At 69.5% G+C, this 53,760-nt stretch carries 60 protein-coding genes, 1 tRNA gene and 1 riboswitch (2 of these 62 only partly in view); of the genes, 15 read left to right on the top strand and 46 right to left on the bottom strand.

Annotated elements, in window-relative coordinates:
* Together ABD648_RS20180 and ABD648_RS20175 are read right to left on the bottom strand one after the other, a co-directional pair.
* Positions 1 to 393, bottom strand: partial view of a hypothetical protein gene (locus ABD648_RS20180; protein ID WP_282216705.1) — the start only. The gene continues 417 nt to the left of window position 1, outside the view; 393 of the gene's 810 nt are visible here — the first part of the coding sequence; its start codon is at positions 391 to 393; its stop codon lies beyond the left edge, outside the window.
* Positions 390 to 1,034 (bottom strand): SatD family protein, encoded by a 645-nt coding sequence (locus tag ABD648_RS20175; RefSeq protein ID WP_282216704.1) that lies wholly within the window; start codon positions 1,032 to 1,034, stop codon positions 390 to 392. Before ABD648_RS20175 ends, ABD648_RS20180 begins: the two co-directional genes overlap by 4 nt.
* Positions 1,035 to 1,093: 59 nt before the next feature.
* Between ABD648_RS20175 and ABD648_RS20170 the strand changes: the two genes are divergently transcribed.
* A complete protein-coding gene (locus ABD648_RS20170; protein WP_282216703.1) occupies positions 1,094 to 1,678 on the top strand; it encodes a DUF1349 domain-containing protein in 585 nt (194 codons plus the stop codon).
* 26 nt (positions 1,679 to 1,704) lie between these two features.
* On the opposite strand, the gene argH is transcribed toward ABD648_RS20170, so the two are convergent.
* From argH to ABD648_RS20065, 21 genes are all read right to left on the bottom strand, one after another.
* Complete coding sequence (gene argH, locus ABD648_RS20165; protein WP_282216702.1) at positions 1,705 to 3,135, bottom strand: argininosuccinate lyase; 1,431 nt, start codon at positions 3,133 to 3,135, stop codon at positions 1,705 to 1,707.
* A complete protein-coding gene (gene argF, locus ABD648_RS20160; protein ID WP_282216701.1) occupies positions 3,135 to 4,064 on the bottom strand; it encodes an ornithine carbamoyltransferase in 930 nt (309 codons plus the stop codon). The genes argH and argF overlap by 1 nt, the downstream gene beginning before the upstream one ends.
* Positions 4,061 to 5,266, bottom strand: coding sequence for an acetylornithine transaminase (locus ABD648_RS20155; protein WP_282216700.1), 1,206 nt, complete (start codon positions 5,264 to 5,266; stop codon positions 4,061 to 4,063). Before ABD648_RS20155 ends, argF begins: the two co-directional genes overlap by 4 nt.
* Positions 5,263 to 6,180 (bottom strand): acetylglutamate kinase, encoded by a 918-nt coding sequence (gene argB / locus ABD648_RS20150; RefSeq protein ID WP_282216699.1) that lies wholly within the window; start codon positions 6,178 to 6,180, stop codon positions 5,263 to 5,265. The genes ABD648_RS20155 and argB overlap by 4 nt, the downstream gene beginning before the upstream one ends.
* Complete coding sequence (gene argJ / locus ABD648_RS20145; protein WP_282216698.1) at positions 6,177 to 7,334, bottom strand: bifunctional glutamate N-acetyltransferase/amino-acid acetyltransferase ArgJ; 1,158 nt, start codon at positions 7,332 to 7,334, stop codon at positions 6,177 to 6,179. The genes argB and argJ overlap by 4 nt, the downstream gene beginning before the upstream one ends.
* Positions 7,331 to 8,398: an N-acetyl-gamma-glutamyl-phosphate reductase gene (argC, locus tag ABD648_RS20140; protein ID WP_282216697.1), complete on the bottom strand. Its 1,068-nt coding sequence runs from the start codon at positions 8,396 to 8,398 to the stop codon at positions 7,331 to 7,333. The genes argJ and argC overlap by 4 nt, the downstream gene beginning before the upstream one ends.
* Positions 8,399 to 8,638: 240 nt before the next feature.
* Positions 8,639 to 10,789, bottom strand: coding sequence for a bifunctional hydroxymethylpyrimidine kinase/phosphomethylpyrimidine kinase (locus ABD648_RS20135; protein ID WP_282216696.1), 2,151 nt, complete (start codon positions 10,787 to 10,789; stop codon positions 8,639 to 8,641).
* Positions 10,786 to 11,634 carry a hydroxyethylthiazole kinase gene (gene thiM, locus ABD648_RS20130; RefSeq protein WP_282216695.1) on the bottom strand — a complete coding sequence of 283 codons (849 nt, stop codon included), beginning with the start codon at positions 11,632 to 11,634 and terminating at the stop codon, positions 10,786 to 10,788. Before thiM ends, ABD648_RS20135 begins: the two co-directional genes overlap by 4 nt.
* Positions 11,626 to 11,719, bottom strand: a riboswitch (TPP riboswitch). Its footprint overlaps the gene before it by 9 nt.
* A 6-nt stretch (positions 11,720 to 11,725) precedes the next feature.
* Positions 11,726 to 12,694, bottom strand: a complete 969-nt coding sequence (locus tag ABD648_RS20125) for an NAD-dependent epimerase/dehydratase family protein (RefSeq protein ID WP_282216694.1) — start codon at positions 12,692 to 12,694, stop codon at positions 11,726 to 11,728.
* A gap of 60 nt (positions 12,695 to 12,754) precedes the next feature.
* Positions 12,755 to 13,477: a ribonuclease FAU-1 family protein gene (locus ABD648_RS20120; RefSeq protein ID WP_282216693.1), complete on the bottom strand. Its 723-nt coding sequence runs from the start codon at positions 13,475 to 13,477 to the stop codon at positions 12,755 to 12,757.
* Positions 13,478 to 13,523: 46 nt separating this feature from the next.
* Entirely contained in the window at positions 13,524 to 16,043 is a 2,520-nt protein-coding gene (gene pheT, locus ABD648_RS20115) for a phenylalanine--tRNA ligase subunit beta (RefSeq protein WP_282216692.1), read from the bottom strand.
* Positions 16,043 to 17,083: a phenylalanine--tRNA ligase subunit alpha gene (gene pheS, locus ABD648_RS20110; protein WP_282216691.1), complete on the bottom strand. Its 1,041-nt coding sequence runs from the start codon at positions 17,081 to 17,083 to the stop codon at positions 16,043 to 16,045. The genes pheT and pheS overlap by 1 nt, the downstream gene beginning before the upstream one ends.
* A 51-nt stretch (positions 17,084 to 17,134) precedes the next feature.
* Positions 17,135 to 17,770, bottom strand: coding sequence for a hypothetical protein (locus ABD648_RS20105; protein ID WP_282216690.1), 636 nt, complete (start codon positions 17,768 to 17,770; stop codon positions 17,135 to 17,137).
* Positions 17,771 to 17,811: 41 nt separating this feature from the next.
* Complete coding sequence (locus tag ABD648_RS20100; RefSeq protein ID WP_282216689.1) at positions 17,812 to 18,744, bottom strand: amino acid ABC transporter permease; 933 nt, start codon at positions 18,742 to 18,744, stop codon at positions 17,812 to 17,814.
* Complete coding sequence (locus tag ABD648_RS20095) at positions 18,741 to 19,388, bottom strand: amino acid ABC transporter permease (protein ID WP_282216688.1); 648 nt, start codon at positions 19,386 to 19,388, stop codon at positions 18,741 to 18,743. The genes ABD648_RS20100 and ABD648_RS20095 overlap by 4 nt, the downstream gene beginning before the upstream one ends.
* A gap of 59 nt (positions 19,389 to 19,447) precedes the next feature.
* A complete protein-coding gene (locus ABD648_RS20090) occupies positions 19,448 to 20,356 on the bottom strand; it encodes a glutamate ABC transporter substrate-binding protein (RefSeq protein ID WP_282216687.1) in 909 nt (302 codons plus the stop codon).
* Between the two features lie 41 nt (positions 20,357 to 20,397).
* Positions 20,398 to 21,147, bottom strand: a complete 750-nt coding sequence (locus ABD648_RS20085; protein WP_425561737.1) for an amino acid ABC transporter ATP-binding protein — start codon at positions 21,145 to 21,147, stop codon at positions 20,398 to 20,400.
* Between the two features lie 269 nt (positions 21,148 to 21,416).
* Positions 21,417 to 22,358 carry a TAXI family TRAP transporter solute-binding subunit gene (locus tag ABD648_RS20080; protein WP_282217462.1) on the bottom strand — a complete coding sequence of 314 codons (942 nt, stop codon included), beginning with the start codon at positions 22,356 to 22,358 and terminating at the stop codon, positions 21,417 to 21,419.
* A 28-nt stretch (positions 22,359 to 22,386) separates the two neighbouring features.
* Positions 22,387 to 23,763, bottom strand: coding sequence for a sensor histidine kinase (locus tag ABD648_RS20075; RefSeq protein WP_282216686.1), 1,377 nt, complete (start codon positions 23,761 to 23,763; stop codon positions 22,387 to 22,389).
* 3 nt (positions 23,764 to 23,766) lie between these two features.
* Entirely contained in the window at positions 23,767 to 24,438 is a 672-nt protein-coding gene (locus ABD648_RS20070) for a response regulator transcription factor (protein WP_282216685.1), read from the bottom strand.
* 38 nt (positions 24,439 to 24,476) lie between these two features.
* Entirely contained in the window at positions 24,477 to 25,289 is an 813-nt protein-coding gene (locus ABD648_RS20065; protein WP_282216684.1) for a TrmH family RNA methyltransferase, read from the bottom strand.
* 57 nt (positions 25,290 to 25,346) lie between these two features.
* On the opposite strand from ABD648_RS20065, the gene ABD648_RS20060 reads away from it, so the two are divergent.
* On the top strand, positions 25,347 to 25,799 hold the full coding sequence (locus tag ABD648_RS20060) for a ribosomal maturation YjgA family protein (RefSeq protein ID WP_282216683.1): 453 nt from the start codon (positions 25,347 to 25,349) through the stop codon (positions 25,797 to 25,799).
* Positions 25,800 to 25,807: 8 nt separating this feature from the next.
* Here the strand turns inward: ABD648_RS20060 and rplT are convergent, their stop codons facing one another.
* The 3 genes from rplT to infC form a co-directional block, all read right to left on the bottom strand.
* Entirely contained in the window at positions 25,808 to 26,194 is a 387-nt protein-coding gene (gene rplT / locus ABD648_RS20055) for a 50S ribosomal protein L20 (RefSeq protein ID WP_029262486.1), read from the bottom strand.
* A gap of 34 nt (positions 26,195 to 26,228) precedes the next feature.
* The gene (gene rpmI, locus ABD648_RS20050; RefSeq protein ID WP_017828564.1) at positions 26,229 to 26,423 is read right to left on the bottom strand and encodes a 50S ribosomal protein L35; all 195 of its coding nucleotides are present in this window, start codon (positions 26,421 to 26,423) and stop codon (positions 26,229 to 26,231) included.
* A 71-nt stretch (positions 26,424 to 26,494) separates the two neighbouring features.
* Complete coding sequence (gene infC, locus ABD648_RS20045) at positions 26,495 to 27,121, bottom strand: translation initiation factor IF-3 (RefSeq protein ID WP_282217461.1); 627 nt, start codon at positions 27,119 to 27,121, stop codon at positions 26,495 to 26,497.
* A gap of 257 nt (positions 27,122 to 27,378) precedes the next feature.
* Between infC and ABD648_RS20040 the strand changes: the two genes are divergently transcribed.
* Complete coding sequence (locus ABD648_RS20040) at positions 27,379 to 27,777, top strand: DUF1844 domain-containing protein (RefSeq protein ID WP_282216682.1); 399 nt, start codon at positions 27,379 to 27,381, stop codon at positions 27,775 to 27,777.
* A gap of 189 nt (positions 27,778 to 27,966) precedes the next feature.
* Here the strand turns inward: ABD648_RS20040 and ABD648_RS20035 are convergent, their stop codons facing one another.
* The 3 genes from ABD648_RS20035 to priA are packed head-to-tail and all read right to left on the bottom strand — an operon-like array spanning position 27,967 to position 29,931.
* Positions 27,967 to 28,359 (bottom strand): hypothetical protein, encoded by a 393-nt coding sequence (locus tag ABD648_RS20035; RefSeq protein ID WP_282216681.1) that lies wholly within the window; start codon positions 28,357 to 28,359, stop codon positions 27,967 to 27,969.
* A 23-nt stretch (positions 28,360 to 28,382) separates the two neighbouring features.
* On the bottom strand, positions 28,383 to 29,201 hold the full coding sequence (locus ABD648_RS20030; RefSeq protein WP_282216680.1) for an SseB family protein: 819 nt from the start codon (positions 29,199 to 29,201) through the stop codon (positions 28,383 to 28,385).
* Positions 29,185 to 29,931, bottom strand: a complete 747-nt coding sequence (gene priA / locus ABD648_RS20025; RefSeq protein WP_282216679.1) for a bifunctional 1-(5-phosphoribosyl)-5-((5-phosphoribosylamino)methylideneamino)imidazole-4-carboxamide isomerase/phosphoribosylanthranilate isomerase PriA — start codon at positions 29,929 to 29,931, stop codon at positions 29,185 to 29,187. Before priA ends, ABD648_RS20030 begins: the two co-directional genes overlap by 17 nt.
* A 139-nt stretch (positions 29,932 to 30,070) precedes the next feature.
* Here priA and ABD648_RS20020 point away from each other — a divergent pair, with 139 nt between their 5' ends.
* Positions 30,071 to 31,492, top strand: coding sequence for a MinD/ParA family ATP-binding protein (locus ABD648_RS20020; RefSeq protein WP_282216678.1), 1,422 nt, complete (start codon positions 30,071 to 30,073; stop codon positions 31,490 to 31,492).
* Between the two features lie 10 nt (positions 31,493 to 31,502).
* Here the strand turns inward: ABD648_RS20020 and hisH are convergent, their stop codons facing one another.
* Genes hisH through ABD648_RS20000 form a run of 4 tightly spaced genes read right to left on the bottom strand, consistent with a single transcriptional unit; the run spans position 31,503 to position 34,250 of the window.
* The gene (gene hisH / locus ABD648_RS20015; RefSeq protein ID WP_282216677.1) at positions 31,503 to 32,138 is read right to left on the bottom strand and encodes an imidazole glycerol phosphate synthase subunit HisH; all 636 of its coding nucleotides are present in this window, start codon (positions 32,136 to 32,138) and stop codon (positions 31,503 to 31,505) included.
* Entirely contained in the window at positions 32,135 to 32,752 is a 618-nt protein-coding gene (gene hisB, locus ABD648_RS20010) for an imidazoleglycerol-phosphate dehydratase HisB (RefSeq protein WP_116636477.1), read from the bottom strand. Before hisB ends, hisH begins: the two co-directional genes overlap by 4 nt.
* A complete protein-coding gene (locus tag ABD648_RS20005) occupies positions 32,749 to 33,834 on the bottom strand; it encodes a histidinol-phosphate transaminase (RefSeq protein ID WP_282216676.1) in 1,086 nt (361 codons plus the stop codon). Before ABD648_RS20005 ends, hisB begins: the two co-directional genes overlap by 4 nt.
* A 35-nt stretch (positions 33,835 to 33,869) precedes the next feature.
* Positions 33,870 to 34,250, bottom strand: a complete 381-nt coding sequence (locus tag ABD648_RS20000; protein ID WP_282216675.1) for a LysM peptidoglycan-binding domain-containing protein — start codon at positions 34,248 to 34,250, stop codon at positions 33,870 to 33,872.
* A gap of 288 nt (positions 34,251 to 34,538) precedes the next feature.
* On the opposite strand from ABD648_RS20000, the gene lexA reads away from it, so the two are divergent.
* Together lexA and ABD648_RS19990 are read left to right on the top strand one after the other, a co-directional pair.
* Positions 34,539 to 35,225, top strand: a complete 687-nt coding sequence (lexA, locus tag ABD648_RS19995) for a transcriptional repressor LexA (protein ID WP_282216674.1) — start codon at positions 34,539 to 34,541, stop codon at positions 35,223 to 35,225.
* A gap of 141 nt (positions 35,226 to 35,366) precedes the next feature.
* A complete protein-coding gene (locus tag ABD648_RS19990; protein ID WP_282216673.1) occupies positions 35,367 to 37,232 on the top strand; it encodes an alpha/beta hydrolase family protein in 1,866 nt (621 codons plus the stop codon).
* Positions 37,233 to 37,258: 26 nt separating this feature from the next.
* Here the strand turns inward: ABD648_RS19990 and smpB are convergent, their stop codons facing one another.
* Genes smpB through ftsE form a run of 3 tightly spaced genes read right to left on the bottom strand, consistent with a single transcriptional unit; the run spans position 37,259 to position 39,801 of the window.
* Complete coding sequence (smpB, locus tag ABD648_RS19985; protein ID WP_282216672.1) at positions 37,259 to 37,735, bottom strand: SsrA-binding protein SmpB; 477 nt, start codon at positions 37,733 to 37,735, stop codon at positions 37,259 to 37,261.
* A gap of 57 nt (positions 37,736 to 37,792) precedes the next feature.
* Positions 37,793 to 38,707: a permease-like cell division protein FtsX gene (ftsX, locus tag ABD648_RS19980; RefSeq protein ID WP_282216671.1), complete on the bottom strand. Its 915-nt coding sequence runs from the start codon at positions 38,705 to 38,707 to the stop codon at positions 37,793 to 37,795.
* On the bottom strand, positions 38,704 to 39,801 hold the full coding sequence (gene ftsE, locus ABD648_RS19975; RefSeq protein WP_282216670.1) for a cell division ATP-binding protein FtsE: 1,098 nt from the start codon (positions 39,799 to 39,801) through the stop codon (positions 38,704 to 38,706). The genes ftsX and ftsE overlap by 4 nt, the downstream gene beginning before the upstream one ends.
* Positions 39,802 to 39,977: 176 nt before the next feature.
* Between ftsE and ABD648_RS19970 the strand changes: the two genes are divergently transcribed.
* Positions 39,978 to 41,297: a DUF2510 domain-containing protein gene (locus tag ABD648_RS19970; RefSeq protein ID WP_282216669.1), complete on the top strand. Its 1,320-nt coding sequence runs from the start codon at positions 39,978 to 39,980 to the stop codon at positions 41,295 to 41,297.
* Between the two features lie 34 nt (positions 41,298 to 41,331).
* Positions 41,332 to 42,381 carry a DUF2510 domain-containing protein gene (locus tag ABD648_RS19965; RefSeq protein WP_282216668.1) on the top strand — a complete coding sequence of 350 codons (1,050 nt, stop codon included), beginning with the start codon at positions 41,332 to 41,334 and terminating at the stop codon, positions 42,379 to 42,381.
* Between the two features lie 57 nt (positions 42,382 to 42,438).
* Here ABD648_RS19965 and prfB read toward each other — a convergent pair whose 3' ends face one another.
* Positions 42,439 to 43,548, bottom strand: a complete 1,110-nt coding sequence (gene prfB / locus ABD648_RS19960; protein ID WP_282216667.1) for a peptide chain release factor 2 — start codon at positions 43,546 to 43,548, stop codon at positions 42,439 to 42,441.
* Between the two features lie 120 nt (positions 43,549 to 43,668).
* Between prfB and ABD648_RS19955 the strand changes: the two genes are divergently transcribed.
* Together ABD648_RS19955 and ABD648_RS19950 are read left to right on the top strand one after the other, a co-directional pair.
* Positions 43,669 to 44,898: an MFS transporter gene (locus tag ABD648_RS19955; protein ID WP_282217460.1), complete on the top strand. Its 1,230-nt coding sequence runs from the start codon at positions 43,669 to 43,671 to the stop codon at positions 44,896 to 44,898.
* Between the two features lie 5 nt (positions 44,899 to 44,903).
* Entirely contained in the window at positions 44,904 to 45,455 is a 552-nt protein-coding gene (locus tag ABD648_RS19950) for an NUDIX hydrolase (RefSeq protein WP_282216666.1), read from the top strand.
* Here ABD648_RS19950 and ABD648_RS19945 read toward each other — a convergent pair.
* Genes ABD648_RS19945 through ABD648_RS19910 form a run of 8 tightly spaced genes read right to left on the bottom strand, consistent with a single transcriptional unit; the run spans position 45,452 to position 50,382 of the window.
* Positions 45,452 to 45,862, bottom strand: coding sequence for a hypothetical protein (locus tag ABD648_RS19945; protein ID WP_282216665.1), 411 nt, complete (start codon positions 45,860 to 45,862; stop codon positions 45,452 to 45,454). The two genes, ABD648_RS19950 and ABD648_RS19945, sit on opposite strands and share 4 nt — an antisense overlap.
* Positions 45,863 to 45,899: 37 nt before the next feature.
* On the bottom strand, positions 45,900 to 46,325 hold the full coding sequence (locus tag ABD648_RS19940) for a pilus assembly protein TadG-related protein (protein WP_282216664.1): 426 nt from the start codon (positions 46,323 to 46,325) through the stop codon (positions 45,900 to 45,902).
* Positions 46,322 to 46,777: a TadE family protein gene (locus tag ABD648_RS19935; RefSeq protein WP_282216663.1), complete on the bottom strand. Its 456-nt coding sequence runs from the start codon at positions 46,775 to 46,777 to the stop codon at positions 46,322 to 46,324. The genes ABD648_RS19940 and ABD648_RS19935 overlap by 4 nt, the downstream gene beginning before the upstream one ends.
* Positions 46,746 to 47,147 (bottom strand): TadE/TadG family type IV pilus assembly protein, encoded by a 402-nt coding sequence (locus ABD648_RS19930; RefSeq protein ID WP_282216662.1) that lies wholly within the window; start codon positions 47,145 to 47,147, stop codon positions 46,746 to 46,748. Before ABD648_RS19930 ends, ABD648_RS19935 begins: the two co-directional genes overlap by 32 nt.
* Before the next feature lies 1 nt (position 47,148).
* The gene (locus ABD648_RS19925) at positions 47,149 to 47,376 is read right to left on the bottom strand and encodes a hypothetical protein (protein ID WP_282216661.1); all 228 of its coding nucleotides are present in this window, start codon (positions 47,374 to 47,376) and stop codon (positions 47,149 to 47,151) included.
* Positions 47,377 to 47,396: 20 nt separating this feature from the next.
* A complete protein-coding gene (locus ABD648_RS19920; protein WP_282216660.1) occupies positions 47,397 to 48,335 on the bottom strand; it encodes a type II secretion system F family protein in 939 nt (312 codons plus the stop codon).
* Entirely contained in the window at positions 48,332 to 49,189 is an 858-nt protein-coding gene (locus tag ABD648_RS19915) for a type II secretion system F family protein (RefSeq protein WP_282216659.1), read from the bottom strand. Before ABD648_RS19915 ends, ABD648_RS19920 begins: the two co-directional genes overlap by 4 nt.
* Positions 49,186 to 50,382, bottom strand: a complete 1,197-nt coding sequence (locus ABD648_RS19910; RefSeq protein ID WP_282216658.1) for a TadA family conjugal transfer-associated ATPase — start codon at positions 50,380 to 50,382, stop codon at positions 49,186 to 49,188. The genes ABD648_RS19915 and ABD648_RS19910 overlap by 4 nt, the downstream gene beginning before the upstream one ends.
* A gap of 160 nt (positions 50,383 to 50,542) precedes the next feature.
* On the opposite strand from ABD648_RS19910, the gene ABD648_RS19905 reads away from it, so the two are divergent.
* The 4 genes from ABD648_RS19905 to ABD648_RS19890 all read left to right on the top strand — a co-directional run bounded on the left by ABD648_RS19905 (position 50,543) and on the right by ABD648_RS19890 (position 52,338).
* On the top strand, positions 50,543 to 50,821 hold the full coding sequence (locus tag ABD648_RS19905) for a hypothetical protein (protein ID WP_282216657.1): 279 nt from the start codon (positions 50,543 to 50,545) through the stop codon (positions 50,819 to 50,821).
* 64 nt (positions 50,822 to 50,885) lie between these two features.
* Positions 50,886 to 51,356, top strand: a complete 471-nt coding sequence (locus ABD648_RS19900) for a DUF6578 domain-containing protein (protein WP_282216656.1) — start codon at positions 50,886 to 50,888, stop codon at positions 51,354 to 51,356.
* Positions 51,357 to 51,401: 45 nt separating this feature from the next.
* Positions 51,402 to 51,483 (top strand) — tRNA-Leu (locus ABD648_RS19895).
* Positions 51,484 to 51,558: 75 nt separating this feature from the next.
* Entirely contained in the window at positions 51,559 to 52,338 is a 780-nt protein-coding gene (locus ABD648_RS19890; RefSeq protein WP_282216655.1) for a DedA family protein, read from the top strand.
* Positions 52,339 to 52,353: 15 nt separating this feature from the next.
* Here the strand turns inward: ABD648_RS19890 and ku are convergent, their stop codons facing one another.
* Positions 52,354 to 53,196 (bottom strand): non-homologous end joining protein Ku, encoded by an 843-nt coding sequence (ku, locus tag ABD648_RS19885; protein WP_282216654.1) that lies wholly within the window; start codon positions 53,194 to 53,196, stop codon positions 52,354 to 52,356.
* A 70-nt stretch (positions 53,197 to 53,266) separates the two neighbouring features.
* Here ku and ligD point away from each other — a divergent pair, with 70 nt between their 5' ends.
* Positions 53,267 to 53,760: the start of a non-homologous end-joining DNA ligase gene (gene ligD, locus ABD648_RS19880; protein ID WP_282216653.1), read on the top strand. Its footprint extends 1,480 nt past the window's final position; only the first 494 of its 1,974 coding nucleotides appear in the window; its start codon is at positions 53,267 to 53,269; the stop codon falls past the right edge of the window.

The raw sequence follows: 53,760 nt of genomic DNA, 5'->3' as shown, positions 1-53,760 counted from the left end.
GTTGGAGGACTCCAAGAGGAAGACGCCCGCGCCGAGGACGAGCATCGCGAGATCGAACGAGACGTCGCCGAAAGGCGATCGCAGGCTCCAGACGTCGCCGATGAGCCCGGCATCCGCCCGCGCGCCGAGCGACACGACCGCGCCGACGCTCAGCACACCGAGAAGGACCGCCGGCCAGAAGCCCAGCGGAGCCCTCCGCTCGTCGGGCATCGACCAGACCCAGAGCGCACCGACCACGAGCGCGGCGATCATCGGCAGCAGCGCGTCGCTGACGCTGCCCAGGAGCAGCAGCAGCACGGCCACGGTCAGGTACCCGATCCAACGACGGGGCGCGAACTGGCGGACGAGGTCGACGGCGCCGACGGCGAGGAGCACGAATCCGGCGATGATCATGCGGATCCTCCTCGCAGGACGGCTACTCCTTCGAGGACCGCCGCGGCCCCTGCGCTGCGCAGCGACTTCGAGACGCTCGGCTGGGAGATGCCCTCCTCGTCGGCGAGCTCGTGCTGCGACCGCCCGATCAGGCGGCCGTAGGTCAGACGGCGCTCGCGCTCGCTCATCGCGCCGACCAGCTCGTCACGCACGAGGAGGTAGGCGTTCGACGCCGCGATCGTGCTGTCCATGACCTCATCCTGCCCCGGGGCTCCGACAATCCAGGTACGCGCTCGCGGTATGGCGCGCCCTTCGCGGGCGTGCACGATGTCGATCGCCGCCCGCGCCGCGTACCACCCCGGGCCGTCGGCGAGTTCGCCGTGCACGGATTCGACCGCGGATACCTCCCCCACGCCGACGCCGAACCGGAAGCCGATCCCGTCGGGCAGCCGCAGCTGGATCATGAGGAGGGAGACCAGAGCGTCGCCGAGGTCTCGATAGACGCCCTGCTGCTCATCCCCCACCGTAGGCGTGAGCGACTGAGCGGCCAGCGGGAGGTCAGCTTCGACCTGCGCGATGGTCTCGTCCAGCACCTGTTGCGCGGCGGTGCGATCGTCGAGCTTACGAGAGCCCACGATGTCGGCGAGTACGGCGATGACCATGGCATAACCATAACACGCATAACCTCACTTTATGCCTTGAATGGCTATATGTTGGGAACATGCCTGAATCGCACATCATCGCCTGGGATGCCGGGACCTGGACCAACGACCCGCAGACCGTGACCGAGACCGACGCGCTCGAGGTCACCGCCATCGAGGGCAGCGATGCCTGGCGACACACCGCCTACGGCTTCGTCCACGACACCGAGCACGCCCTCCTCGCCCCCTTGGCCGTCGGGGAGGCGATGGAGGTCTCCTTCCGCGCACCATGGGACGGGCAGTTCGATCAAGCCGGCGTCTTCGTACGGATCGACGCCGAGCACTGGATGAAAGCCGGCGTCGAGTACGCCGACGACCACCTGGGACTCGGTGCCGTCGTCACCGCCGGCGGCTCGGACTGGTCGGTGGGACATGTGGACGAGTGGCTGGAGAGCGAGATCACGGTGCGCGTGAGCCGGTGGACGGATGCCGTGATCGTCCGCGCTCGTGCCGACGACGGCCCCTGGCGCCTGGTGCGCGTCGCTCCGTTCGACGGCACGGCCGCGGCATCCGCCGGTCCTCTCCTCGCCGCCCCGACCCGCGCCGGATTCACCGTGCGGTTCACCCGGTGGACCCGTTCCGAGGCGGACGTCGACCTGCACTGAGCCGGCCTGCACCGGCCCGGCGACGCCTACAGGCCGAGGGCGTGCGCCGCGGCCTGCGCCCGGGCGACGAGCTCGGCCCGCTGCTCGGTCACCCGCACCGGCGCGGTGCCGCCGACGCCGGTCCTCGACGCCACGGATCCCTCGATCGTGAGGACCTCGCGCACGGCGGGAACGAGATGCGGCGACACCGAGAGCAGCAGCTCGTCGGACGCGTCCTCCAGACCGATCCCCTGCTCCTCGCACGCACGCACCAGGGCGCCGGAGATCTCGTGCGCGTCGCGGAACGGAACCCGCTGCTTCACCAGCCACTCCGCCACGTCGGTCGCGAGCGAGAAGCCCTGGGGCGCGAGCGCCGCCATCCGCTCGGTGTCGAAGCGCAGGGTGGCGATCATGCCGGCGAAGGCCGGGAGCAGCACCTCGAGCGTCTGCACCGAATCGAAGACCGGCTCCTTGTCCTCCTGCAGGTCGCGGTTGTACGCGAGCGGCAGTCCCTTCAAGGTCGCCAGCAGGCCGGACAGGTTGCCGATGAGCCGGCCGGACTTGCCGCGGGCGAGCTCGGCGATGTCGGGGTTCTTCTTCTGCGGCATGATGCTCGACCCGGTCGAGTAGCCGTCGTCGAGCGTGACGAAGCCGAACTCGCGCGTGTTCCAGAGGATGATCTCCTCCGCGAGGCGCGAGATGTCGACGCCGGTCATCGCGGTGATGAAGGCGAACTCCGCGACGACGTCGCGCGCGGCGGTGCCGTCGAGCGAGTTCTCCGACGGACGGTCGAGACCGAGCTCGGTCGCGACGAGCGCCGGGTCGAGCCCGAGGGTCGATCCGGCCAGCGCTCCCCCGCCGTAGGGCGAGAAACCAGCGCGACGACGCCAGTCGACGAGTCGCTCGAGCTCACGCACCAGCGGCCAGCCGTGCGCCTGCAGGTGATGGGCGAGCAGCACGGGCTGCGCATGCTGCAGGTGCGTGCGCCCGGGGAGGATCGCGTCGGGGTGCGCCTCGGCCTGCGCGACGAGGGCGTCGATGACCCGCAGGATGTCGCGGGCGATCACCCGGGCGTGGTCGATCAGGTACATGCGCACGAGGGTCGCGATCTGGTCGTTGCGGCTGCGGCCGGCGCGCAGCCGTCCGCCCAGCTCCGGCCCGAGCTCCGCGATCAGCGCCTGCTCGAGCGCACCGTGCACGTCCTCGTCCGTGGGAACCGGAAGCAGCGTGCCGTCCGCGACCTTGCGCGCCACGGCATCGAGCCCCGCGTGCATCCGCTCGGCCTCATCCGGTTCGAGATAGCCGGCGGCGGCGAGCGCGGTCGCATGAGCGTGCGAGCCGGCGATGTCGTACGGCGCGAGGATCCAGTCGAAATGAGTGGAGCGGCTGAGCGCCACGAGCTCCGGTGAGGGGCCGGTGGCGAAACGGGCTCCCCAGAGCGCGCCTTCGTTGGTGCCTTCGTGAGTGGGGTCGGTCATCACGCGTCCTTCTTCCCGAGCAGCCAGACCAGCAGGGCCTTCTGCGCGTGCAGGCGGTTCTCGGCCTCGTCCCAGACGACGCTCTGCGGTCCGTCGATGACGGTCGAGTCCACTTCGTAGCCGCGATCGGCGGGAAGGCAGTGGATGAAGATCGCCTCGGAGTCGGCGAGCTGCATCGTCTCCGGCGTCACCTTGTATCCGCCGAGATCGCGGATGCGCGCGATCTTCTCCTCCTCCTTGCCCATCGACACCCACGTGTCCGTGACAACGACGTCGGCGCCGGCAGCGGCCTCGACCGGGTCGGTGTAGAGCGCGATGGAACCGCCGGTCTCCGCGGCGCGACGATCGGCGGCCTCGATCACATCGGCGCGCGGCGCGTAGTCCGCCGGAGACGCGATGCGGACATGCATGCCCGCTGTCACGCAGGCCAGCGCATAGGAATGCGCCATGTTGCTCTGCCCGTCGCCGAAGAAGGTGAGCGTGAGCCCCTTCAGCTCGCCCTTGTGCTCACGGATCGTGAGCAGGTCGGCGAGCAGCTGGCAGGGGTGGAAGTCGTCCGAGAGGGCGTTGATCACGGGGACCCGCGTGCCCTCCGCCATCTCCTCGAGTCCTGCCTGCGCGTAGGTGCGCCACACGATCGCCGCGACCTGGCGCTCGAGCACGCGGGCGGTGTCGGAGGGCGTCTCCTTGCCGCCGAGCTGGCTGTTCGCCGTCGAGATGATGAGCGGCGAGCCGCCGAGGTCCGCGATGCCCACCGCGAACGAGACGCGGGTGCGCGTGGAGGACTTGTCGAAGATCACCGCGACAGTCTGCGGACCGGCGAGGCTCTTATCCGCCCAGCGGTCCTTCTTCAGCTCGATGGCGAGATCGAGGATCTCCGCCTGCTCGGCGGGCGTGAGGTCGTCGTCACGCAGCAGGTGGCGGGTCATGCGGAAACCTTTCCGGGTACGGATGCGGAGACATCGGCGAGTGCGGCGGCGAACAGCTCGCGGAACACGGCGAGCTCGTCGTCGCCGATCGTGAGGGCGGGTGCGATGCGCACCGTCTCGGGGTTCGCGGCGTTCACGATGAGGCCGCGCTCCTGAGCCGCAGCGACGACGACCCCGGCGACCGGTGCGCTCAGCGCGACGCCGATCAGGAGGCCGCGGCCGCGGACCGCGGAGATGAGGGGCGAATCGAGGCCGAGGATCAGCTCGCGCAGCTCCTCCCCGCGGCGTGCCGCGTTCTCGACGAGCCCGGCATGCTCGATCTCGGTCAGCACCGCATCGGCCACCGCGGTCGCGAGCGGGTTGCCGCCGAACGTGGAACCGTGGGAGCCGGGTGTGAACAGATCGCTGGCGGCACCGTAGGTGACCAGCGCGCCGATCGGGAAACCACCGCCGATGCCCTTCGCGAGGGTGATCGCGTCCGGGGTGATCCCCTCGTGGCTGAACCCGAACCAGGCACCGGTGCGTCCGGCCCCGGTCTGGATCTCATCCACGATCAGCAGGGCGCCGTGCGCCAGGGTCAGCGAGCGGGCCGCGGCCAGGTAGCCCTCCGGCAGCTCGACGACGCCGGCTTCGCCCTGGATGGGCTCGACGATGACCGCGGCGACGCGGTCATCCATGGCCGCCTCGAGTGCTTCGATGGTCGCGGGGATGTGCTCCACACCACCGGGCATCGGCTCGAACGGGGCACGCATCGACGCCTTCGCCGTCATGGCGAGCGACCCCATGGTGCGGCCGTGGAACCCGTTCTCGAGAGCCAGGATGCGCGGGCGCTCGGTGCCGCCGTGCAGACGTGCGAGCTTGAAGGCCGCCTCGTTCGCCTCGGCACCTGAGTTCGAGAAGAACACCCGTCCGCCGATGCCGGCACCGGCGAGGCGCTTGAGTCGAGCGGCCAGCGCGAGCTGCGGCGGCGTGGCGAAGTAGTTCGACACGTGGGCCAGCGTCGCGGCCTGCTTCGAGACCGCTTCGACGAACACCGGGTGCGCGTGGCCGAGCGAGGTCACGGCGATTCCGGCGAGGAAGTCCAGGTAGCGTCGCCCGTCGGCATCCCACAGGTACGAGCCCTCACCGCGGGTGAGCAGTGCGAGCCGGTCTCCGGCGTTCTGCACGAGATCGCGCTCCACATCGTCCTGCCAGACGGTCATGCCGTCACCTCCGTCTTTCCCAGAACCACTTCGGTTCCGATTCCCTTGCTGGTGAAGAGCTCGACGAGCACCGAGTGCGGCACCCGTCCGTCGATGATGGCCGCAGCGTCCACGCCGCCCTCGACGGCTTCGAGACAGGCGCGCATCTTGGGGATCATCCCGGACTCCAGCGTCGGCAGCATCCGAATGAGCTCCGCGGATGTCAGGTGGGACACGAGCGAGTCGCGGTTGGGCCAGTCCGCGTAGAGCCCCGGCACATCGGTCAGGACGACGAGCTTGCGCGCCTTCAGGGCGACGGCGAGCGCTGCCGCAGCGGCATCCGCGTTGACGTTCAGCGACTGACCGGGATGGTCGAGGTCCGGAGCGATGCTCGAGACCACCGGCACCCGTCCGGCCGCGAGGTGATCGAGAACCGGGGTCGGGTCGACCTCGACGACATCGCCGACGCGGCCGAGATCGACCTCGAGCCCGTCGATGACGACACCGCGGCGGCGACCGCCGAAGAGCCCGGCGTCCTCACCGCTGAGTCCGGTCGCGATCGGCCCGTGGGAATTGATCTTCGAGACCAGCTGCGGATTGACCTGCCCGGTGAGCACCATGCGCACGACGCTGATCGCCTCGGTGTTGGTGACGCGGTAGCCGCCCTTGAACTCGCTCGGGATCTCGAGCCGCTGCAGCATGTCGGAGATCTGGGGTCCGCCGCCGTGCACGACCACCGGCTGCACTCCGACGTTGCGGAGATACGCGATGTCCTGCGCGAACGCGTCCTGCAACTCGTCCGAGACCATGGCGTTGCCGCCGTACTTGATCACCACGATCTGATCGCGGAACTTCTTGAGCCACGGCAGCGACTCGATCAGGGTGGTCGCCTTCTGCGCGGCGACTTCGGCGGGCGTGTCCTGGATGTCGGTCATGAGGCGTAGGCGCTGTTCTCGTGCACGTAATCGTGGGTGAGGTCGTTGGTGAGGATCGTCGCCGTGTCGTCTCCCGACTTCAGGTCGATCACGAGGTGCGTGGCGCGCGGAGTCAGGTCGACCTCCTCGCGTGGCCGGTCCGGGCCGCCCTCGGTGCACACCCGGACGCCGTTCATCCAGACGTCGACGTCGTAGGGGTCGAACCGGGCTCCCGTGGTGCCGATCGCGGCGAGCACGCGGCCCCAGTTGGGGTCGTTGCCGAAGATCGCCGCCTTGAACAGGTTGTTGCGGGCGACGGAGCGGCCGACCTCGACGGCGTCCTGCTCGGATGCCGCGTGCTGCACCTCGATCGTGATGTCGTGGCTCGCGCCCTCGGCATCGCCCTGCAGCTTCACGGCGAGCTCCTGCGAGAGCTCGGTCAGCGCCGCGGCGAAGTCGTCGAGGTCGGGGGCGATCCCCGATGCGCCGTTGGCGAGCAGCGTGACCTGGTCGTTGGTCGACATGCAGCCGTCCGAGTCGAGCCGGTCGAAGGTCCGCCCGGTCGCGCGACGCAGGGCCGCATCGGCGTCGAGCGGCTCGATGACCGCGTCGGTCGTGATCACCACGAGCATCGTCGCGAGCCCCGGAGCCAGCATCCCGGCTCCCTTCGCCATGCCGCCGATCGTCCAGCCGTCCCGGGAGACGACCGCCGTCTTCGACACGGAGTCGGTGGTCATGATCGCCTCGGCCGCGGCCTGTCCCCCGTCGGCGCTGAGCTCGGCGATCGCCTGCGCGGTGCCGTCGAGCACCTTGCCGCGGAACACCTCGTCGCCGACGCCGATCAGGCCGGTCGAGCAGATCAGGACGTCGCCGGCGCTGACGCCGAGGAGTTCGGCGGCCTTCTCGGCGGTCTGGTGCGTGGTCTGAAACCCGAATGCTCCGGTGAAGCAGTTCGCCCCGCCCGAGTTCAGCACCACGGCTTCGACGACGCGGTCCGCGACCGCCTGCTGCGACCAGATGATCGGGTTCGCCTTGGCGCGGTTGCTCGTGAAGACGGCAGCCCCGACCTTGCGCGGTCCGCGGTTGACGACGACGGCGACGTCGGGCTTGCCGGTGGACTTGAGTCCGGCGGCGACACCGGCCGCCTCGAATCCTGCGGGGGCGGTGACACTCATGGTGCGACTCCGTTGACTGAGAGGGCGCGGCCTTCGGGGAGACCGAGCGCGAGGTTCATGGACTGGATGGCGGCGCCAGCCGTGCCCTTGACGAGGTTGTCGACCGCGGTGACGACGGTCACCCGGTTGGCGGCGCGGTCGATCGCGAGGCCGATCAGGGCGGTGTTGGCTCCGAGCACGTCGGCGGTGCGCGGGAAGCGCCCCTCGGGAAGCAGCTGCACGAACGTCTCGTCGCCGTAGGCGCTCGCCCAGGCGTCGCGGATCTGCGCGTCGGTGGCCCCTTCGACGATCGGCGCGGTCGAGGTGGCGAGGATGCCGCGGGACATCGGCACCAGCACGGGGGTGAACGAGATGCGGATGTCGTCTCCCTGGTGCCCTGAGCCTGTCGAAGGGATCGCCGCCGCGAGCGCCTGGCGGATCTCGGGGATGTGCCGGTGCGTGCCGCCGACCGCGTAGGGGTTGGCGGTGCCGAGGATCTCGCTGGCGAGCAGGTTGCTCTTGAGGCTCTTGCCTGCGCCCGACGGCCCGACCGCGAGGACCGAGACGATGTCGGACGGGTCGATGACCCCGGCAGCGATCCCCGGCGCGAGACTGAGGCTCACGGTGGAGGCGTTGCACCCGGGAGCCGCGATACGGCTCGCTCCGCGCAGGTGTTCGCGCTGCTTCACGCCGTCGACCAGCAGCTCCGGCACGCCGTAGGTCCAGGCGTCGTGGAACGTACCGCCGTAGAAGGCATCCCAGGCGGACTGCGAGGTGAGCCGATGGTCGGCGCCCGCGTCGATCACGAGCGGCACATCGCCGAGCGCATCGGTGTACTGGCCCGACTGCCCGTGCGGGAGCGCGAGGAACACGATGTCGTGTCCGGCCAGGATCTGTGGCGTCGTGTCCTGCAGGGTGAGGTGGGCGAGCGAACGCAGGTGCGGCTGGTGGTCGATGAGGGGCTGGCCGGCGTTCGAATGAGCCGTCACGGTGCGGATCTCGATGTCGGGATGATCGGCCAGGAGGCGCAGAATCTCGCCGCCTGCGTAGCCGGATGCGCCGGAGACGGCGACGGTATACGTCATGCTTCTACCTTAACGGTCGGGCCCTCGAGGAATCGGGGACCATGGGCGGGGCCGGAGCGGCGACACCGGCACTCGACCGCCGCGCGTGCGCAGGCAGGATCCGGGGTCGCCTAGAGTCGGCGGCCGCCGCGGCGTCGGAGCACGACGATGACGCTCGGAACGAGCGTGATCGAAGCGAGGACGGCCGAAGACATGTCGCGACAGTAGCGCGGGCAGCGCGGCATCCGCAAATCCACGCCGTCACACGACCGGATGACCCTCCAGCGGCGCGGCGAAGAAGGCCAGCTCGTGTGCGCTCGACACCTCGAAGGCTCGCAGCATCCGTCCCCTCTTCTCGGGCTCCGCTGCCGCCGCCGCGGTCGCGACGAACTCGATCGCCCGACGTGTCGCCTCTTCGAACGCGGCGTCGGCGTACGTCGCGAGCCAGGAGGCGTACGGATGCCGCGGGTCGCGCGCGTACGCGCCGAACTCTCCCGCGTGGAGGCGCCGACCGAGGTCCGTGTACAACCAGAAGCACGGGAGGACAGCGGCGATGAGCTCTTCATAGTCGCCGCCGAACGCGACCGAGCGCAGATGGTCGAGGTAGGCCGTGGTCGCGGGGGCCGGCCTCGCCGAGAACGTCGCCGCGCCCACGCCCTGCGAGGGCGTCAGCCACGCGGCGTGCAGTTCGAGCTCTCCGACGATGGAGCCGTGCGCGGAGTTCGCCCAGAACGCCTGCTCCTCGGAGGTGGACGCCAGGCGGGCGGCCTCAGCCAGGACGCGGGCATAGTCGCGCAGATACAGCGCGTCCTGCGCGAGATAGAACAGGAAGGGCTCCCGAGCCAGCGTCCCGTCCGCGAGCGCGCGGATGAACGGCAGCTCGTCGATCGCCGTACGGGTCGCGGAGATCTGCCGCCACCAGTCCGCCTCGACCACTGCGGCTGTCGGGCGAGTGTCCAGTCCTCCGCGCGCCCAGAGGCCGGCGAAGTGGCTGATCGGGCCCTGCCCTCGCCCGACGCGCAACGCCTCGCCTTCGCGCAGCGACTCGCGGAGCCAGGCGCGCGCACCGGCCACGGCCGTCGGCGCGTCCTCTCCCTTCGCGAGCCGGGTGGCGAGCGCGGACGACAGGGAGCAGCCCGTGCCGTGGGTGTTCCGCGTGGTGATGCGGGCGCCGGCGAACTCCTGTCGCCGCCCTCGCGGCGCGTCGATCAGCGCGTCCGGGGCCTCGTCCCCCGGCAGGTGCCCGCCCTTGACGAGTACCATCGCTCCGACGTCGGCTGACAGTTCCTCGGCTGCGGCGAGCGCGTCCGGCCAATCGGTCGGGACCCGGCCGGCCAGCACGGCGAGCTCGGCGAGGTTCGGCGTGATGAGGTCTGCGTGACGGAGAAGTCGTCGCAGCTCCCCCTCCGCCTCCGGATCGAGCAGGCGGTCTCCCGAGGTCGCGACCATGACCGGGTCGAGCACGACGACGGGCGGCCGCACGACGTCGAGCCAGGCAACCACCGTGCGGATGACCTCGGCGTCGGCCAGCATCCCGATCTTCACCGCGTCGAGCGTGATGTCATCCGACACCGCCTCCAGCTGCGCCTGCAGGAAGTCGGTCGGCGGCACGTGCACGCCGCGGACGCCCTCGGTGTTCTGCGCGGTCAGGGCGGTGATCACGGCCATGCCGTAGCCGCCGTTGGCGGCGATCGACTTGAGGTCGGCCTGTATCCCCGCCCCTCCCGACGGATCACTGCCGGCGATGCTGAGGATGCGCGGGGCGGCGCCGGCGTGCCAGCGTCGCCGGAACTGCGCCGCCTCCCGACGCGGGTCGTCGGCCGCGCACAACGCCGACACCACAGCCAGGCCGGCCGCGCCCGCCTCACGCAGAGCCTCGGTGTCGTCGATGCCGACGCCGCCGATCGCCACGCACGGCAGCGGACTCGCGGCGGCGAACGCCCGGAAGCCCTCGATGCCCAGAGCCGGCGGGTGGTCCGGTTTCGTGAGCGTGGGACGGATGACCCCGACGCCGAGGTGGTCGACGGTGCCGGGCGGCAGCGCGAGCACGGCCTCGAGGTGCGCCGGGCTGTTCGCCGTCAGCCCGATGACCGCATCGGGGCCGAGAGCCTCACGGGCGCGGAGCACCGAGGCATCCCCCTGTCCGAGATGCACGCCGTCCACCCGCGCCCCGCGTTCCCGGGCCGCGATCGCGGCGTCCAGACGATCGTTCACGACGAGCAGAGCACGACCGTCTATCGCGTGGGAGAGATCGACCAGCTGGTCGACGATCTCGGCGTCGGTCGCGGCCTTGTCACGCAGCTGCACGATGCGCACGCCTCCGTCGACCGCCTGACGCACCGTCTCGACGACACCGCGTGCGCCGCAGAGCGCGGGGTCCGTGACGAGATAGAGCGAGAGATCGGCGTTCACAGCGCGCCGCTCTCGACACGGGCGCCGGCGGCGAGATCGGCCGCGCTCACCGCGGAGAGGGCATCGAGCAGGGCGACGGCGAAGCTGCCCGGCCCCGTCGACCGGAGCGCGGCCTGCTCCGCCGCGATCGTGTAGACGAGGCTGGCCGAGGCGACGGCGGTGAACGCGTCGACACCCGCACGCCTGGCCGCTCCGAGGAACGCGGCCATCACCGCGCCGAGCGCGCAGCCTCCGCCCGTGACGCGGGTGAGCAGCTCATCGCCGTTCGCGATGCGCAGCACGCGCTGCCCGTCGGTGATCAGATCGACAGGACCGGAGACGGCGACCACACTCCCGAAACGCGCCGCGAGCGACAGAGCCGCATCGGCTGCGGCATCCGTGCTGTCCGTCGCATCCACGCCGCGGCCGCCCGCGCTGAGGCCCGCGAGCGCGAGGATCTCCGAGGCGTTGCCGCGGATCGCGGTGGGACGCTGTGCGACGAGCTCCTGCGCGAGGGCGGTGCGCACGGGCAGCGCGCCGATGGCGACCGGGTCGAGCACCCAGGGTGTGCCTGCTGCCGAGGCCCCGGCGACCGCCTCGACACTCGCCGCACGCTGCTCGGGCGTCGGGGTGCCGAGGTTGATCAGCAGGCCGGAGGCGACCCCGGCGAACATCCCGGACTCTCCGACGATGTCGACCATGGCCGGTGCCGCCCCCACGGCGAGCAGCACGTTCGCCGTGAAGCCGGTGACGACGGCGTTGGTGATGCAGTGCGTCAACGGCGGAGCCTCGCGCAGCACCCCCAGCAGCGTCCCGGCCGAAGCCGCGAGGTCGATGGTGGATTCCGGACGCAGACGATCGCTCATGGGCGACATCCCTTCGCTAGTACGAACTAGATCAGGTTCGACGGGTCTGTTCTCAGCCGCGGATGCGGCACCCCGTGTCACTGCTCGAAGTCTAGCGACCGAGCTCGGCCAGCAGCGCGCGCTCCTCCGTCCTGGTGAGCCCGGCGCGGCGGATGCGGTCGATCCCGCGAGTCCGCTCGTCGGCGACCACATCCGCGATGGTCTCGGCGAGCGGGCGGAGCGTGCCACCGGTCGCGTGGAACCTCGCGTTCGAACGAGTCATGAACCCGGTCGCCTCCGCCGGGAGCCAGAGCGGCAGAGAGCGCTCCCCCATCCAGTACTCGACGCTCTGCGCGAGCAGCCACTCCTCGGTGGCGATCACGGTATCTCCCGTGTGTCCGGATGCCGCGCGCACGGACTCCAGCACGTAACCGAGCGGGTTCGCGTCGCCGATCGTGTTGACGGAACCGCTCCCGGTCGCGGCGACCACGTACGCGGCGAGGTCGTCGACGTCGATCACCTGCACCGCGCGGCCATCGACCGCAGGCAGCAGCACCGGTTCATCGCCTGCTCTCGTGAACGCGGCCGCCCAGTATCCGAACCGGTCGCTCGGGTCGCCGGCGCCGACGATGAGTCCCGGCCGCACGACGAGCGCACGCTCGCCCAATGTCCCGACGGCATCTTCCGCCGCGGCCTTCTGCGCGCCGTACTCGTACTCGTCGCCCGGCCGGGCGGGCGGATGCCGGGGCGCGGACTCGTCCGCCCCGACCGTCTCGTCGTCGGCGTAGACCGACATCGACGAGACGTACGTCCAGCGTGCGGCGCGATCGCCGAGCGCGTCGACGGCGCCGGCGACATGCGCGGCCTTCGAGGAGATGTCGACCACGTGATCCCAGTCCCGCACGGTGAGCCGGGTGTAGACCTCCGGGTCATCGCGATCACCCTGTACGAGCTCCGCACCATCGGGCGCGGCCCGCTCACCGCGCGCGAGGCAGGTGACCGCCGCCCCGGCATCCAGCCATCGTCGGGCGATCCGCCCCGAGAGCCAGCCCGTCCCACCCAGGATCAGCACGTCCGTCATGGGTCCATGTCACCAGCATCCCGCTCCGGAGGGAAGGTCTCTCCGCTCAGAGCAGGGAGGTCATGTCACTCGGCGGCGCAGCTCCCCGAGTCCGGCGAGCTCCGGGATCGTCCACGAGGGATCCGGCCGCCAACCGAGCCACTCGGCGTCGAAGGGCCAGTCCGCCGCCTCGAACGAGGCGATCGCCGCGTCCGCGTGGCGTTCGATCTGCGCGGCCTGCTCGGGGCTGAGCCGCCCCTGTTCGATCGCCGCCGCCAGTTCGTCCTCGTCCTTGAGGTGGATCACGCCGTCGGGGTCGATCTCCACGTCGAGGATGTGATCCGACGAGTACGTGTCGTGGTCGGTGCGCAGATGCGCGTTCTCGAGGTTCACGTACCACCCCGCGAACGTCCACTCCGGTCCTGTCGTCTCGCTCCAGAACAGCCAGACCGACCACGGCAGGCCGGCGGGCGCGATGCGCAGCACGCCGTTGCCCCACCACTCCTCGACGATGCGGGTGCGCTCCTCCAGCCAGCGGCGCGCGAGGGGCACCGTGCGCACGCGCTGCCCGTCCGGAGCACCCTGCGACTCCTGCAGCGTGCCGGGTGCGAGCCAGGCGACCAGTCCGTTCTCGTCGTCGCGCACCACGCGCATCGGAGAGATGGTCGACGGCTCCCCCGGCTGCCAGCCCGGCTTGCGGTAATGCCAGTCGATCTGCGCACCCGGCGGAAGGAACGGGCCTTCCCCGAGAGGTCGCGCATCGTCAGGGGCGGCAGCCGGAGTGCCCTGGGGGAGGATGCTCATCCCGCCACGGTACTCCGGCGCCGCCGCTGTCCGGCGGAACCCGCGCTCAGTCGCGCAGCGCGGCGCCGAAGCGCTCGGCCGCGACCGCCACACCCGCGAGCTTGGCCTCGGTGGCCTCCGCCGCAGTGAGCGTGCGATCATCGGCGCGGAAGCGCAGCGCGAACGTCAGGCTCTTCGATCCGCCGGGTACGCCCTCGCCGCGATAGTCGTCGACGAGTCGCACCGATTCGAGCAGGGCGCCGGCACCCTCGACCAGAGCCGCGCGCAGGTCGCCTGCCGCGACATTCGCGGGGACGGTGAGCGAGACGTCCTGCGTCGCCGCCGTGAACGTCGAGAGCGACTCGGCGACGATGCGTCCGCCCGCAAGGGAGAGGATGCGATCGAGGTCGAGCTCGAGCACCGTCGCGCGCCCCGGCAGGTCGGCGTCCTCCGCCACAGCGGGGTGCAGCTCGCCCACGTAGCCGACGGTCTCGTCGGCGATGCGGAGAGAACCGGTGCGACCGGGGTGCAGAGCGGCGCGCTCGGCCTGGACGACATCGATCTCCACGCCGGCGGCGGCGGCGATCACGCGCACGGCGTCCAGCGCCTCGGCGAGTCCGGCCGGCTCGGCGGCCCGCCCGGGCTGACGCGGCGAGACGTTGCCGGTCAGGAGGGCTGCAACATGCCGGTGCTGCGGCGGGATCGAGGCGTTCAACTCCGCGAGCTTCTCGTCGGAGGGACGAGCACCGAGCGGCGGCACGTCGTCCGTGCCGTACTCGACGCCGGGCTCCGGGAGGAACACGACACCGGTCTCGAAGATCGCGATGTCGGTCAGGCCGCGCGCGATGTTGCGGTGCGCGGTCTGCAGCAGGCCGGGGATGAGCGACCGGCGCAGGAACGGCGACTGACCGTCGAGCGGATTCGCCAGGCGGATGCTGGGCAGGTGCTGTCCGGATGCCGAGCCGTGCAGGTCGTTCTGCGCCTCCGTCGTGAAGGGGAACGCCGGCGTCTCGACGAGACCGGCGGCCGCCAGCGCGTCGGCGACACGACGGCGACCCTGCTGATGCGCGGTGAGGCCTCGCCCCGAAGGCGGCGTCGGCAGCACCGAGGGGATGCGGTCGAGGCCGTGGATACGGGCGACCTCCTCGGCGAGCGTCCACTTGTCGGTGAGGTCGGGGCGCCAGGTCGGCGGGATGACGGTCCAGCCTCCCTGGGTGCCTGAGCCGGTCGAAGGGGACACCTCCGCGCCGATCGTCGTCAGGGCGCCGGTGATCTCGGCATCGGTGTAGTCGACGCCGATGAGCCCCTGCACGAATCCGGCGGGAAGCTCGATCTCCGAGACGAAGACCTCGGCGAACAGCGCGCCGCCCTCTTCCGTGAGCGTGCCGCCGGCGAGCTCGACCATGAGGTCGGCAGCCCGTCGCGCCGCGACGAACGGCACGAGCGGATCGACGCCGCGCTCGAAGCGCTTGGACGCCTCGCTGGGCAGCTTGTGCCGGCGGGCCGATCGAGCGATGGTCGTCGGGTCGAAGATCGCCGCCTCGATGAGCACGTTGCTCGTGGTCTCGCTCATCTCGGTCGTGCCGCCGCCCATGACGCCGGCGAGGCCGATCGGACCGGAGTCGTCTGTGATGAGGAGGTCTTCGACGTGGAGGGCGCGCTCAACGCCGTCGAGGGTCTTCATCTTCTCCCCCGGCGTCGCGCGGCGGACCGTGATGCCACCGGCGAGCTTGTCGAGGTCGTAGCCGTGCAGCGGCTGGCCGAGTTCGAGCATCACGTAGTTGGTGATGTCGATCAGCACTCCGAGCGAGCGCATGCCGGCGAGGCTGAGTCGCGCGATCATCCACGGCGGCGTCGGGCGCGAGGGATCGACACCGCGCACGACGCGCGTGACGAACTCGCTCGCACCGACGCGCCCGCGCACCGGCGCCTGGTCATCGACGATAGCCGTGTGTCCGGCGCCGGGCTGGAGCTCGGCGAAGTCGCGCTCGGCCGGGTCGCGGAAGTCCGCGCCGGTCGCGTGCGAGTACTCGCGGGCCACGCCGCGCAGCGAGAACGCGTAGCCGCGGTCGGGCGTCACGTTGATCTCGACGGCGACGTCATCGAGCCCGAGCAGCGCGATCGCGTCGGTGCCGACGGGCGCGTCGATGCCGAGGTCCGAGAGCACCAGGATGCCGTTGTGCTCGTCACCGAGGCCCAGCTCGCGCGCCGAGGCGATCATGCCGTCGGACACGTGCCCGTAGGTCTTGCGCGCCGCGATCGGGAACGGACCGGGCAGCACGGCGCCGGGGAGCGTCACGACGACCTTGTCACCCGCGACGAAGTTGTGCGCACCGCAGACGATGCCGCGGACGCCGCCGTTCGCCTCGCCCACGTCGACCTGGCACCAGTTGATCGTCTTGCCGTTCGACTGCGGTTCGGCCTCGAGCGAGACGACCTGCCCGACGACGACGGGACCGGAGATCTCGAAGCGGTGCACGTCCTCCTCTTCGAATCCGACGGTCACCAGGGCCTCGAGGACATCCTCCGGCGTGGCATCCGCTGCCAGATCGACGTACTCACGCAACCACGAAAGCGGGACGCGCATCACACCACCATCCCGTACTGCTCGCTGAAACGGACATCGCCCTCGGCCATGTCGCGCATGTCCTGCACATCGCTGCGGAACATCAGTCCTCGCTCGATGCCCATGCCGAACGCGAAGCCGCTGTACACCTCGGGATCGATCCCGGCCGCGCGGAGCACGTTCGGGTTGACCATGCCGCAGCCGCCCCACTCGATCCAGCGCGCGCCGCCCTTGAAGGTCGGATGCCACAGGTCGAGCTCGGCGGAGGGCTCGGTGAAGGGGAAGTAGTTCGTGCGGAAGCGCATCTTGGCCTCGGGCCCGAAGAGCTGCTTCGCGAAGTGATCGAGTGTGCCCTTCAGATGCGCCATCGTGATGCCCTTGTCGATCACGAGGCCCTCGAACTGCGTGAACACGGGAAGGTGCGTCGCGTCGAACTCGTCGGTGCGGTAGACGCGGCCGGGGCACAGCACGTAGATCGGCAGCTCGCGGTCGAGCATCGAGCGCACCTGCACCGGGCTCGTGTGCGTGCGCATGACGAGGTGACGCGAGGTCGGGTCGACGTAGAACGTGTCCTGTTCCTGGCGGGCGGGGTGGTCCACGTCGAAGTTCAGCGCGTCGAAGTTGAACCACTCGTGCTCGAGCTCGGGTCCCTCCGCGATCTCCCACCCCATGCCGACGAAGATGTCGGACACCTGATCCTGGAGGAGCGTGAGCGGATGCCGCGCACCGACGCGCGTGCGCGACGGAACGGCGGTGATGTCGATCCGCTCCGCCTCGAGACGCGCGGCGACCTCGGCGGCCGCGAGCTCGGACTCCTTGGCGGCGAGTGCCTGCGTCACCTGACCGCGGCCCTGGCCGACGAGCTTGCCGAATGCGGCCTTGTTCTCGGGGGCGACCTGGCGCATCGACGCGTTGAGGACCGCGAGCGGCGACCCTTCCGCGACGTGAGCGGCGCGGGCGGCCTTCAGCTCGGCCGTATCGGCGGCCGCGGCGATCGCCGTCAGGGCCGCCGCGACGGCTGCTTCGACCGCTTCCGGGGTGATTTCAGGAGACTCAGACACGAGAGTCGAGTCTACCGGGGGCCGCGCCGCGGTCTCTCACCCGTATCGGGGTCAGAGCGGACCGAACATCGTCACAGCGACACCGGCGTTCCAGGTGAGACGCTCGGCCTCGAGCGCCGCCGCGATCCGAGGATCTCGGTGCACCTGACGCCGCAGCGCCTCCCGCCCCCGACCGAGGATCGCCGCTGGAACGACGAAGCCGGAGACGAGCAGCAGGGCACAGCCGCCGTCGAGCACGAGGAGCGGCACCGGGTCGGCGCTCGACATCATCGCGGGGATGAGGAAGACGTTGAAGACGACGAAAAGGCTCAGTGCGGCGATGACGCCGCCACGCAGATCCCCCGCACCACGAGTCGTGTAGGACTTTCCCGGTCTCGGGATCCAGCCACGCTCGCGCCGGAGGAACAGCGCGGCGACAGCCGCGACGATGACGCCGGCGATCGCCCACGGCACAGAAGCGGACGGCGTCACACCCAGGGCGAGAATGCCGAGTCCGACGATCGTGGTCGATGCGCCGAGCGACAGGAAGGCGCCCCACATGCCGCGGCGCATCGCGCGCGCATCGGCGATCTCACGCAACCGTGTGCGGGACTCGACGCCGTATCGCGCGGCCAGTTCCGGATCCAGCCATTCCGCGAGCGTCCGGCTCGTCGCTGGAGGATGGGTCGGGACCGGTTCGACGTGCACGACGACAAGCCTGCCAGAAGTTTCCGGCAGCGGCGTGGAGGTCAGACGCCGCCGGTACTGCTGCCGAGGTTGAACTTACCCGCCCCGCCCTGCATCGCGATGAGCTCGGTGTCGGTGCCGCCGCCGTGGAGACGCGGATCGTCGCCGCCGCCCACCGGAGTGCCGCCCTGCAGCCGCGGCGACCGACGAGTGCGGATCTCCAGCCACTTCGCGATGCCCGAGAGGATGAGGCACATGATGATGTAGATGCCACCGATGACGAAGGCCGACTGCAGCACAGGGCGACCCTGCTGCGACGTGAGCTGCTTCGCGAAGTACAGGAGCTCGGGATACGTGATGATGAACCCGAGCGCGGTGTCCTTGAGCGTGACGACGAGCTGAGCGACGATGACCGGAAGCATCGCCCTGATGGCCTGCGGCATGAGGATCAGGCGCATGACCCCGCTCTTGCGGAGTCCGATCGCGTACCCGGCCTCCCCCTGGCCGCGGGGCAGTGATTCCACGCCGGCGCGGAGCACCTCGGCGAGCACGGAGCCGTTGTAGACCATCAGCGCGAGCACGACAGCCCAGTACGGCTCCATCTTGACGCCGATCACGGGCAGGCCGTAGTACAGCAGCATCATGAACACGAGCACCGGCACGGCGCGGAAGAACTCGGTGATGACGGTGACGGGAACGCGGATCCACGCACGGTCGGAGAGCCGGCCGATCGCGAGGATGAAGCCGAGCGCCAGAGCGAGGATCGCAGCGAGGCCGAACGCGGCGAGGGTGCGACCGAGCGCCCCGAAGATCTGAGTCCAGACGGCGCTGAACGTGAAGACGTACCAACGCGAGGCGTCGAACTGCCCGCTCTCGTAGAAGCGGTATCCGATGAAGGCGAGCAGGGCGAGCACGACCAAGACGGTGCCCACGCCGATGAGGCGGTTCCGCAGGATCGCCTTGGGCCCGGGGACGTCGTACAGGACGGAAGTCATCGCGCGATCCTCCACTTGTTCTCGAGATAGCGCTGAAGCCAGCTGAGCAGCATCACCAGGGCGACGAAGATGACGGCGACCCAGAGCAGGACGACGAGGGCGTTCTCGCCGCGCTCGCTGAGGTAGGAGCGGATGGCGCCGAGCTCGACGACCGAGAATCCGGCCGCGACCGTCGTGTTCTTCAGCAGCGCGATGAAGACGCTCATCATCGGTGGGACGACCGAGCGGAAGGCCTGCGGCAGGATGACGAGCGACATGACCTGTCCGAAGGGAAGACCGATCGCTCGGGCCGCTTCGGCCTGACCGACCGGCACCGTGTTGATTCCCGCGCGGATGACCTCGGCGACGTACGTCGCCGTGTAGATGCCGATGGCGAGGATGCCGAGCACCGTGGTGCTCAGCTTCGGCAGCCCCAGCTGGGGGTAGCCGAAGATGAAGAAGAAGAAGACGAGGGTCAGCGGGGTGTTGCGGATGAGGTTCACGTAGAGCGTGCCCACACCGCGGGCGATCGGTACCGGGGCCACTCGCGCCGCTCCGACGATCAGACCCAGGACGAGGGCGAGAACGCCGCCGCCGAAGAAGATCAGCAGGGTGTTGCTCACCGCCTCTCCCCACAGGTCGAGGTTTCCGAAGATGACGTCCACGCCGTCCTCCCCTTCAGGATGAGGAGGGGGCGGCCGTCACGACCGCCCCCTCGAGTCGATCAGTCGACGGTGGGCTGGGAGACTTCGATACCCGAGTCGCCGAGGTTCTTGTCGAAGATCGCCTGCCAGATGTCGCCGCCGTCGGTGAACAGCTTGTTGATGTGCTCCTGCAGGGCCGCGTCGTCCTTCGCGAGGCCGACGCCGTAGCGCTCCTCGGTGAACGGCTCGCCGACGACCTTCAGGTTGTCAGGATCCTGAGCGGCGTAGCCGATGAGGATGGCCTGGTCGGTCGTGACCGCCTGGACCGTGCCGGCGAGCAGGTCCTCGACGCACGCGGAGTACAGGTCGAACTCCTTCGTGGGAACCTCCGGGAAGTTCGTGCGGATGTTCTGGATCGGCGTCGAGCCCGTCGCCGAGCACACCGTGGTGTCGGCGGAGAGATCCGCCTCGCTCTTGATGTCCTCGTTGTCGGCAGCGACCAGCAGACCCTGTCCGGTGATGAAGTACGGCCCGGCGAAGGCGATCTGCTCCTTGCGCTTGTCGTTGATCGAGTACGTGCCGACGTAGTAGTCCACGTCACCGTTCACGATCGCCTGCTCGCGGTTCGCGGAGGCGATCGGCTTGAACTCGATCTTGTCCTCGTCATACCCGAGGGATGCGGCGATCCAGCGGGCGATGTCGACATCGAAGCCGGTGCGCTCGTTCGTCGTCACATCGAGGAACCCGAGACCGGGCTGGTCCTCCTTGACGCCGATGACGACCTTGTCGCGCTCCTTGATGGCATCGAACGTGGGGCTGCCTTCGAGCTCGACGTCGGTGGCGACCTCGAACCAGGTCGACTCCTCGCCGCCCTCTTCGCCGCCGGTGCCGGCGCCGGGGTCGGACGGGCTGCCGCTGTTGCAGGCCGTGAGCGCCAGCAGGGCCACCGCCGCGATTCCGATGCCTGCCAGTGTCCGTGTGCGTCGCATGTGCGTCTCCTTCGTGTGCTGTGTGTGCAGGGTCTGTGAGGTCAGTGGGTGAGGAGCTTCGAGAGGAAGTCCTTGGCGCGATCGCTCTTCGGGTTCGTGAAGAACTCCTCGGGAGTCGCCTCCTCCACGATCCGGCCGTCGGCCATGAAGACGACGCGATCGGCGGCCTTCCGCGCGAAGCCCATCTCGTGGGTGACGACGATCATCGTCATGCCCTCCTGAGCGAGTCCGACCATGACGTCGAGGACCTCGTTGATCATCTCGGGGTCGAGCGCGCTCGTCGGCTCGTCGAAGAGCATCACCTTGGGCTTCATCGCGAGAGCGCGGGCGATCGCCACGCGCTGCTGCTGGCCGCCCGAGAGCTGCGCGGGGAGCTTCGAAGCCTGTTGCGCCACGCCGACGCGCTCGAGCAGGACCATCGCCTCCTTCTCGGCCTCCGCCTTCTTGAGCCCGCGCACCTTGATCGGGCCGAGGGTGATGTTCTCGAGGATCGTGAGGTGGGCGAAGAGGTTGAACGACTGGAACACCATGCCGACGTCGGCGCGGAGGTGTGCGAGCCCCTTGCCTTCGGCGGGAAGCGCCTTGCCGTCGATGCTGATGCTGCCGCTCGTGATCGTCTCGAGCCGGTTGATCGTGCGGCACAGCGTCGACTTGCCGGAACCGGAGGGGCCGATCACCACGACGACCTCGCCCGAGTTCACGGTCAGGTCGATATCGGTCAGCGCCTGGAAGTCGCCGTAGTGCTTCTGAACGTTGTCGACCACGACGAGGGGTGTATCAGAGGTCATCATTTCTCCAAACTAGCCAGGTCGTGCGCGGGGCTCCAGGAACGGGGCCGAGATTTACATGTTCGTGACACGGGACCGCACTCATCCGCGCGTCTCTGCGTGGATGATCCACGGCCCGCCCCCGCGGGCCGTGGATCAGGTCTCGCCACTGCGCTTCACCCCCGACGACTGCGAGCAGCGGGACCATCGATCGTGCACGATCGACCTCAGAGTGGCAGAGCGCCGATGCGCTGTCAGAGTTCTTGAGGATTTCTTGAGACTCGCTCGACGACTCAATCGCGCAGGTCGCGGTAGTACTCGATGGCACCCGGATGCAGCGCGACCGGACCGGTGAAGATCGCCTGACGCCGATCGAGCAGAGCTGCCGCCGGAACCTCTTCCGCGATCCGCGGACGCGCGTCGAAGAGGCCGGACAGCACGTCGCGCACGACGCCGTCGGGCGTGGATGCCGAGGTGACGAGGTAGTTGGGCACCGCCATGGTGGGCGCCGACTCCCGCAGACCGTACATGCCCTCCGGGACGTCGGCCGGACGATACGCATGCGAGTACTGCTCGTTCACCTCGACGACCCACTCCTGCTCGATCGGGAGCAGGCGCACCGGCATCCGCTCGGCGAGCTCCGCGATCCCCGGGGTCGGCAGCCCGCCCACCCAGAAGAAGCCGTCGATCTCGCCACGCTCCATCGCCTCGATGGAGCCGCTGAGATCGAGCTGCGCATTGCGGACGGATGCCGCGTCGACGCCCGCGGCATCCAGCACCCTGCTCGCGATGACGTTCACCCCGGAGTTCTCCGCTCCGAGGGAGACGTCCTTGCCGGCGAGATCGGCGATGCCCTCGATCTCGGAGTCTCCGCGCACGACGACGTGCAGGTACTCGTCGTACAGCCGAGCGACGGCCTCGATGGCCAGGGGCTCGGGGAATGCCCCGGCACCGGCCACGGCATCGGCCGCCGCATCGCCCTGCGCGAAGCCGATCAGTGCGTCCCCCGCGCTCACGCGCAGCAGATTGTCGACGGATCCGGCGGTCTCGTCGACCGACATCCGGATGTCCAGGGACCGCGACAGCTCGTCGGCGAGGTGGCCGCCGTAGTCGAAGTAGACGCCCGTGGACCCGCCGCCCGCGATCGTGTACTCCTCGCCGGTCCATTCGCTCGCACGCGACGTGCATCCCGCCATCGCGCCGAGCAGCACGAGCGCAGCGAAGGCGGCGACGATGCGGCGACGATGCGGCGACGCAGGGCGGTCACGAGGTCGCTCCGTCGCGGATCAGCAGCGACACGGTGAGTCCGTCGCCCTCGGCTGACGACACGGCCAGCTCCCCACCCACCGACGCCAGCAGGTCGGTCGCGATCGCGAGTCCCAGTCCGGAGCCGGGCGTGCTCCTGCTGTCGTCGCTGCGCCAGAACCTCTCGGCCGCCGATGCCGCCTGCTCATCGGTCAGACCGGGCCCCTGGTCGCGCACCGTGATCCGGCACACGTCGCCATCGCGCGCCGCTCCGACCTCGACGGTGGAGCCGGGCGGCGAGAACTTCACGGCGTTGTCGATGACCGCATCCAGGGCGCTCTCCACGATCGTCCGGTCGGTGACGCTCATGACCGAGCCCTCGCCGACCCGGCGGAGAGCGATCCCCTGCTGACCGGCGACGTCGCGCCAGGCGTCTGCGCGTCGGGCGGCCAGCGTCGCGAGGTCGACCGCGGAGATCGTGGAATCGCTGCGCCCGCCGCGCGCGAGACCCAGGAGGGTCTCGAGGATGCGGGCCATCCGGCGCCCCTCTTCTCTGGTCTCCTCGACATCTTCGCGCCACTCGTCGCCGAGGCCGGTGGCGAGGTGCTCGACACGCAGGAGCAGCGCGTTGAGCGGATTCCTCAGCTCATGCGAGGCGTTCAGCGCGAACTCCTGCTGTCGCGTCATCACCCGCTCGATCTCATCGGCCATGCCGTTGAAGACCCGCGTCATGCGGCGCAGCTCCGGCGGCCCCGTGTCCTCCGCGACGCGGGTGTCCATCTCCCCGCGCTCGATGGCCACCATCGCCTCGTCGAGCCGCCGCACCGGCGAGAGCACCCAGCGGGCGAGCCGGAACACCAGGAGCACGCCGAGCGCGATCAGGGCGACGGCGATCGCCGACAGCACCGTGATCTGCTGGAGGATCGCCGCACGGGGCGCGGCCACATCGGCCGAAACCAGCACCGCACCGATGACATCGCCGTCGTCGAACACGGGTTCGACGAGCGCCGCGTCGGCGACGATCCACGGGAAGACCGTTCCCGGGGGCTCGGCTCGTCGCCCCGACAGCGCGAGCCGCACGCGCTCCGCGTCCGCCTCGGACAGCACCGTGCCGTCGTCCTCCCCTGCCGCCCACACACTGCCGGCGAGGTCGAACACCATCACGTCGATGCCGTAGACCTCCCGGAACCTCATGACCTCCGCATCGACGACCGCGGAGCTGCCGGAGCGGAGCGACTGACGGGCGCTCGTGATGAAGTACCCGAGGTCGCCGAGCTGTTCGGCGTAGAACGCCTGCTGGATGCTGCGCGCGGCCCCCCATCCCGCGGCACCGCCGAGCGTGAGCAGGATCGCGACCAGCGGCACCAGGAACACGATGATCAGGCGACGGCGCATCGCTCAGGACCCCGCGAGGCGATAGCCGACGCCCCGTACTGTCTCGATGAGGCGGCGGTCTCCGGTCTTCCGGCGGATCGCTCCGACGTGGACCTCCAGCGAGTGGCCGAAGCCTCGCCAGTCGGTGTTCCACACCTCCCGGATGAGGCGCTCCTTCGGCACGGCGACACCGGGATACCGCGCGAGCACGGCCACGATGTCGAACTCCTTGCGGGTGAGGTCGATGGGTCCGCCATCAACCGTCACCTGCCGCGCCACGAGATCGATCTGCACCTCCCCGCCGTCGAGCAGCACGCGCGCCTCGGACTCGGCGCGCATCGGGCGCGAGCGCCGCGTCACCGCTTCTATGCGGGCAAGGAGCTCGTGCACGTCGTACGGCTTCACGACGAAGTCGTCGGCGCCGGCGCGGAGTCCCTTGATGCGCTCGGTGACCTGGTTGCGGGCCGTGACGATCACGATCGGCACGTCGGACCGACCCCGGATGCGACGGCACAGATCGATTCCATCGACATCCGGCAGACCCAGATCCAGCAGCACCACCTCCGTGTCGACCCCGAGGAGATCCAGAGCCGCAGCGCCGTCAGGGGCCCGGACGGTGGCGTAGCCCGAGCGCGCGAGGAACGCCTCGAGCGCAGCAGCGACGCGCTCGTCATCCTCCACGATCAGAATCCGCATCGACTCTGCTCCCCACGATCCCGCATCAGCCCACCGTGTCAGCCCGGAGAGGAAGCCCGCTGGGCGAAAGCGCTCTCGTAGAGGCAGACGCTGGCAGCGGTCGCGAGGTTCAGCGATTCGGCCCGTCCGAAGATGGGCAGCTTGAGCACCCGGTCGGCGAGGGCGAGGGCGTCGTCCTCCAGGCCCCGAGCCTCATTGCCGAACAGCCATCCCGTGGGTTCGGCCAGCAGACCGTCGGCGCGCGCCTCCAGCAGGTCGTCGCCCTTCACATCCGCGGCGAGAATGCGGAGCCCCGCGGCGTGCGCGCGCTCCACGACATCGGCGAGGTCGCCGGCGACCGACACCGGGAGGTGGAAGAGCGAACCGGTCGTCGCGCGGACCACCTTCGGGTTGTAGGGATCGACCGTCCGGCCCGTCAGCACGACGGCATCGGCACCGGCGGCGTCCGCGGCGCGGATGATGGTCCCGAGATTGCCCGGGTCGCGCACCTCATCGCAGATCGCGACGAGCCGCGGCAACGCCGCGAAGATGTCGCGCACCGAGGTGGGCGTCTGCTGGACCACGGCGACAAGACCCTGCGGGGTGACCGTGTCGGCCATCGCGTTGAGCACGTACTCCGTCACGTACTCGACGTCGATCTCGGCCTCTCCGGCCTTCGCCCGGATGTCGGGATGCTTCTCCCAGCCGTTCGGGGTCGCGAACAGCTCGACGATCGACTCGGGGCGGTAGGTGAGCGCCTCACGGACGGCCTGCGGACCTTCGAGAAGGAACAGGCCCGTCTCGGTTCTCGCGCTGCGTTTCGTCAGCTTCGCCACGGCGCGGACTCGGGGGGAGCGGGGGTTCTCCAGCACGATCACAGTCTAGGAGGCGCACGGCCGCTTCCCGCACCATCGGGATAGGGTGCGTCCATGGCGAACGATCCCCCGGCGTCCCCCGTCCGCCGGCGGGTCGCTCTCGCGGTCCTCGCCGCGGCGACGGTCGGTCTCGGGCTCTTCATCCATCGCAGCGCCGGCGGAACGATCGGCGACGTCACCGGCGACGCCCTCTACGCCGTGCTCATCTATCTTCTCGTCGCGCTGGTCGCACCGCGAGCGCGTCGTCCGGTGGTCGCGGTGTTCGCTTTCGCGGTGTGCACCGGTGTCGAGCTGCTGCAGCTCACCGCGCTGCCGCGAGAAGCGGCGGTGGTGTTCCCGCCGATCGAACTCGTCCTCGGATCCGGCTTCGATGCACGGGACATCGTCGTCTACGCCGCGGCCGTCGCCGCGGCATCCGTCATCGACATCGTCAGCACGCGAGTCATCATCGGCGCCGCATCCGGAAAAACAACAGGGCGCCCTCCCGAAGGAGAGCGCCCTGTCTGAACAGATGCTTACGCAGCCGACTTCGGTGCGTTGACGTCGGAGGGCAGAGCCTTCTTCGCCGTCTCGACCAGCGTCGTGAACGTCGCCGCGTCGTTGACCGCGAGGTCGGCGAGCATGCGACGGTCGACCGTGACACCCGCGAGGCCGAGGCCCTGGATGAAGCGGTTGTACGTGATGCCGTTCTGGCGCGCCGCAGCGTTGATGCGCTGGATCCAGAGACGACGGAAGTCGCCCTTGCGCTTGCGACGGTCACGGTACGAGTAGACCAGGGAGTGGATGACCTGCTCTTTGGCCTTGCGGTAGAGGCGCGAACGCTGACCGCGGTAACCCTTTGCGCGCTCGAGGATGACCCGGCGCTTCTTGTGGGCGTTTACTGCCCGCTTGACTCTTGCCATTTTCCTGTGTTCCTATTCGTGCGTTCGGGCGCGATCAGCGGCCGAGAAGCTTCTTCGCGACCTTGGTGTCAGCCTTCGAGAGCACCTGGTCCTGGTTCAGACGACGGGTGCGACGGCTCGACTTGTGCTCGAGGTTGTGGCGCATCCCGGCCTGCTGCTTCTTCAGCTTGCCGCTGCCGGTGATCTTGAAGCGCTTCTTAGCACCCGAGTGGGTCTTCTGCTTCGGCATCTTCTCTTCCTTCGTATGGCGCCTTATCAGGCGACGGTGTCAACCCGCGGTGCGGGAGTTCTGGGGGCGGATCACTCCGCCGAAGCCTCGGCCGGGACGTCGGTCTCGGTCTTGGCCTCGCGGGCAGCCTGCTTGTTCGCTGCGCGCTGCGCGTCGCGGACGGCGTTCTGCTCCTGCTTCGCCTCGGACTTGCTCTTCAGCGGGGCGACGATCATGACCATGTTGCGACCGTCGATGGTCGGGTTGGACTCGACCGTTCCGAGCTCGGCGACGTCTTCCGCGAACTTGCGCAGAAGTCGCACACCCTGCTCCGGGCGCGACTGCTCGCGACCGCGGAACAGGATCATGGCCTTGACCTTGTCGCCGGCCTTGAGGAAGCCCTCGGCGCGCTTGAGCTTGGTTATGTAGTCGTGCGCCTCGATCTTCAGACGGAAGCGGACTTCCTTGAGGATGGTGTTCGCCTGGTTGCGGCGAGCTTCCTTCTCCTTCTGGGCGGCCTCGTACTTGAACTTGCCGTAGTCCATGATCTTGACCACGGGCGGCTTCGAGTTGGGGGCCACCTCGACGAGATCGAGGTCGGCTTCCTGTGCCAGGCGCAGTGCCGCCTCGATGCGGACAACACCGATCTGCTCACCCGCGGGGCCGACGAGGCGGACCTCGGGGACGCGGATGCGCTCATTGGTACGGGGATCGCTGATGCGGAACTCCTTAGACGATGTGATTCGGCCACCGCGACGCGAGGTGCATCCCGGGCGAAATCGGAGTCGTCTCCCCACCCACCGGCATTCAGACGCCGGCTCTGCACCCTGCCTGCCGACCCCGTCGTGCAGACGGAACCGGTGGAGTGCAAGACCCGGTAGCCTTGAACGGCAAGCGCGGGTGGGAAGTGAATCCTCTTTCGTTCCAGAGCATGACGCTCCGGAGCCCGCCAAAGTCTAACAGAAGGCAAGGCGAAGTGACGAACCAGGTACCGGACGAGGCTGCACGCGAGCGCGAAGAGCGCTGGGCACGACAGGAGGAGGCAGCGTCATCGGCCACCCGGGACATCGCCGACGTCCCCGCCGTCGAGGTGATCACCACCGCGGCCGTGCACCTCATGAGCGCCGCAGCCGTGAAGCTCGGCCTCGCCGACGACCCCGATGCGGCGGCCCAGCTCGACCTCGACGAGGCCCGCAAGCTCATCAACGCCCTCGCCGGACTCATCACCGCGGGGGCCCCCGAGATCAGCGACATGCACGCGCGGTCGCTGCGCGACGGACTCCGTTCCCTGCAGCTCGCCTTCCGCGAAGCCTCCTCCATCCCCGACCCGATCGGCAAGGGGCCCGGGGAGAAGTGGACGGGGCCGGTCAACTAAGGCTTTCTTGGTTTTGTGAGCTCTGCGGGGGCGGGCGCAGCGCTCCCGCCTTCGCTCGCAGAGCGGGGTCCCTCCCGCTTCGCGGGCCCCTCCCGATGCTCGCTCCCGGCGGGATCGCTGCGCCCTCAGGTTGCGCGTCGTGAACGGCGCTCCGTTGACTGCGGCGGGGAAGTACGAGGTGCTGCGGGATCAGGGTTCGAGGACGAGAAGGCCGGCGGTGGACGGGCCGCCGCACTGCTCCGTGGAGTGAGTCCAGTCGATCTCGTGCTCGTTCTCGGCGAGGAGTGTGCCGTCGGCGGCGAAGACGCGCGCGGTGACGGCGTCGGGAACGGCCAGGAAGAGGAAATCGCCGAGCTCCTCGCCCACGGACGGGACGGTCGGGTCCGTGGACGGAGTCTCGGTGTCTTCGGGACCGACGGAGCAGCCGCCCGGGACGCACAGCTGCACGAAGACGTCGTCGCCGTAGGCGCCGGCATCCACCGTCAGGACGCTGATGTAGCCGATCGCCGGGCAGGCGGTCGCGCAGCCGGCAAGAGCCACCAGGAGCAGCCCCGTGAGGATCGCGGTCGCCGCTCTGCGCATGACGCCACCCTAGCGACAGCGGATCAGGCGCTGCGGCGCAGCTTCACCGTCAGGGAGTCGGCGAGCACCGCGATGCGATCGTCGGACGCCCAGCGCTGTGCCAGCCGCGCAAGGACGGCGTCGAGTACCTCGCGCTCCAGACCGTCGACGAGTTCGAGGATCACGATCAGCTCCGGACCGCGCAGGCGCGCATCCGGGTCACCGGCGGCGACCGCGACGTCGATCACGGCGAGCTCGTGCGCCACACTCTCCTGGAGAGCGCCGAACACCTCGGGTGAGAGGAAGCTCGGCTCCCACACGTGTCCCTGCGCGATCGCCCACACAGCCGGGCGGCGGATGACGAACTCCGTGTCGGATGTGGGGTCGAGCACGATGAGGTCGGTGTCGTCGGAGGATGCGGCGAGAGCCGCTCTCGTCGCCTCCACGGGGATCGGGCGTGCCGCGGCATCCCACCGCTGCATCGACTCGACCGACGAGAACACCGGCTGCACGCGGCGACCGTCAGGAGCGGCGACCGTGACGATCGAGAGCTCCTGGGTCTTGTCGACTGTGAGACCGGTGGGGCCGACGCCCTCGTCGCCCTTCTCGGCGACCAGAGGGATCAGCACGCGTGCGGAGCGGAACGCGTCGACGACCTCGACCTGCGACCCGTCTCCGGCGCGGAAGCGCAGCAGCGCGTCGAGCAGCGCCGGATCCGCGGACCCGTCGTCGTCTGTGTGCGGATTCGACTCGAAGCTTCGCCCCTCCCAAGGCACACCGGCGGAGTCGCCCGTGTTCCCGGGGGCTGCGGCATCGTGACCGTGGTCACCGTGCCCGCAGGCGTCGTCAGTCCCCTGCGACATCCAGCGCCTCAGCCAGCGTGAACGCCCCGGCATACAGCGCCTTGCCGACGATCGCGCCCTCGATGCCGAGCGGCACGAGCTCGCGGAGCGCGGCGATGTCGTCAAGATTCGAGATGCCGCCCGAGGCGACGACCGGCTTGGGCGTGCGCGAGGCCACCTCGCGCAGCAGCTCCAGGTTCGGGCCGCGCAGGGTGCCGTCCTTGGTGACGTCGGTCACGACGTAGCGGCTGCACCCGGCATCCTCGAGGCGGTCGAGCACCTCCCAGAGGTCACCGCCCTCCTTCGTCCAGCCACGAGCGGCGAGCGTCGTGCCGCGCACATCGAGGCCCACCGCGATCGCCTCGCCGTAGCGGCCGATCACGTCGGCAGCCCACTCCGGATTCTCGAGCGCTGCGGTGCCGAGGTTGATGCGGGTCGCACCGCTCTCCAGCGCCGCCTCCAGTGTCGCGTCGTCGCGGATGCCGCCGGAGAGCTCGACGTTGACGTGCTTGAACTGCTTGATGACCTTGCGGAGGATCGGCGCGTTGCTGCCGCGTCCGAAGGCGGCGTCGAGGTCGACGAGGTGGATCCACTGCGCGCCCTGGGAGACCCACTCCCCCGCCGCATCCAGCGGGTCGCCATAGCTCGTCTCCGTGCCGGCCTCACCCTGCGTCAGACGGACCGCCTTGCCGCCGGCGACATCGACCGCGGGGAGAAGGGTGAGCGAGGGGGACTGCGCGAAGTCGTTCATGGGTTCCTAAGCTCGGAATTTCAGATCCGTGGTCCGGCACACCCGTCTCGGACGCACGAGAACTGAGGGTACCGCGACCGAGGTCGGCCTCCAAATGCGGAGAAATGCGCGCGAAATGCAGGAGCTAGGCTGAGGGATCATGTCCGGACAGCACGAAGACGCCACGCCCTCCGCGACCCCGCCCGCGGGCGGGGATCAGCCGCCGCTCGTCGAGTCCGTCCCGCTGTTCCCGGCCGATGTCCCCCCGGTGCCGCCGCTGCCGACGACCGCCGCGGCGCCGCAGCCGCCGTATCGACGGACACGGGCCGCCGCCCGCGAGGTGCGCCTGGCGGAGGACCGCGACGATCAGTTCCCCGAGGACACCGTGCCGAGGCCTGCCGCGCCGGCGCCCGCATCACCTCCTCTGGTCACGTCGACGCCCACGCCTCCTGCGCCGGCCGCACCCCCGGTCGTCCCCTCCACGCCTGCCGCACCTCCGGTCGTCACGTCGGCGCCCGCCGCACCGGCACCCGCCGCACCTCCCGCCGCCTCGCCGGCACCGGCCGCGCCGTCCTTCGCGGTGCCTCCTGCCGCGCCCCATCCCGTCTTCGCGCCGGCACCCGGTGCGGCGCCCGTCGTCGAACCGGTGTCCCGCCGTGAGCTGCGCGAGCGGAACTCGTTCCTCCAGACGGAGCGCCCGGAAGAGCCGGCGCGCGAAGGAGCCCGCGGCGTTCTGAGCCGGCTCGGGTTCCGCGTGCGCCCTTCGGCCGAGGAGCAGTCGGCGCGCGACGACGAACTCGCGGTGAGCCAGCACTGGCCCGGCCCGCGCACCATCGCCGTCGTGAACGGCAAGGGCGGCGCAGGCAAGACACCGACGACGATCCTGCTCTCCGCGGTGTTCGCGCGGTATGGCGGCGCCGGCGTCCTGGCCTGGGACAACAATCAGACGCGCGGCACACTGGGCTGGCGCACCGACACCGGACCGCACGACCGCACGCTGCTCGAGCTCCTCCCCGAAGCCGGAAGACTGCTCGGCACCGGCGCCCAATCTGCCGACCTCGCGCATTTCATGCACCACCAGCCTCGGGAGAAGTACGACGTGCTGCGCTCGAAGCCCATCCGGCTCGCGCACGAGAACCGGCTGCGTCCGGACGACGTCGACGCCATCCATGCCGTGGCGGCGAAGTTCTACCGGCTGATCATCATCGACTCGGGCAACGACGAATCCGATCCCATGTGGCTCCGCATGATCGACCACGCGGATCAGCTGGTGGTCGCCACGACCACGCGCGCCGATCACGCCGAGGCCGGCGCACTGCTCCTCGAGGCGCTCGAGGATCGCGACGAGCGTTCAGCGCGGCTCGCTCGGGAGTCGGTCGTCGTGGTCTCCCAGGCCGACCCCAAGGCGACCGCGGCCGACATCGAGCACGTCGTGAGCGGCTATCGGGCGCTGGCCCGCGACGTCGTCAGCATCCCGTTCGACCACGAGATGGTCGATGGGCACCTGCGCTACGGCGCACTCGCGAAGCGTACCCAGCGCGCCTGGCTGGCCGCCGGAGCATCGGTCGCCCGAGGCTTCTGACCCGTCGCCGTCAGAGGCTTTCGACCCAGTTCCGCAGCAGCTGGATGCCGGCTTCGCCCGACTTCTCGGGGTGGAACTGCGTCGCCGACAGTGGACCGTTCTCCACGGCGGCGAGGAACGGGTCGCCGTACGTCGACCACGTGAGCACGGGCTGAGGGAACGGCGGGATGACGTCGAGTTCCCAGGACTGCGCGGCGTACGAGTGCACGAAGTAGAAGCGCTCCTGCTCGATTCCGCGGAACAGGATGCTGTCGGCACCGGGTTCGACCGTGTTCCAGCCCATGTGCGGCAGCACCGGGGCGTTGAGCTCGGTGACCGCACCGGGCCACTCGCCGAGTCCTTCGGTGTCGTGGCCGCGCTCGACGCCGTGCGTGAACAGCACCTGCATGCCGACGCAGATGCCGAGCACCGGTCGGCCACCGGCGAGGCGACGGTCGATGATCTCGTCTCCCCCATGCGCGTGCAGCGCGTCGCGCACGGCCTGGAACGCCCCGACGCCTGGAACCAGGAGCCCGTCGGCCTCGAGCGACTCCTTGCGATCGCGTGTGAGGACGGCATCCGCGCCCGCGGCGACGAGGGCTTTGACGGCCGAGTGGACGTTGCCCGACTCGTAGTCGAAGACGGCGACCCTGGGCGCTCGGCTCACAGTGCGCCCTTGGTCGAGGGCACGCCGTCGACCAGCGGATCGAGGGCCTTGGCCTGCCGGAACGCGCGGGCGAAGGCCTTGAACTCCGCCTCGGCAATGTGGTGGGGGTCGCGACCTCCGAGCACGCGGACGTGCACCGTCAGGGCGGCGTTGAAGGCGATCGCCTCGAACACGTGGCGCACGAGCGATCCCGTGAAGTGCCCGCCGATGAGGTGGTGCTCGAACCCTGCCGGCTCCCCCTCGTGCACGAGGTACGGGCGTCCGGAGATGTCGACGACGGCCTGCGCGAGAGCCTCATCGAGCGGGACCAGCGCATCGCCGTAGCGGGAGATGCCGGACTTGTCGCCAAGTGCCTGCAGGATCGCCTGGCCGAGCACGATGGAGACGTCTTCGACGGTGTGGTGCGCGTCGATGTTCGTGTCGCCCGATGCGCGGACCGTGAGGTCGGTCAGCGAGTGCTTCGCGAAGGCGGTGAGCATGTGGTCGAAGAACGGCACGGAGGTGTCGATGCGCGATGCACCGGTGCCGTCGAGGTTCAGTTCGAGCTCGACGGTGGACTCCGACGTGCTGCGCACACGGCTCGCGGTGCGCGGGTTCTGGGCGAGAGTGCTCATGAAGCCGATCCTATCGAGGCGAGGGCGTCGAGGAATGCGGTCGTCTCGGCCTCGGTGCCGGCAGTCACGCGGAGGTGGCCGGGGATCCCGACGTCGCGGATGAGCACGCCTCGATCGTAGAGCTGCTGCCACGTCGCACGAGGGTCGGCGACGCCGCCGAAGAGCACGAAGTTCGACCAGGACTCGTGAGGCGTGTAACCCAGAGCCTCGAGCGTCACCGAGATGCGGTCGCGCTGCTCGATGATCTCCTCGACCATGCCGAGCATGACGTCGGAGTTGCGCAGTGCCGCGACCGCGGCCGCCTGGGTGAGGGCGCTGAGGTGATACGGCAGCCGCACGAGGCGCAGCGCGTCGATGAAGGCCGGATCCGCTGCGAGGTACCCCACGCGGGCGCCGGCGAACGCGAACGCCTTGCTCATCGTGCGCGAGACGGCGAGGCGCGGACGGCCCTCGAGCAGGGTGAGAGCGGATGCCGCGTCGCGCGGCGCGAACTCCTGATAGGCCTCGTCGACGACGACGATGCCGCGTGCCTCTTCGTACACCGCTTCGATCACGTCGAGTCCGAGCGGAGTGCCCGTCGGGTTGTTCGGCGAGCACAGCAGAATCACGTCGGGGTCCACCGCACGGACCTGCTCCGCCGCCTCGTCGGGCGTGATCGTGTAGTCGGGCTGGCGCGTGCCGGCGATCCAGCGCGCACCCGTGCCCTGTGAGATGAGCGGGTACATGGAGTACGTCGGGGCGAAGCTGAACGCCGTGCGTCCGGGGCCGCCGAAGGCCTGGAGGATGTGCTGGAGAACCTCGTTGGAGCCGTTGCCCGCCCAGATCTGATCCGGGGTGAGACCGTGGCCGAGGTAATCCGCGAATCCCTCTCGCAGTGTCGTGAACTCGCGATCCGGATACCGGTTCACATCGCGGAGCGCGACGGCGATGTCGTCGAGGATGTCGCTCGCGACGGCGTCGGGAACCGGATGCGTATTCTCGTTGACGTTCAGCGCGATCGGGAGTGGTGCCTGCGGCGCACCGTACGGGGTGAGCCCGCGCAGATCATCACGGAGCGGGAGGGCGTCGAGTGAGGAAGTCACCCTTCCATGCTAGGCCGCGTGCCCACCGCGTGACGTCAGTCCGCGTACTGCGCCGGGATCGCGAGCTCCTGGCCGATCTGCAGTGCTCCACCGCGCAGCATGTTGAGCCGGCTGATCTCGCCGATCACATCGCGCGGGTCGGCGGTCGGGGCGACCGTGTTCGCGATCGACCAGAGCGTATCGCCCGGGAGGACCGTCACCGTCTGGAAGTCGGCCGTGCCGAAGCTGCCTGCGGTGTCGTCGCTCGCGGCGATGGCGCTACCACCACTGATCGCTGCGACCGCGATGCCGATCGCGAGCGGAACCGCGGCGACGGCCAGCAGGACGCCACGGCCACGAGCGGTCAGTCGCAACCGCGACCGCGTCGCCGGACGTGCCGGGATGACCGCTGCGGTGCTGATGCTGATGCTGCTCATGTCGGGCTCCTTACCCTGTCCCCGTCGGCTGGGCCGGCGGTGAAGTTGGCGTAGCGTTCGCATTCGCGTCTCGGCCGGGAGCCGTGAATGCGAAGCTACGTTCCGAAGATATCTTCGAGTTCGAACATCTGTCAACTGTTCTTCGAAATCGGATCCCCGAATCTTCCGACACGCTCGAACAGATCTTCCAGATCAGCCCGATACTCGGATACGGTTTCGATAAGAACACCCCACCACGGGCCTCCGACATTCGAAGAGGAACGTCGGATCGCGTACTGAAGGAGCATCATGAGCGAGAACTCAGCCCCGGAGCAGGAGGCTCCTCGGACGCGCCGTCGGAAGAGCCTCAGCCCGAAGCAGATGGCGATCCTCGAGGTCATCCAGACCTCCATCGCCCACCACGGCTACCCGCCGAGCATGCGCGAGATCGGCGACGCGGTCGGGCTCAAGTCGCTCTCGAGCGTGACCCACCAGCTCGGTCAGCTCGAGCTGAGCGGCTACCTGCGCCGCGACCCCGGCAAGACCCGCGCGATGGAGGTGCTGATCGACCTTCCCGGCACGAGCGGCGAGAACCCGGCAGACGTGGCCACGCCCGTCGGTGACGCCGCACTCGTCCCCCTCGTCGGCCGGATCGCGGCGGGCGTACCCATCACCGCGGAGCAGCAGGTCGAGGAGATCTTCCCTCTCCCCCGCCAGCTCGTGGGCAAGGGCGACCTCTTCATGCTCAAGGTCTCCGGCGAGTCGATGATCGATGCGGCGATCTGCGACGGCGACTGGGTCGTCATCCGCGCGCAGAACAGCGCGGAGAACGGCGAGATCGTCGCCGCCATGCTCGACGACGAGGCGACGGTGAAGACCTTCCGCCGCCGCGACGGGCACACCTGGCTGCTCCCCCGCAACTCCGCGTTCGAGCCCATCCTCGGCGACGAGGCCACCGTGCTCGGCAAGGTCGTGGCGGTGCTCCGCGCGGTCTGACCGGCATGGCCGACCGGCATCCGTCGATCACGACCACGAAAGCCGCCCTCCTGGACGTTCAGAAGGGCGGCTTTCGCTTTCACAGCGTGCCCGGACATGCACAGCTCACGCGCCGCAGCGCATGCCGCCTAGGCTCGAAACATGTCGTCACCGTACGGTTCCTGGCCTTCCCCCTTCTCCGCCGCATCCGTCGCGGCATCCGCTCCTCGCATCGACGGCGCACGGTTCGTCGGCTCGGAGATCTGGTGGGGCGAGTCGGTCCCTGCCGAGGGAGGGCGCGTGACCGTCCGCAGCTCGAGCGGCGCGGTGATCCTCCCCGCGCCGTGGAGTGCGCGGTCGCGCGTGCACGAGTACGGGGGCGGTGCCTGGACGGCGGATGCCGATGGCACGCTGTACTTCGTCGACGCGGGCGACCAGCGCGTGTACCGGCTCGTGCCCGGTGCAGCGCCGATGCCGCTCACCGCCGCGGGGCCATCGCACGGTGGGCTCAGCCTGCAGCAGGGGCGCCTTCTCGCCGTGCGGGAGGACCTTCGGGGAGATCCGCAGATCCGCGGGATCGTGGAGATCCCGACGGACGGGTCTGCGGCGGACGATCCGACGGCGATCGGCGTCCTGGTGCAGGGCAGTGCGTTCTTCGTGCATCCCGCTCTCTCCCCCGATGGGGCACGGATCGCGTGGGTCGAGTGGAGCGGGGTGCGGATGCCGTGGGAGAGTGCACTCCTGTCGGTCACGACGATCGAGAACCAGTCGTTCGCATCGGTCTCGACCACCGCCGCCCTCCAGCCCGAATGGCTCAGCGACACCGAGCTGCTCTACGCCGACGACCCGACCGGCCGCTGGCAGTTGCAGCGTCTGTCCCTGGACCCGCTGGCGCGTGTGAACACTCCGGAGGCGATCACTTCGAGCGACGCCGACACCGGCTACGGCCTCTGGGTGCTCGGCAACCGCTGGTACCAGCCCCTCGACGACGGCCGCATCGTCGCCGTGCGTACGAACGGCCGCGATGAGGTCGTCGAGATCGCCGCTGACGGCACCACCCGCACACTCGATGTCCCCTGCGACGGCCATGTGAGCGTCGACGACGTGTCCGGCTCGCGCGTGCTGCTCTCCGGCAACAGCTCGACGACGACGCCCGGCGTCTGGTGCGTCGACCTGGACTCCGGCGAGACGGTCGCCGTGACGGGCGGAGAACCGGTCGACACGGCCTGGATGCCGCCGGCCGCACCGATCCTCGTGGAGGGAGCCCATGGCCCGGTGCACGCGTTCGCATACGCGCCGGCCAACCCCGAGGCCGCGGCGCCGGCGGGAGAGCTGCCTCCGTACGTGGTCTTCGTGCACGGGGGTCCGACGGCGCACGTCACCGGCGCCGCGTCCGCCGCGATCGCCTTCTACACGAGCCGCGGCATCGGCGTGCTCGACGTCAACTACGGAGGCTCCACCGGCTACGGTCGCGCCTACCGCGACCGCCTGCACGGGCAGTGGGGCGTCGTCGACGTCGACGACGTGATCGCCGCCGCGCGGGGCCTCGCGGACGCGGGTCTCGCCGATCCCTCGCGCATCGCGATCCGCGGAAGCTCGGCAGGGGGCTGGACCGTCCTCTCGGCGCTGGTGCGCGGAGGCACGTTCGCCGCCGGGATCAGCCGCTACGGCGTCGCGGACCTCCGGATGCTCGCGGAGCACTCGCACGGCTTCGAGGAGCACTACATCACCGGACTCGTCGGCCCGCTTCCGGAGGCCGAAGCTCTCTACATCGAGCGTTCACCCCTCACGCACGCGGAACGCATCGACGTTCCCGTGATGCTGATGCAGGGCGGAGACGACCGCGTGGTGCCGCCCGCGCAGTCGGAGGCGATCCGCGACGCACTCGCCGCCAACGGCATCGATCACGAATACGTCGTCTATCCCGGCGAAGGGCACGGGTTCCGCAGCGGGACGACCATCGTGAACGCGCTGGAACGCGAACTGGCGTTCCTTGGGCGGGTGTTCGCCTTCACCCCGAGCCTCTGAAGCGCGGGGCCGTCTGAGGCGCTCGACTACTCGCCGACGCGGTTGCGCAGACGCATGGCCCGGTCGGCCTCGCGCGTGTCCTGACGCTCGCGCAGGGTCTGCCGCTTGTCGAACTCGCGCTTGCCCTTGGCGAGAGCGATCTCGACCTTGGCGCGACCGTCGGAGAAGTAGAGCTTCAGCGGGATCAGCGTGTAGCCGCCGGCCGAGACGGCGTGGGCGATCTTCTCGATCTCCGCGCGATGCAGCAGCAGCTTGCGGATGCGCTTCGCGGAGTGGTTGGTCCAGTGCCCCTGCGAGTACTCCGGGATGTGCACGGAGTCGAGGAACACCTCGTTGCCCTTCACGAACGCGTAGCCGTCACTGAGGTTGGCGCGCCCCTGGCGCAGCGACTTGACCTCGGTGCCGGTGAGCACCATTCCCGCCTCGTACGACTTCTCGATGTTGTAGTCGTGACGTGCGCGACGATTGGTCGCGACGACCTTCTCCCCGCGTTCCCTGGGCATGATGCTCCTGCTCTCTGTTGTGGCCAGCCCACCAGCCTACATCAGGTGCAGGAGGCGTCAGGTGCGCAGCCAGCGACGGATCGCGAAGCCGGCCGAGAGCGCGGCGAGGATCACGCCGATGCCGATCAGGACGGGCACCACCAGCGCGGCGTCCCCCATCGTGATCCACGTCGTGATGAAGGGCACGCGCCCGCGCAGATACCCGTTCACGCCGAAGTGCACGCCGGCCACCACCGCCGCACTGGCGAGTGCGGAACCGAGGAAGGCGGCGAACACGCCCTCAAGCACGAACGGCGTCTGGATGAAGCGGTTCGAGGCGCCGACGAGGCGCATGATGCCGATCTCCTTCCGCCGCGCATACGCCGACAATCGGATCGTCGTGCCGATCAGCAGCGTCGCCGCGATGAGCATCAGCACAGCGATGCCGACCGCGATGTAGGTCGCGACGGTCAGCGCGGAGAAGAGCGGTTCGAGGTACTGGAGCTGGTCCTGCACCTGCTCGACTCCCGCCTGGCCGCTGAAGGCTTCGGCGAGCACCTGCGACTGGCCGGGGTCCTTCATCGTGACGAAGAACACCTCGAACGCCTGGTCGGGCGTCAGCACGCTCGCCTGATCAGCGCCGAGCTGGTCGACGAGCTTCTGGTACGTCTCTTCCCTGGTGTCGAAGGTCATCGAGCTGATCAGCGGAGCGAGGGCCTCGCCTTCCAGCTGCGCGCGGACGGCCTCGACCTGCTCTTCGCTGGCCGTGCCGTCGATGCACGTGTCCGCTTCGGAGACCGCCGAGCACATGTACACCGCGACCTGGGCGCGCTCCGCCCAGTAGCCGCGCATGACGCCGATCTGCGACTGCATCAGGATCGCCGCGCCGACGAAGGTCAGCGACACGAACGTGACGAGCACGACGGAGATCACCATGGAGATGTTGCGCCGCAGGCCGCCCAGGGCCTCGGTGAGGATCAGACCGATTCTCATGAGGTCGGGCCCACTTCCTCGGCATCGTCGTCGGACAGGCCGAGGCGATCGGCGACGCCGAGCTCTGCGACGTCGACCTGCGGGAGGACGATCGGGTGCGTGCGCGGACCGACGGGGGCCGGCGTCTGCTCCTCGACCGGTGCGCGTCGCGCCTCGTCCGAGGGGACGGGGGCCACGGCATCCGCCTTCTGCGCTCCGGGTTCCGTCGGCCGGGTGAAGGCGGGTGCGGTCTGCGCGACGGGGGCCGGAGCGGATGCCGCGGCCTTGCGCTGCGCGTCGAGCTCCTCGGCGAGAGCGGCGCGGACCACGGAGAGGTCGGCGGTCTGCCGCTGCACCTCCTGCACGGCCGTCAGAGCGGCGGCCGCCGCGGCGCCGCGCACCTCCTCCGGCACGAGCCGCGGGATGTTCGAGGTGTCGCCGTAACCGCCGTGCACCTCGTCGCGCACCATCTCGCCGTCGCTGAGCTCGATCACGCGACGCTGCATCGCGTCGACGAAGCCGGCCTCGTGCGTGGCCATCAGCACGGTGGTGCCGCCGGCGTTGATGCGGGCGAGCAGCTGCATGATGTCGACCGAGGTCCCCGGGTCGAGGTTTCCGGTGGGCTCATCGGCGAGCAGCACCTGCGGCCGGTTGACGAGAGCACGGGCGATCGCGACGCGCTGCTGCTCACCGCCGGACAGCTCATGCGGCATCCGCTTCTGCTTGCCGTCGAGCCCGACGAGGGCGAGCGCCTCGGGAACCGCCTGCTGGATGAAGCCGCGCGAAGAACCGGTCACCTGCAGCGTGAACGCCACGTTCTGGTACACCGTCTTCGACGGGAGGAGCCGGAAGTCCTGGAACACCGAGCCGATGTGACGCCGGAAGTAGGGCACCTTCCCGTTGGCAAGGGAACGCAGATCGCGCCCGAGCACGGCGACGCGGCCCGATGTGGGCACGTCCTCGCGCAGGATCAACCTCAGACAGGAGGACTTGCCGGAACCCGAGGCGCCGACGAGGAAGACGAACTCCCCGCGCTGCACTTCGAAGTCGACACCGGACAGCGCGGGCTTCGACGTCCCGCGGTAGTGTTTCGTGACGTTCTCGAACCGAATCATGGCGCTACGAGCCTAAGCGCCGCCTCTCGGCATGCCGCGAGCGACACCCCGCGCGGCGGACGCTGCCATCCGGAAACGTCCGCACGATGTCGGCCTGATCGACGTCGTCCTCCACTGCTATACATGGAGTGGCGATACACGCGATTCCGCGCGCCGAGGACTTCGAGGGGGACACCATGACGACACCTGCCGGTTGGTACGACGACGGATCCGGACGCCAGCGCTGGTGGGACGGCCAGCAGTGGACGGAGCACTTCGCTCCCGAGGCTCCTGCTGCTCCCGAGGCTGCCGCTCCCGAGGTTCCGGCCGAGCCCGAAGCGCCCGCCGTCGACGATGCGCCCACCGTCGATGAGACCCCCGCCGCCGACGTCCCCGCCGCCGAGACCGCGGCGACGCCCGACCACGCAGCCGTCACGTCTGCGCCGGAGGCCGTCGAGGAGGCAGTCGTCGCGCCCGAGCCCCCGCAGGCCTGGTCGCCTGCTCCTGCCGATGATGCGTCGCAGACCGCGGCCTTCGCCGCCCCCGGCGCCACCGCCCCCACGACTCCGCTGGGAGGCGCCCCGTACCCCGGTTCGACCGCGGCGGTCCCGCCGGTCCCTCCGATCTCGCAGAGCGGAGCACCGGCCTATCCCGGATCCGCGGCTCCGGCCTATCCTGCTGCTCCCGGCGCCTACCCGGCCAGCGGGGGCGCCTACCCTTCCGCCGGGGCGTATGCCGCCGGCGGATACCCGGCGTCTGCGCCGTATGCGGCGCCTGCTCCGACCGGCCCGAAGAAGATGTCGGTCCTCGGACTCGTCGGGCTCGGGCTCGCGGCTCTCGGCCTGATCCTCGCCTTCATCCCGTTCACGCTGCCGTTCGCATGGATCCTCCTCGCCGCGGGCTTCATCGTGTCGCTCATCTCCCTCTTCCTCAAGGGCAAGAAGTGGCCGGGCATCACCGGTCTCGGAGTCTCCATCGTCGGCGCGATCGTCGCCTTCATCATGGGCTTCGTCTTCCTCTTCGCACTCGCGAACGAGATCGAGGACGCGATCCCGGACCCGATCCCCACCTCCGACACGGGCACCGATGAGGGCACCGACGAGAGCGCGCCGCCCGCAGATGTCGCCGAAGGCCGCATGGGCGAGCCCGTGACCGTGCAGCAGATGTCCGGCACCGGCGAGGTGACGGTGAACTCCGCGACCTGGAGCCCGACGAACGACTCCGGCTTCGACCCGAGCAACGGCGGCTACCTGCTCGTCGATCTGACATGGAAGACGCTCGACGGCACGACCTACGTCAACCCGCTCTACTTCTCCATCGAGACGGCCGAGGGTGCCCCGGGCGACTACGACATCTTCGGCGATGCGACTCTGGAGTCCAGCGAGCTTCCCGCCGGACAGACGACGCAGGGAACGGTCTCGTTCGACGTCGCCCAGAGCGGGTCGTACGTCATCATCATCACCGACGAACTCCTGCAGGAGGTCGCACGGGTGACGGTGGAGCCCTCGGCCGGCTGATCGCCGACCGCCGAAAAGACAACAGGAAAGATCGATGACGACACCTGCGGGCTGGTACGACGACGGTTCCGGAATCCTGCGGTGGTGGGACGGGCAGCAGTGGACGGCTCACGTGCGCACCGCGCAGGTCGCACCGGAGGCGCCGCCCGCAGCTGTCGCACCCGAGGCGCCCGCCACAGCTGTCGCACCGGAGGCGGTGGCGTCGAGCGCCGCCGCCGAGCCTGAGCCGTTCGTGCCGCCGTACGCCGTGCAGGCGCAGGTCGGGTATCCGGGTGCGGCATCCGCTCCGGCATACCCCGCGGCGGCGGTGACGGGATACCCCGGCGCCGCCCCGTCGCCGGCACCGGCACCGGCACCGGCACCGGCACCGGCACGCAGGATCTCCGTGCTCGGAATCATCGGCCTCGCCGTCGCGGTGCTCGGCGTCGTTCTCGCGTGCGTGCCGCCGATCGCGACCGTCGGCTGGATCGTGCTCGGACTCGGGTTCCTGACCTCTCTCGTCTCGCTCTTCCTCCGAGGGGCGAAGTGGCCGGGGATCACGGGCATGGGCGTGACCGTCTTCGGCACGGTCCTTGCGCTCGGAGTGTCCCTCCTCGCGCTCGGAATCGATTCGACCGTGGGGGCGGATCCCGTCCCGGTCGCCACGCCCAGCGAGCGTCCGCCGGCCGATGACTCGACGGAGGGGACGACCGATCCCTCCGAGATCGAGGGCGCCGAGATGGTGCCCTTCGCGGAGCTCGCGGTCGGCGACTGCATGCCCCTCGTCGAGTACGACCCGGACGAGGAGATCTTCGAGCTGCCGGTCGTCCCCTGCGATCAGCCGCACACCGACGAGGTCTTCTTCATCCACCAGGTTCCTGACGGCGACTTCCCCGGCGACGATGCCCTCTACGACCTGGCGTGGGACGCGTGCCTCGCGGAGTTCGAGGGCTTCGTCGGTCTCTCGTACGAGCAGTCCGAACTGGACTTCTATCCGTACACCCCGACCAAGAGCTCGTGGATGCGGTGGCGCGACCGCACCGTCCACTGCATCATCTTCAGCTACGACGACGTGACGACCTCGCTCAAGGGCGCGGCCCGCTGAGCTGATCGTCGGTCCACGAGAAAGGCCCCGGATTCCTCCGGGGCCTTTCTCGTGCTCTCAGTCCTCGATCTTGCGCTTGCGCCAGCGGATGCCGGCGGAGATGAAGTCGTCGAGGTCGCCGTCGAACACGGCGGCCGGGTTTCCGGACTCCTGCCCGGTGCGGAGGTCCTTGACGAGCTGCTGGCCGTAGAGGAAGTACGAGCGCATCTGGTCGCCCCAGCTCGCGGTGATGTTGCCCGCGAGCTCCTTCTTCTTCGCCGCTTCCTGTTCCTTCTGCAGCAGCAGGAGGCGGGTCTGCAGCACGCGCATGGCAGCCGCGCGGTTCTGGATCTGCGACTTCTCGTTCTGCATCGACACGACGATGCCGGTCGGGAGGTGCGTGAGGCGCACGGCGGAGTCTGTCGTGTTGACCGACTGTCCACCGGGGCCGGACGAGCGGAAGACGTCCACGCGGATGTCGTTCTCGGGGATCTCGACCTCGGTCGCCTCTTCCATCAGAGGAATGACCTCGACGGCGGCGAACGACGTCTGGCGCTTGTCGGCTGATCCGAAGGGGCTGATGCGGGCGAGACGGTGTGTGCCGGCCTCGACCGACACCGTGCCGAACGCGTAGGGCGCATCGATCTCGAAGGTCGCGGACTTGATGCCCGCACCCTCCGCGTAGGACGTGTCCATGACCTTCACGGGATACTTGTGGCGCTCGGCCCAGCGCAGGTACATGCGCATGAGCATCTCGGCGAAGTCGGTGGCGTCGTCGCCGCCGGCTCCCGAGCGGATCGTGATGATGGCGGAGCGCTCGTCGTATTCGCCGTCGAGGAGCGTCTGCACCTCGAGCTGGTTGATGACGTCGGTGAGCGCGGCGAGCTCGGTGCGGGCCTCCAGCGCGGATTCCTCGTCACCCATCTCGTTGGCGAGCCCGATGAGCACCTCGAGGTCGTCGAGCCGCGAGGCGATGCCGGTGATCCGGGCGAGCTCGGACTGGCGGTGGCTGAGGGCGCTGGTCACCTTCTGCGCGCGCTCGGTGTCGTCCCAGAGGTCGGGGGCGCCGGCTTCCTCGCTGAGCCTCGCGATCTCGTCGCGGAGGTGGGAGACATCGACGACCTCGCTGATGTCGCCGAAGGTGTGCCTGAGCGCCTGGATTTCGGCGGAGAGATCTAGTTCGAGCATGACACCTCAGCCTAACGTGCCACCTGCTCGCGCGGGGACGCCACGTCTCGCGGCATCCGCGGACGGGGGTAGCGTGAGTGCGTGAGCAGTGCATCGACCGTCCTTCGACAGTTCGGGCCGATGGTGTACCTGCCGACGATCCTCTTCGCGGTGGGCGAGGGCGCGGTCATCCCGCTCATCCCGGTGATCGCCGCATCGATGGGAGCGGATGTCGCGTTCGCGGCGCTCGTCGCGTCCGCCCTCGTGATCGGACAGCTGTGCGGCAATCTCCCCGCCGGATGGGCCGTAGGGCGCATCGGCGAGAGGTTCACGATGGTGATCGCCGGGGTGATCGCGATCCTCGCCGCGGTCGGCATGGTGCTCGCCCCGTCGCTCGGCGTGCTCACGGCATCCGTCTTCCTCCTCGGGATGTGCGCTGCCGCGTTCGGTCTCGCGCGGCACGCGTTCATGACCACGCGCGTGCCCGTGGCGTTCCGAGCGCGTTCGCTGTCGCTGCTGGGCGGGAGCTTCCGTCTGGGCATCTTCATCGGCCCGTTCATCGCCGCAGGCCTCCTGCAGCTCTTCGGCAACGAGCAGGCCGCGATCTGGTTCTTCCTGGGCTGCCTGGTCGCCATGGTGCTGCTCGTGCTGTTCGGACCCGATCCCGAGAAGACGATCCCGGCGATCACGCAGGTGCGGTACGCCGAGGACTCCGGCGAGCCGGTCAGCGGATCGATCCCGACGATCGAGCGCGCGGGCATCTTCCAGACGATGTGGCGGCAGCGGGCTGTGCTCGGCCGCCTCGGACTGGCGGCTGCCTCGCTGTCGGCGGTGCGGTCGGCACGGCAGGTCGTACTTCCTCTGTGGGGCCTGTCGCTCGGGCTGGACGCCACGACCATCGCGATCGTGGTCGGCGTCTCCGGCGCGATCGACTTCGCCCTCTTCTACGCGAGCGGCCAGGTGATGGACCGCTTCGGCCGCCTGTGGGCGGCGATGCCGGCGATGGTGCTGATGGGTGCGGGGTTCCTCGCGATGTCGTTCACGCACGACCTCGACGCGTCGGTGCTCTGGTTCGGCCTGTTCGCGGGCGTGCTCGGCGTGGGGAACGGACTGTCGAGCGGCATCCTGTTGACTCTCGGCGCCGACGTCGCGCCGAAGCGCGAGCCCGCGGCGTTCCTCGGCTCCTGGAGGACTCTGACGGATGCCGGCGGAGCGATCGCTCCGCTGCTGGTCGCCGCGATCACCGCGGTGTCGGCTCTGCCGTTCGCCGCCGCAGCCATGGGCGTCATCAGTCTTCTCGGTGCTGCCGGATTCCTGCGCTGGATCCCGAGGTTCGTGCCGCGCGCGCGACCGGAGACGGAGAACGAATGAGCCGGATGCTGTCCGCAGACGTGCATCGGCTGGTCGCCGAGTTCCTGCCGAGGTCGGAGCGGGATCGCGCGGCGCAGGAGGACTTCGCCTCGTTCTTCTCCGACGACGACGGGCCCGTGCGGCGGGAGTCCGGCCCCGACCATGCGACCGCCTCGTGCGTCGTGTTCGACGAGACGCTCACGCAGACCCTGCTCGTCTTCCACGGCAAGGGTCGGTTCTGGGTGCAGCCGGGAGGGCACGCGGAAGACGGTGACGCGTCGATCGTGGACGCCGCGCTGCGCGAGTTGCGCGAGGAGACGGGCATCGAGACGGCCGTGCCGACCTCTCCCCTGGCCTACGACCTGGATCACCACGGGCTCTCATCCTCGTTCGGACGCTGCGCCTCCCATCTCGACATCGGGATCGCGGTGATCGTCGACCCCCAGCTCGCGCTGACCGTGAGCGACGAGTCCGAGGATGTGCGCTGGTGGCCTGTCGACGCACTACCCGCCGAGGTGCCGGCGCAGCTCGAGCCGCGGCTGGCGGGACTGCTCGAACGGTTGCGATCGCAGCGCTAGTCCGCGCGGTGGAACGTGGCGTGAGCGCCCCCGACGTCGAGGACGCGCAACTCATCGCGGTCGAGCAGTTCGAACGACGTGATGCCGGCGCGATCCAGAGCGAAGACGTCGGGGCAACCGCCAATGCCGGGGATGCTCAGGGATGTCGCCTCGACATCGTTGCCCTCGACAGTCCATGTTCCGGAGACCACGCACAGACCGCCCATGGCGAAGGTGCCGTCCGCCTGGATTCTCAGCCGTGCTTCGTCGGTCACCTCCGACTCCCATTCACCCATCACGTCGTCCGGGCTCAGCGTGATCTCGGGCGTCGGAGCGGGTTCGGGTTCCGGCGACGTGCAGGCGACCAGCGCGAGCGCCAGCAAAAGGCACGACGTGGAGGATACGAGGGCGAGGACGCGGGGAGCCATATCTCATCTTGTGCCGATGGAGCCGTGACCGGAAGACTCACTCGAGCGCCGTACGGCTCGTCGCAGTCGATTCCAGCGCCACTCCGTCCGGCACGAAGGGCGACAGGAGCGGCGGATGCCACGTCGTCGTCACCGTGACGCGAGCCGAGACACCATCGGGTGTGCCTGCCGCGGCGAGCGCGGCATCTCCGGGGAGCGCGGCCACGAGAGCGGACGCCTGTTCCTGCACCCCGGCATCCGTCAGCTCCGCTCGAACGTCGTCACCGCTCACCTGGAGAGTGAACCCGTCGGCTCCCGCGAGCGCGGCTGAATCGGCGAGCGCGTCCAGCCGCTTCTGGGCGATGTACAGGTCGGTGGCGCACACGCACACGAAGACGACCGTCACCGCCAGGAGCACGTAGCCGAGCGTGAGGAGCAGGACGCTCCCCTCCTCTTCCCCGTGGCGAGCGCGACCGGTGGTCATTCCGCACCCCACAGCCGGGAAACCTTCTGCACAGCCTCTGCCTGTACCGTGACGGAAGCCGCGCGATCCAGGCCGAAGACCGGGGGCACGAGGGGCAGTCGCACCCGAGCGGCGACGGTCACGATGAGCGTGGCCCCGGCTGACGGACAATCGACGCCGGCGGGTGAACACGAGAGCGACACGTCGATCGCTTCCGGGTCGAGGCCGTACTCCTCGATGATCCCCGCGAGTACGGCCTCTCCGTTCTCTGCCGCCGAGGTAGCGTCCGGTGCTATCGCGATCGCGCGGGCTGTGTGGCGCGCGGCCGCTTCCGCACCGAGCGTCTGCTCCTGGATCGTGCCCAGAGCGATCACGAGGTAGACGAGCGGGACGAGCAGGATGACGCCGACGGTGATGAACTCGAGCGCGGCAGACCCTTCGTCATTCGTCGCCCAGGCTCTCCACCGGTGCATGCGCTTCCACCTCCATCGCGTAGGGGACCCCGATGAGACCCACCACCGGGAGCGACGTGCGGATGCGCACATCGATGGTCTCGTGTCCGAGCGCGTCGGAGGTTCCGACGACGACGTCCTCGGCATACGATGCGCCGATCGCTCTGGTGATCACAAACCGCGAGCGCTCCGCGCCCTCTTCCAGGCTCGTGTCGGCAAGCGCGGCGTGATAGGCCCCCTCGACCGCCGCATCGTGCACGACGTTGCGGACGTACACGGCCAACGCGAGCTGCAGCACCGCCAGCGTGAGCACAGTGAGGAGGGTGCCCACCAGCACGAACTCGACCGGGCTCGAACCGCGCTCGTCGTGCAGCACGCGAGGGGCATGCATCTCAGAGACCGGACACCCGCTGGATCGCCTGCTCGAACAGCGCGGTGAGCGCAGGACCCGCGACTGCCCAGATCAGCACGACTAATCCGGCTGTCATCAGCGTGACCAGCACCCAGCCGGGCACGTCTCCGCGCTCGTCCTCCGCGAGGTCACGGGTCCAGCCTCTCGCCTCGCGCCACCAGCGGGTCAGGTGGTCGTGTCGTCGGAGTTCGTGCAAGCGTGTCGTCATGGTCGTCCTTTCGTGGTCGGTCAGCCGATGCCGAGCCGGAGGATGAAGAGTCCCGGGTAGATCGCGAAGAGCACCGACAACGGGAGGATGAGGAACACCAGCGGCAGGAGCATCAGGATCTCCTTGCGCCCCGCCTGCTCGATGAGTGTGCGCTTCGCGTCCTCGCGGGCGTCGCCCGCCTGTGCGTGCAGGACGCCGGCGAGCGGCGCACCGTGCTCGAGCGCGGCGATGACCTGGTCCACGGCGCGCGTGAGCCCAGGGAGCTGCAGGCGGCTCGCCATCTCGCTCAACGCGTCGGCGAGGGGAGAACCCGTTCCCGCCGCGAGAACCACCTGACGCAGCTCTGCGGTTAGCGCCCCCGAGCCGACGGCAGCGACTCGCCGCAGCGCATCGAGGAAGCCCTCTCCGGCCGACAGGCACAGGGCGAGGAACTCGAGGGTCGTGGGCAGCTCGTCCGTGAGCCGAGCGCGGCGGGCCTTCGCTCGCGCGGAGAGCTGCATGTCGTAGCCGACGGCGGCTGTCGCACCGGTGAGGATCGGGATGGCGATGACGGGCACGGACATCCTGCCGGCAAGGGCCAGGGCGATCACGGCGAGGGCTCCTGCACCGATCCCCGCGAGCAGCCAGCCCAGCTGACGGCCGCGGAACGCGACGGGGTCGGTACGTACGCCTGCCTGTGCCAAGCGCTGCCGGAGGATGTCGCCGCCGCCCAGCATCCGCTCGAAGCCCTGCTCAGCGCGCTGCCACAGACTCCGGCCTCCCGCCGGAAGCATCCCCGTGCCGGGAAGCAGCGCACGCGGCATGTCCTCGTCGGCGACGACGTCGCGCACATACGGCGCGATGCGCACGGTGAGCGAAGCGGCCCGCCAGCGGGGAAGCGACGCGAGGATGCACAGCAGTCCCACGGCGAAGGTGCCGCCGATCAGGACCGCGGTCGCGAGAACCGAGGGCGCGCTCATCCGAACCATCTCCGAGGCTCCGGCAGCCTGCCGATCCGGATCATGATCCGGAAGGCGAGGACCGAGACGGCGGCACCGACACAGATCACGATGATGCCCTCCGGCGTGCCGTAGGCCGAGGCACCCTCCGGCCTCATGACCAGGAGGCCGAGCACGACCCACGGTGCGATCGCCCCCAGCACCGCAGCACCACGGATCCAGGACTGACGCGCTTCCACCTCTCCCCGCAGCGCGGCGTCGGCCCGCACCGAGGCCGAGAGCGCCCGCAGCACGGAGATCAACTCGGTGCCACCGACCTGGCGCGCCATGCGCAGCGTCTCCGCGATCCTGTCGCCGATCGGGTCGGCCAGCGACGACTTCAGTCGGTCGAGGCTGGTCTCGAACCGTCCCGTGGCGCGGAGGTCGCGCGCGAACACGATGAACGCAGGACGCAGCATCGCCGGCGAGGATTCGGCCAGGCTCGCCACCGCATCGGGCAGGGAGAGTCCGACGCGGATCGCGGCGATCAGCAGGTCGCAGACATCCGGCCACAGCTGTCGACGCAGGCGGCGCAGCCTCAATCGGCGCCCGCGCAACCACATCACCGGCGCGGCTGCGGCGGCCAGACCGGCGAGGATCGCCAGGGCGGGGATGCCGGTGAGGAGCCACACGGCGGATGCGACGAGCAGGGCTGCCGCGAACATCACGGCGATCAGGATCCGCGGAGCAACGGCATCTGCGCCGGCCTCCTCCAGGAGGCGTGCGAGGCGTCCCTTTTGCACGGCCGGCGTCTCCGGGTCACGCGACGGCCACATCCATGGCGACAGGCACAGCAGGATGCCGGCGGCGAGCAGCGCGCCCATCAGGACGGTCATGACGCGACCCCGCTCCGCTGCACGGCGTCGCGAATCGAAGCACGCGCGGTGTGCGTCTGCGACACCGCGTCGTAGATCGTGCGGGTAACGATCCTTCCCTCGACGACCTCACCGGTCGGAGCGACGATCTCCTGCACGCGCCGCTCGCCGGACGCGTCGCGTGCGCAATGCACGACGAGGTCGACCGCCGCGGCGAGCGCGGGGGCGATGAACGCGCGATCGATGTTGCGTCCGGCGAGCAGTGGGAGGATCGTGAGCTTCTCGAGGGCCTCGGTCGCGGAGTTCGCGTGCACGGTCCCCGCTCCGGGAACGCCCGTGTTGAGCGCGAGGACGAGATCGAGCGCCTCGGCGTCGCGCACCTCGCCGACGACCAGCCGGTCGGGGCGCATGCGCAGTGCCTCTTTCACGAGCCGTCGCAGCGTGATCTCGCCGGTCCCCTCGAGGCTCGCCTGTCTTCCCTGCAGCGCGACGAGATCGGCGCCTTCGACGGCGAGCTCGAAGGTCTCCTCTACCGTGACGATGCGCTGAGAATCCGCGCAGGATGCCAGCAGGGCACCGAGGAGGGTCGTCTTGCCGGCGTGAGTCGCGCCGGACACGATCACGCTCCGCCCGTTCCGCATCGCGTCGCGCAGCAGGGCAGCGATCGCGACCGGCATCGCCCCCTGCGCCGTCAGCGCGTCGAGGGTGCGGTAGCCGGGGAGGAACTTGCGGATGTTCACCGCCCAGGACCCCCGCACGACGTCGGCGATGGCCACGTGCAGACGCGATCCGTCGGGCAGAGAGGCGTCGACGAAGGGCTGGCTGATGTCGACCCGGCGTCCGGTGGGCTGCAGCATCCGCTCCACCAGGTCCCGCACCGTCGCATCGGCGAGCCGCAGTCCCGTGCGCTCCGCCACTCCGCCGCGCGCGACGTGCACGTTGCCGTCGCCGTTCACCCAGATCTCCTCGATGTCGGGATCGTCCAGGAACGGCTGCAGCGGTCCGATCCCACTCACCGCGGCGAGCACGTCGCGCACGCATGCGACCTCGTCGTCGATCAAGGCCTCGCCGCGCGCCAGCGCGTGGTCATCGTGACGTCGCACCTCGGACTGGGCGATGCGCCGAGCCGCATCCGGATCCACCGACGGATCGACCCCTTCGGCCCGCAACCGCGATCGCACGCGTTCGGTGACGAGGGCAGACGGATGACTCACCCCGGCATCATGCCAAGAATCGCGCGGGCGCTTCGGAAGTTATCCACAGAGCGACCGGCGACCCGCATATCGCTCCGCGAAGCGCAAGGGTGCAGACCGCATCGACGCCCGGTGGTGGACTGACCGGAACGTGAGCATCACATCAGTGAAAGGAACCACCATGACCGACTCCTCCCCCGTCCCCGGCCCGCCCGTCCCCTCCGTGCCCGGCGAGCAGCCCACGGGCCCTGGCCCGACCGATCCGGGACAGACCCCTCCCGGGCCCGCCGTGCCCTCCCCGTCGCAGCCGTCACCTGCGTTCCCCGACGAGCCGTCGCCGACGCACCCGAACGAACCGCTGGCCCCGACCCCGCAGGAGCCGCTCGCCCCGCACCCGGAGGAGCCGCTGGCCCCGAACCCCGACGAGCCGCTCATCCCCGGCTCCGGCCCGTTGGCCTGACTCGACGAGGTCGCGGGACGACCGGACCGATCGGCATTAGTCTCGCTGCAAGACGCGTGTGTGGTTGACGCCATGGGAGTGGGCCTGTTGCGGTGAACCGTTCACGGTCGGAGACGAGGTCGACTTCGGCATCCGTTCGCGGGAGTCCGCACTCCTGGTCGACACGCTCGGCACCGAACGGGCATCGTCCGTGGGCGCTCTGGAATCGCACCACGAACACGAGTACGCGGACCGCGTGCGCGGCACGGTCGCCGCGGTGCAGGAGGTGACGCACGAGGTCGTGGAGCGGAAGATCCAGGTCTCGTCGAGGCCGGGACGCGTGCACGAGTCGGTGACGTTCGAGCCCGTTCCCGACACGACGCGACTTCAGACGGTCCCCGGCGTGCGGCTGCCGGTGGACCCGGAGCTCGCGCGGCGCGGTGAGTTCGAAGAGGGCTCGGCCGACCGACCGCGGCGATCCCGGGTCGGCTGGCTCGTCGACGTCGACGAGACGCGCCCCGACGCACGGCCGAACCGGCCCGGAACTGCGGGCTGATCCCCAGAATCTGTGTTTCTCCGATCAGTAGACTGAATGCACCGCGCGGGAGTGGTGAAATTGGCAGACACGCAGGATTTAGGTTCCTGTGCCCTAGGGCGTGTGGGTTCAAGTCCCACCTTCCGCACGACGGCTGCTTCTGCATCCTCACCGTTACACCGCCGACCAATCACGACCGACGGGACTCCCAGTGCTCGAAACCATGCTGCACGCACCCAACGCCCTCATCCCCTGGCTCGACCCCGCGATGATCATCGACAAGGCCGGCGTCTGGGCGCTTCTGGTGGTCTGCTTCATCGTCTTCGCCGAGACCGGTCTGCTGGTGGGCTTCCTGCTGCCCGGCGACACCCTCCTGGTCATCGCAGGTCTGCTCTCGCACCCGGTCGCCGGGTCGGAGCACGGTGTCTTCGGCATCAACGTCTGGGTCGTGGCCCTGCTGATCGGTCTCGCGGCCTTCGTCGGCGGAGAGGTCGGCTACGTGATCGGCCACAAGGGCGGGCCCGCCATCTTCGAGCGCAAGGAATCCGGTCTCTTCAGCAAGAAGAACGTCGAGCGCACCAACGCGTTCTTCGAGCGCTTCGGCGGCATCACCGTGATCCTCGCCCGCTTCGTGCCGATCGTGCGCACGTTCGCGCCGGTCGCTGCCGGTGTCGGTCACATGCCCTGGCGCAAGTACACCCTCTACAACCTCATCGGTGCGATCCTCTGGGGCTTCGGGCTGACGATGTTCGGCTACCTGATCGGATTCATCCCGCCGGTCGCGGTCTTCGTCGAGAACTACATCGACCTGATCCTGCTCGCTGCGGTCGGTGGTACGGCCCTGGTGACGATCTACCACTACTTCTCCGAGCGTCACAAGGCCAAGAAGGCCGCGGCGGCGGGCGGAGACGTCACGACGGATGCCGGAGAGGCCGAAGCACTGAGCCTCGACCCCGAGGTGTTCGATCGGGCTCCCGACCTGGACGGCGACGGCAAGCACTGAGGCCTGCCGGTGCGGTCAGCCGGTCTTCTTCGCCGGCTTCTTCGCCTTCGCCGGCGTCTCGCTCGCGCGCTTCTCCTTGGATCGCGCGACGCTCTCGCGCAGCGCCTCCATGAGGTCGATGACCTCGCCGCACTTGCCCTCGGCCTCCGCTTCGCCGAAGGTGTCGGCGATCTCGAAGCTCTCGCCGGCCTCGATCTTCGCGTCGATGAGGGTGCGCAGCTCCTTCTGGTACTCGTCGACGAAGGCTTCGGGTTCGAAGTCGGCCGAGTAGCTGTCGACCAGGGCGGCCGACATCTCGAGCTCTTTCTTCGAGATCCGCACGTCTTCGTCGAGCGAGGGGAACTCGGCCTCGCGCACCTCGTCGGCCCAGAGCAGCGTCTGCAGCACGAGCACCTTGCCGCGCACACGGAGGGCTGCGAGCCGGGTCTTCTGGCGCAGCGTGAAGCGCACGATCGCGGTGCGGTCGGTCTGCTCGAGCGTCTTGCGCAGCAGGACGTAGGCCTTGGAGGACTTGGAGTCGGGCTCCAGATAGTACGGCTTGTCGAGCGTCAGCAGATCGACCTGATCGGAGGGCACGAACTCGACGACGTCGATCTCGCGGCTCTTCTCCGCCGGCAGCGCGGCGAGATCGTCCTTGGTGAGCACGATCGTCTGCCCCTCCTCGACGTAGGCCTTGTCGATGTCGGCGTAGGCGACCGTCTCACCGCACACCTCGCACGTGCGCTGGTAGCGGATGCGCCCGCCGTCCTTCTCGTGCACCTGATGCAGCGGCACGTCGTGGTCCTCGGTCGCCGAATACACCTTCACCGGCACGTTCACGAGCCCGAACGTCAACGCGCCCTTCCAGATCGTCCTCATTCCCCCAGTGAACACCAGCCACACCCGTCACGGCCAGCCCTTGACGACGGCGGCTGACTACGCTTGCTCCATGGTCGGAGAAGCGCAGGTCGTGCAGGTCGACGGCCGCCGTCTGCGGATCACGAATCTCGACAAAGTCGTCTACCCCGAGACCGGCACCACCAAGGGCGAGGTCATCGCCTACTACTCCGCCATCGCGCCCCTGCTGCTGCCTCTTCTCGACGGCCGCCCGGTCACCCGCAAGCGCTGGGTGGAGGGCGTCGGAACGGCGGATGCTCCGGCCGACGCGTTCTTCACGAAGCAGCTCGAGCCGGGAGCTCCGGAGTGGATCCCGCGGCAGGCGATCCAGCACTCCGACGGCCCGAAGGAGTATCCGCTCGTCGAAGACGTGCCGACCCTGGTGTGGCTCGCGCAGGTCGCCGCGATCGAGCTGCACGTTCCGCAGTGGCGCTTCGCCCCCGATGGCCTCCCCGGACGCCCCGACCGGCTCGTGCTCGACCTCGACCCGGGTCCGGGCGTGGGTCTCGCGCAGTGCGCCGAGGTCGCTCGCATCGCCCGCGGCAT

Source organism: Microbacterium luteolum (genome assembly GCF_039533965.1).
In the GTDB taxonomy this organism is placed as follows: Bacteria; Actinomycetota; Actinomycetes; order Actinomycetales; family Microbacteriaceae; genus Microbacterium; species Microbacterium luteolum.
Note: the sequence above shows the minus strand (reverse complement) of the source record. Positions and strands in the feature narration are given on the sequence as shown.

What these genes read in the sequence shown, in the direction of transcription:
- ABD648_RS20175 (WP_282216704.1), bottom strand. Translation starts at nt 1,034, where the DNA reads ATGGTCATCGCCGTACTCGCCGACATCGTGGGCTCTCGTAAGCTCGAC.
- ABD648_RS20170 (WP_282216703.1), top strand. Translation starts at nt 1,094, where the DNA reads ATGCCTGAATCGCACATCATCGCCTGGGATGCCGGGACCTGGACCAAC.
- argH (WP_282216702.1), bottom strand. Translation starts at nt 3,135, where the DNA reads ATGACCGACCCCACTCACGAAGGCACCAACGAAGGCGCGCTCTGGGGA.
- argF (WP_282216701.1), bottom strand. Translation starts at nt 4,064, where the DNA reads ATGACCCGCCACCTGCTGCGTGACGACGACCTCACGCCCGCCGAGCAG.
- ABD648_RS20155 (WP_282216700.1), bottom strand. Translation starts at nt 5,266, where the DNA reads ATGACCGTCTGGCAGGACGATGTGGAGCGCGATCTCGTGCAGAACGCC.
- argB (WP_282216699.1), bottom strand. Translation starts at nt 6,180, where the DNA reads ATGACCGACATCCAGGACACGCCCGCCGAAGTCGCCGCGCAGAAGGCG.
- argJ (WP_282216698.1), bottom strand. Translation starts at nt 7,334, where the DNA reads ATGAGTGTCACCGCCCCCGCAGGATTCGAGGCGGCCGGTGTCGCCGCC.
- argC (WP_282216697.1), bottom strand. Translation starts at nt 8,398, where the DNA reads ATGACGTATACCGTCGCCGTCTCCGGCGCATCCGGCTACGCAGGCGGC.
- thiM (WP_282216695.1), bottom strand. Translation starts at nt 11,634, where the DNA reads ATGAGCGATCGTCTGCGTCCGGAATCCACCATCGACCTCGCGGCTTCG.
- ABD648_RS20125 (WP_282216694.1), bottom strand. Translation starts at nt 12,694, where the DNA reads ATGACGGACGTGCTGATCCTGGGTGGGACGGGCTGGCTCTCGGGGCGG.
- ABD648_RS20120 (WP_282216693.1), bottom strand. Translation starts at nt 13,477, where the DNA reads ATGAGCATCCTCCCCCAGGGCACTCCGGCTGCCGCCCCTGACGATGCG.
- pheT (WP_282216692.1), bottom strand. Translation starts at nt 16,043, where the DNA reads ATGCGCGTCCCGCTTTCGTGGTTGCGTGAGTACGTCGATCTGGCAGCG.
- ABD648_RS20100 (WP_282216689.1), bottom strand. Translation starts at nt 18,744, where the DNA reads ATGACTTCCGTCCTGTACGACGTCCCCGGGCCCAAGGCGATCCTGCGG.
- ABD648_RS20090 (WP_282216687.1), bottom strand. Translation starts at nt 20,356, where the DNA reads ATGCGACGCACACGGACACTGGCAGGCATCGGAATCGCGGCGGTGGCC.
- ABD648_RS20085 (WP_425561737.1), bottom strand. Translation starts at nt 21,147, where the DNA reads ATGATGACCTCTGATACACCCCTCGTCGTGGTCGACAACGTTCAGAAG.
- ABD648_RS20075 (WP_282216686.1), bottom strand. Translation starts at nt 23,763, where the DNA reads ATGCGCCGTCGCCTGATCATCGTGTTCCTGGTGCCGCTGGTCGCGATC.
- ABD648_RS20070 (WP_282216685.1), bottom strand. Translation starts at nt 24,438, where the DNA reads ATGCGGATTCTGATCGTGGAGGATGACGAGCGCGTCGCTGCTGCGCTC.
- ABD648_RS20060 (WP_282216683.1), top strand. Translation starts at nt 25,347, where the DNA reads ATGGCGAACGATCCCCCGGCGTCCCCCGTCCGCCGGCGGGTCGCTCTC.
- rplT (WP_029262486.1), bottom strand. Translation starts at nt 26,194, where the DNA reads ATGGCAAGAGTCAAGCGGGCAGTAAACGCCCACAAGAAGCGCCGGGTC.
- rpmI (WP_017828564.1), bottom strand. Translation starts at nt 26,423, where the DNA reads ATGCCGAAGCAGAAGACCCACTCGGGTGCTAAGAAGCGCTTCAAGATC.
- ABD648_RS20035 (WP_282216681.1), bottom strand. Translation starts at nt 28,359, where the DNA reads ATGCGCAGAGCGGCGACCGCGATCCTCACGGGGCTGCTCCTGGTGGCT.
- ABD648_RS20030 (WP_282216680.1), bottom strand. Translation starts at nt 29,201, where the DNA reads ATGTCGCAGGGGACTGACGACGCCTGCGGGCACGGTGACCACGGTCAC.
- priA (WP_282216679.1), bottom strand. Translation starts at nt 29,931, where the DNA reads ATGAACGACTTCGCGCAGTCCCCCTCGCTCACCCTTCTCCCCGCGGTC.
- ABD648_RS20020 (WP_282216678.1), top strand. Translation starts at nt 30,071, where the DNA reads ATGTCCGGACAGCACGAAGACGCCACGCCCTCCGCGACCCCGCCCGCG.
- hisB (WP_116636477.1), bottom strand. Translation starts at nt 32,752, where the DNA reads ATGAGCACTCTCGCCCAGAACCCGCGCACCGCGAGCCGTGTGCGCAGC.
- ABD648_RS20000 (WP_282216675.1), bottom strand. Translation starts at nt 34,250, where the DNA reads ATGAGCAGCATCAGCATCAGCACCGCAGCGGTCATCCCGGCACGTCCG.
- lexA (WP_282216674.1), top strand. Translation starts at nt 34,539, where the DNA reads ATGAGCGAGAACTCAGCCCCGGAGCAGGAGGCTCCTCGGACGCGCCGT.
- ABD648_RS19990 (WP_282216673.1), top strand. Translation starts at nt 35,367, where the DNA reads ATGTCGTCACCGTACGGTTCCTGGCCTTCCCCCTTCTCCGCCGCATCC.
- smpB (WP_282216672.1), bottom strand. Translation starts at nt 37,735, where the DNA reads ATGCCCAGGGAACGCGGGGAGAAGGTCGTCGCGACCAATCGTCGCGCA.
- ftsX (WP_282216671.1), bottom strand. Translation starts at nt 38,707, where the DNA reads ATGAGAATCGGTCTGATCCTCACCGAGGCCCTGGGCGGCCTGCGGCGC.
- ftsE (WP_282216670.1), bottom strand. Translation starts at nt 39,801, where the DNA reads ATGATTCGGTTCGAGAACGTCACGAAACACTACCGCGGGACGTCGAAG.
- ABD648_RS19970 (WP_282216669.1), top strand. Translation starts at nt 39,978, where the DNA reads ATGACGACACCTGCCGGTTGGTACGACGACGGATCCGGACGCCAGCGC.
- ABD648_RS19965 (WP_282216668.1), top strand. Translation starts at nt 41,332, where the DNA reads ATGACGACACCTGCGGGCTGGTACGACGACGGTTCCGGAATCCTGCGG.
- prfB (WP_282216667.1), bottom strand. Translation starts at nt 43,548, where the DNA reads ATGCTCGAACTAGATCTCTCCGCCGAAATCCAGGCGCTCAGGCACACC.
- ABD648_RS19955 (WP_282217460.1), top strand. Translation starts at nt 43,669, where the DNA reads ATGGTGTACCTGCCGACGATCCTCTTCGCGGTGGGCGAGGGCGCGGTC.
- ABD648_RS19950 (WP_282216666.1), top strand. Translation starts at nt 44,904, where the DNA reads ATGCTGTCCGCAGACGTGCATCGGCTGGTCGCCGAGTTCCTGCCGAGG.
- ABD648_RS19945 (WP_282216665.1), bottom strand. Translation starts at nt 45,862, where the DNA reads ATGGCTCCCCGCGTCCTCGCCCTCGTATCCTCCACGTCGTGCCTTTTG.
- ABD648_RS19940 (WP_282216664.1), bottom strand. Translation starts at nt 46,325, where the DNA reads ATGACCACCGGTCGCGCTCGCCACGGGGAAGAGGAGGGGAGCGTCCTG.
- ABD648_RS19935 (WP_282216663.1), bottom strand. Translation starts at nt 46,777, where the DNA reads ATGCACCGGTGGAGAGCCTGGGCGACGAATGACGAAGGGTCTGCCGCG.
- ABD648_RS19930 (WP_282216662.1), bottom strand. Translation starts at nt 47,147, where the DNA reads ATGCATGCCCCTCGCGTGCTGCACGACGAGCGCGGTTCGAGCCCGGTC.
- ABD648_RS19925 (WP_282216661.1), bottom strand. Translation starts at nt 47,376, where the DNA reads ATGACGACACGCTTGCACGAACTCCGACGACACGACCACCTGACCCGC.
- ABD648_RS19920 (WP_282216660.1), bottom strand. Translation starts at nt 48,335, where the DNA reads ATGAGCGCGCCCTCGGTTCTCGCGACCGCGGTCCTGATCGGCGGCACC.
- ABD648_RS19915 (WP_282216659.1), bottom strand. Translation starts at nt 49,189, where the DNA reads ATGACCGTCCTGATGGGCGCGCTGCTCGCCGCCGGCATCCTGCTGTGC.
- ABD648_RS19905 (WP_282216657.1), top strand. Translation starts at nt 50,543, where the DNA reads ATGACCGACTCCTCCCCCGTCCCCGGCCCGCCCGTCCCCTCCGTGCCC.
- ABD648_RS19890 (WP_282216655.1), top strand. Translation starts at nt 51,559, where the DNA reads ATGCTGCACGCACCCAACGCCCTCATCCCCTGGCTCGACCCCGCGATG.
- ku (WP_282216654.1), bottom strand. Translation starts at nt 53,196, where the DNA reads ATGAGGACGATCTGGAAGGGCGCGTTGACGTTCGGGCTCGTGAACGTG.